Origin of the sequence: Prevotella sp. P3-122 (assembly GCF_002251365.1) — a bacterium.
Classification (GTDB): domain Bacteria; phylum Bacteroidota; class Bacteroidia; order Bacteroidales; family Bacteroidaceae; genus Prevotella.
This window is the reverse complement of the sequence record NZ_NPJH01000037.1, coordinates 1-57671: the sequence shown is the minus strand read 5'-3', so window position 1 is coordinate 57671 and position 57671 is coordinate 1. Positions and strand designations below refer to the sequence as shown.

General features: G+C 50.6%; 44 protein-coding genes, 1 pseudogene and 1 riboswitch (1 of these 46 running past the window's edge). Of the genes and pseudogenes, 20 read left to right on the top strand and 25 right to left on the bottom strand.

What is annotated here, in order from left to right; all coding sequences use genetic code 11:
- The 3 genes from rfbA to CIL02_RS06900 all read left to right on the top strand — a co-directional run.
- On the top strand, positions 1–177 hold the final stretch of the coding sequence (gene rfbA, locus CIL02_RS06910) for a glucose-1-phosphate thymidylyltransferase RfbA (RefSeq protein WP_094400265.1). 708 nt of this gene lie to the left of the window's left edge; the window shows 177 of its 885 coding nt (coding positions 709–885); the start codon falls outside the window, past its left edge; the stop codon is at positions 175–177.
- 67 nt (positions 178–244) lie between these two features.
- A complete protein-coding gene (locus tag CIL02_RS06905; RefSeq protein ID WP_094400263.1) occupies positions 245–2788 on the top strand; it encodes a polysaccharide biosynthesis tyrosine autokinase in 2544 nt (847 codons plus the stop codon).
- Positions 2789–2817: 29 nt separating this feature from the next.
- A complete protein-coding gene (locus tag CIL02_RS06900; protein ID WP_094400261.1) occupies positions 2818–3246 on the top strand; it encodes a BT0820 family HAD-type phosphatase in 429 nt (142 codons plus the stop codon).
- 211 nt (positions 3247–3457) lie between these two features.
- On the opposite strand, the gene fmt is transcribed toward CIL02_RS06900, so the two are convergent.
- Positions 3458–4408 (bottom strand): methionyl-tRNA formyltransferase, encoded by a 951-nt coding sequence (gene fmt / locus CIL02_RS06895; protein ID WP_094400259.1) that lies wholly within the window; start codon positions 4406–4408, stop codon positions 3458–3460.
- 185 nt (positions 4409–4593) lie between these two features.
- Here fmt and CIL02_RS06890 point away from each other — a divergent pair, with 185 nt between their 5' ends.
- From CIL02_RS06890 to CIL02_RS06880, 3 genes are all read left to right on the top strand, one after another.
- Entirely contained in the window at positions 4594–5220 is a 627-nt protein-coding gene (locus CIL02_RS06890) for an outer membrane beta-barrel protein (RefSeq protein WP_094400257.1), read from the top strand.
- A 49-nt stretch (positions 5221–5269) separates the two neighbouring features.
- Complete coding sequence (locus tag CIL02_RS06885) at positions 5270–5839, top strand: L-threonylcarbamoyladenylate synthase (protein WP_094400255.1); 570 nt, start codon at positions 5270–5272, stop codon at positions 5837–5839.
- A gap of 70 nt (positions 5840–5909) precedes the next feature.
- Positions 5910–7667: a chloride channel protein gene (locus CIL02_RS06880; RefSeq protein ID WP_094400253.1), complete on the top strand. Its 1758-nt coding sequence runs from the start codon at positions 5910–5912 to the stop codon at positions 7665–7667.
- A 259-nt stretch (positions 7668–7926) separates the two neighbouring features.
- Here CIL02_RS06880 and CIL02_RS06875 read toward each other — a convergent pair whose 3' ends face one another.
- Complete coding sequence (locus tag CIL02_RS06875; RefSeq protein WP_094400251.1) at positions 7927–8904, bottom strand: ROK family protein; 978 nt, start codon at positions 8902–8904, stop codon at positions 7927–7929.
- A 168-nt stretch (positions 8905–9072) separates the two neighbouring features.
- Between CIL02_RS06875 and CIL02_RS06870 the strand changes: the two genes are divergently transcribed.
- The 4 genes from CIL02_RS06870 to CIL02_RS06855 all read left to right on the top strand — a co-directional run bounded on the left by CIL02_RS06870 (position 9073) and on the right by CIL02_RS06855 (position 12912).
- On the top strand, positions 9073–9738 hold the full coding sequence (locus CIL02_RS06870) for a LysE family translocator (RefSeq protein ID WP_094400249.1): 666 nt from the start codon (positions 9073–9075) through the stop codon (positions 9736–9738).
- Between the two features lie 79 nt (positions 9739–9817).
- Positions 9818–10366, top strand: a complete 549-nt coding sequence (locus tag CIL02_RS06865; protein WP_094400247.1) for a DUF4924 family protein — start codon at positions 9818–9820, stop codon at positions 10364–10366.
- 44 nt (positions 10367–10410) lie between these two features.
- Positions 10411–11268, top strand: coding sequence for a dTDP-4-dehydrorhamnose reductase (gene rfbD / locus CIL02_RS06860; RefSeq protein WP_094400245.1), 858 nt, complete (start codon positions 10411–10413; stop codon positions 11266–11268).
- A gap of 54 nt (positions 11269–11322) precedes the next feature.
- Positions 11323–12912, top strand: a complete 1590-nt coding sequence (locus CIL02_RS06855) for a peptide chain release factor 3 (protein ID WP_094400243.1) — start codon at positions 11323–11325, stop codon at positions 12910–12912.
- Between the two features lie 53 nt (positions 12913–12965).
- On the opposite strand, the gene CIL02_RS06850 is transcribed toward CIL02_RS06855, so the two are convergent.
- From CIL02_RS06850 to CIL02_RS06840, 3 genes are read right to left on the bottom strand one after another with little or no spacing between them, the layout of a single operon-like run.
- Positions 12966–13742 carry an MBL fold metallo-hydrolase gene (locus tag CIL02_RS06850; RefSeq protein ID WP_094400241.1) on the bottom strand — a complete coding sequence of 259 codons (777 nt, stop codon included), beginning with the start codon at positions 13740–13742 and terminating at the stop codon, positions 12966–12968.
- Positions 13742–14773 (bottom strand): UDP-N-acetylmuramate dehydrogenase, encoded by a 1032-nt coding sequence (gene murB / locus CIL02_RS06845; protein WP_094400239.1) that lies wholly within the window; start codon positions 14771–14773, stop codon positions 13742–13744. The genes CIL02_RS06850 and murB overlap by 1 nt, the downstream gene beginning before the upstream one ends.
- Before the next feature lie 3 nt (positions 14774–14776).
- Complete coding sequence (locus CIL02_RS06840; protein ID WP_094400237.1) at positions 14777–15640, bottom strand: DUF4348 domain-containing protein; 864 nt, start codon at positions 15638–15640, stop codon at positions 14777–14779.
- Between the two features lie 147 nt (positions 15641–15787).
- Between CIL02_RS06840 and pheS the strand changes: the two genes are divergently transcribed.
- Complete coding sequence (pheS, locus tag CIL02_RS06835; RefSeq protein ID WP_094400235.1) at positions 15788–16828, top strand: phenylalanine--tRNA ligase subunit alpha; 1041 nt, start codon at positions 15788–15790, stop codon at positions 16826–16828.
- Positions 16829–17291: 463 nt separating this feature from the next.
- On the opposite strand, the gene CIL02_RS06830 is transcribed toward pheS, so the two are convergent.
- The 5 genes from CIL02_RS06830 to CIL02_RS06810 are packed head-to-tail and all read right to left on the bottom strand — an operon-like array spanning position 17292 to position 23047.
- Positions 17292–17768 (bottom strand): cob(I)yrinic acid a,c-diamide adenosyltransferase, encoded by a 477-nt coding sequence (locus CIL02_RS06830; RefSeq protein ID WP_094400233.1) that lies wholly within the window; start codon positions 17766–17768, stop codon positions 17292–17294.
- 19 nt (positions 17769–17787) lie between these two features.
- On the bottom strand, positions 17788–18816 hold the full coding sequence (locus tag CIL02_RS06825; RefSeq protein ID WP_240513562.1) for an iron ABC transporter permease: 1029 nt from the start codon (positions 18814–18816) through the stop codon (positions 17788–17790).
- Positions 18817–18825: 9 nt separating this feature from the next.
- Entirely contained in the window at positions 18826–19926 is a 1101-nt protein-coding gene (locus CIL02_RS06820) for an ABC transporter substrate-binding protein (protein ID WP_094400231.1), read from the bottom strand.
- Between the two features lie 7 nt (positions 19927–19933).
- Complete coding sequence (locus CIL02_RS06815; RefSeq protein ID WP_141210150.1) at positions 19934–21046, bottom strand: YncE family protein; 1113 nt, start codon at positions 21044–21046, stop codon at positions 19934–19936.
- Between the two features lie 12 nt (positions 21047–21058).
- Positions 21059–23047: a TonB-dependent receptor gene (locus CIL02_RS06810; protein ID WP_094400227.1), complete on the bottom strand. Its 1989-nt coding sequence runs from the start codon at positions 23045–23047 to the stop codon at positions 21059–21061.
- Between the two features lie 15 nt (positions 23048–23062).
- A riboswitch (cobalamin riboswitch) is annotated at positions 23063–23247 on the bottom strand.
- Positions 23248–23332: 85 nt separating this feature from the next.
- On the opposite strand from CIL02_RS06810, the gene CIL02_RS06805 reads away from it, so the two are divergent.
- Complete coding sequence (locus tag CIL02_RS06805) at positions 23333–24799, top strand: DASS family sodium-coupled anion symporter (protein ID WP_094400336.1); 1467 nt, start codon at positions 23333–23335, stop codon at positions 24797–24799.
- Positions 24800–24882: 83 nt separating this feature from the next.
- Here the strand turns inward: CIL02_RS06805 and CIL02_RS06800 are convergent, their stop codons facing one another.
- The 3 genes from CIL02_RS06800 to CIL02_RS06790 all read right to left on the bottom strand — a co-directional run bounded on the left by CIL02_RS06800 (position 24883) and on the right by CIL02_RS06790 (position 28791).
- The gene (locus tag CIL02_RS06800; protein ID WP_170935035.1) at positions 24883–27048 is read right to left on the bottom strand and encodes a S9 family peptidase; all 2166 of its coding nucleotides are present in this window, start codon (positions 27046–27048) and stop codon (positions 24883–24885) included.
- A 28-nt stretch (positions 27049–27076) separates the two neighbouring features.
- Positions 27077–27907, bottom strand: a complete 831-nt coding sequence (gene coaW / locus CIL02_RS06795; protein ID WP_094400223.1) for a type II pantothenate kinase — start codon at positions 27905–27907, stop codon at positions 27077–27079.
- A gap of 191 nt (positions 27908–28098) precedes the next feature.
- A complete protein-coding gene (locus tag CIL02_RS06790) occupies positions 28099–28791 on the bottom strand; it encodes a B3/4 domain-containing protein (protein ID WP_094400221.1) in 693 nt (230 codons plus the stop codon).
- Between the two features lie 99 nt (positions 28792–28890).
- Here CIL02_RS06790 and ligA point away from each other — a divergent pair, with 99 nt between their 5' ends.
- Positions 28891–30891: an NAD-dependent DNA ligase LigA gene (ligA, locus tag CIL02_RS06785; RefSeq protein WP_094400219.1), complete on the top strand. Its 2001-nt coding sequence runs from the start codon at positions 28891–28893 to the stop codon at positions 30889–30891.
- A gap of 21 nt (positions 30892–30912) precedes the next feature.
- Positions 30913–31587, top strand: coding sequence for a tRNA (guanosine(37)-N1)-methyltransferase TrmD (trmD, locus tag CIL02_RS06780; protein ID WP_094400217.1), 675 nt, complete (start codon positions 30913–30915; stop codon positions 31585–31587).
- Between the two features lie 57 nt (positions 31588–31644).
- Here trmD and CIL02_RS06775 read toward each other — a convergent pair whose 3' ends face one another.
- The 3 genes from CIL02_RS06775 to CIL02_RS06765 all read right to left on the bottom strand — a co-directional run bounded on the left by CIL02_RS06775 (position 31645) and on the right by CIL02_RS06765 (position 34671).
- On the bottom strand, positions 31645–31845 hold the full coding sequence (locus CIL02_RS06775; RefSeq protein WP_094400215.1) for a hypothetical protein: 201 nt from the start codon (positions 31843–31845) through the stop codon (positions 31645–31647).
- Complete coding sequence (locus CIL02_RS06770; RefSeq protein WP_094400213.1) at positions 31845–33131, bottom strand: IS1380 family transposase; 1287 nt, start codon at positions 33129–33131, stop codon at positions 31845–31847. Before CIL02_RS06770 ends, CIL02_RS06775 begins: the two co-directional genes overlap by 1 nt.
- A gap of 619 nt (positions 33132–33750) precedes the next feature.
- The gene (locus CIL02_RS06765) at positions 33751–34671 is read right to left on the bottom strand and encodes a hypothetical protein (RefSeq protein ID WP_094400211.1); all 921 of its coding nucleotides are present in this window, start codon (positions 34669–34671) and stop codon (positions 33751–33753) included.
- 169 nt (positions 34672–34840) lie between these two features.
- Between CIL02_RS06765 and CIL02_RS06760 the strand changes: the two are divergent.
- Positions 34841–36121, top strand: a pseudogene (locus CIL02_RS06760) (IS1380 family transposase).
- A 172-nt stretch (positions 36122–36293) separates the two neighbouring features.
- Here CIL02_RS06760 and CIL02_RS06755 read toward each other — a convergent pair.
- The gene (locus tag CIL02_RS06755; protein ID WP_094400209.1) at positions 36294–37136 is read right to left on the bottom strand and encodes a patatin family protein; all 843 of its coding nucleotides are present in this window, start codon (positions 37134–37136) and stop codon (positions 36294–36296) included.
- Between the two features lie 115 nt (positions 37137–37251).
- On the opposite strand from CIL02_RS06755, the gene CIL02_RS06750 reads away from it, so the two are divergent.
- Positions 37252–38655 carry an aminopeptidase P family protein gene (locus CIL02_RS06750; RefSeq protein ID WP_094400207.1) on the top strand — a complete coding sequence of 468 codons (1404 nt, stop codon included), beginning with the start codon at positions 37252–37254 and terminating at the stop codon, positions 38653–38655.
- Positions 38656–38680: 25 nt separating this feature from the next.
- Positions 38681–39880 (top strand): aminopeptidase C, encoded by a 1200-nt coding sequence (locus CIL02_RS06745; protein WP_094400205.1) that lies wholly within the window; start codon positions 38681–38683, stop codon positions 39878–39880.
- A 457-nt stretch (positions 39881–40337) separates the two neighbouring features.
- Here the strand turns inward: CIL02_RS06745 and CIL02_RS06740 are convergent, their stop codons facing one another.
- Positions 40338–41159, bottom strand: a complete 822-nt coding sequence (locus tag CIL02_RS06740) for a DNA/RNA non-specific endonuclease (protein WP_094400203.1) — start codon at positions 41157–41159, stop codon at positions 40338–40340.
- Between the two features lie 197 nt (positions 41160–41356).
- Here CIL02_RS06740 and recJ point away from each other — a divergent pair, with 197 nt between their 5' ends.
- Together recJ and CIL02_RS06730 are read left to right on the top strand one after the other, a co-directional pair.
- Positions 41357–43087 carry a single-stranded-DNA-specific exonuclease RecJ gene (gene recJ / locus CIL02_RS06735; RefSeq protein WP_094400201.1) on the top strand — a complete coding sequence of 577 codons (1731 nt, stop codon included), beginning with the start codon at positions 41357–41359 and terminating at the stop codon, positions 43085–43087.
- Positions 43084–45009, top strand: a complete 1926-nt coding sequence (locus CIL02_RS06730) for an ATP-dependent DNA helicase RecQ (protein ID WP_094400199.1) — start codon at positions 43084–43086, stop codon at positions 45007–45009. Before recJ ends, CIL02_RS06730 begins: the two co-directional genes overlap by 4 nt.
- Here the strand turns inward: CIL02_RS06730 and CIL02_RS06725 are convergent.
- The 6 genes from CIL02_RS06725 to ilvD form a co-directional block, all read right to left on the bottom strand.
- On the bottom strand, positions 44954–46723 hold the full coding sequence (locus tag CIL02_RS06725) for a glycoside hydrolase family 25 protein (RefSeq protein ID WP_240513560.1): 1770 nt from the start codon (positions 46721–46723) through the stop codon (positions 44954–44956). The genes CIL02_RS06730 and CIL02_RS06725 overlap by 56 nt on opposite strands.
- 197 nt (positions 46724–46920) lie before the next feature.
- Entirely contained in the window at positions 46921–47964 is a 1044-nt protein-coding gene (gene ilvC / locus CIL02_RS06720; RefSeq protein ID WP_094400197.1) for a ketol-acid reductoisomerase, read from the bottom strand.
- 190 nt (positions 47965–48154) lie between these two features.
- Positions 48155–48934 carry an acyl-[acyl-carrier-protein] thioesterase gene (locus CIL02_RS06715; protein WP_094400195.1) on the bottom strand — a complete coding sequence of 260 codons (780 nt, stop codon included), beginning with the start codon at positions 48932–48934 and terminating at the stop codon, positions 48155–48157.
- Positions 48921–49466 carry an acetolactate synthase small subunit gene (gene ilvN, locus CIL02_RS06710; RefSeq protein ID WP_094400193.1) on the bottom strand — a complete coding sequence of 182 codons (546 nt, stop codon included), beginning with the start codon at positions 49464–49466 and terminating at the stop codon, positions 48921–48923. The genes CIL02_RS06715 and ilvN overlap by 14 nt, the downstream gene beginning before the upstream one ends.
- A 30-nt stretch (positions 49467–49496) precedes the next feature.
- Positions 49497–51260 (bottom strand): biosynthetic-type acetolactate synthase large subunit, encoded by a 1764-nt coding sequence (ilvB, locus tag CIL02_RS06705; protein ID WP_094400191.1) that lies wholly within the window; start codon positions 51258–51260, stop codon positions 49497–49499.
- Between the two features lie 77 nt (positions 51261–51337).
- Positions 51338–53140, bottom strand: a complete 1803-nt coding sequence (gene ilvD / locus CIL02_RS06700; RefSeq protein WP_094400189.1) for a dihydroxy-acid dehydratase — start codon at positions 53138–53140, stop codon at positions 51338–51340.
- Between the two features lie 387 nt (positions 53141–53527).
- Between ilvD and CIL02_RS06695 the strand changes: the two genes are divergently transcribed.
- Positions 53528–54631, top strand: coding sequence for an OmpA family protein (locus CIL02_RS06695; RefSeq protein ID WP_094400187.1), 1104 nt, complete (start codon positions 53528–53530; stop codon positions 54629–54631).
- Positions 54632–54791: 160 nt separating this feature from the next.
- Here CIL02_RS06695 and CIL02_RS06690 read toward each other — a convergent pair whose 3' ends face one another.
- Positions 54792–57341 (bottom strand): alpha-L-arabinofuranosidase C-terminal domain-containing protein, encoded by a 2550-nt coding sequence (locus CIL02_RS06690; protein WP_094400185.1) that lies wholly within the window; start codon positions 57339–57341, stop codon positions 54792–54794.
- Positions 57342–57671: the final 330 nt, after the last annotated feature.

Sequence of the window (57671 nt, the reverse complement as noted above, 5' to 3'; positions counted from 1 at the left end):
ACCTTCATAGAGGTTATAGAAAAGAGACAGGGACTGAAAGTGGCATGTCTGGAAGAAATTGCTTATAAGAAAGGATGGATAACAACAGAACAGCTCAGAGTCGTTGCCCAGCCCATGGCAAAGAATGAGTACGGCAAATACCTGCTGAAACTTGCCGACAAAACCCTTCCAAAATAAGCACTAAAGAGGAACAAGCGCAAAGATAATAAAGGTATTAATACAAAGAAACACATAAAATTACACAATGGAAGAAAAAAAGAATCTTGAAATGGAGAACGCAAATGTGCCATTTGAGAAAGAGGAGCAGTCCGCTTTCGATTTTGCCGCCATCTACACTACCATTATCCTCAACTGGAAATGGTTTGCTCTCTCTCTCATCATCTGTCTTGGAGTAGCAGCCATATACCTACGCTACACCACCCCTATCTACCAGGCATACGCCAAGCTGCTGATCAAAGATAACGAGGGCAACAGCAGCCGCAACAACATGCTCAACACTTCCACTCTCGGTATGATTACCAACTCTAACGGTATCGACAACGAGATGGAGATACTTAGCTCGCACTCTATTGCAGAGCAGGCTGTACGCGACCTCAAACTATACGTGAACTACTATATCAAGGGCAAAATAAAATACAACCTGCTCTACAAGACACAGCCCATAAGCGTAGACGTGGATCCGGCACACCTGGAGAAACTAAACGCCGGCATAAATCTGGACATTGTCAAGGAAGGCAACAAGTACCATATCACGGGTACATACTATGTTCCTATAAGCGACAACGAGGCTGACGGCCCATTTGCTATAGACAAGACGTTCTCGCAGCTGCCCGCAACAATCGGCACACGAGCAGGCATTCTGAGCTTCTCTGCAAATCCTGGCTACCAGATGCAGGAAGGACAGCAGATAAAAGTTGTCATCAACTCTCCAAAGAGCGAGGCATATAAGTACGTAGGCTCACTGTCTGTTAGCCAGACCAGCAAGACAACAACCATTGCTCAGCTTGTCATCAGCGACGAAAGCCCACAGAGAGCCGTAGACTACCTCAAGCAGCTCGCCATCTGCTACAACAGGCAGGCCAACGAGGACAAGAACGAGATAGCAGTACGTACCGAAGAGTTCATCAACGGACGTCTTGAGAAAATCAACGCCGAGCTAGGCAACACCGAGGGGCAGCTTGAGAACTACAAGAAGTCACACAACATGGTGGAGCTGAAGATGAATGCCGGACAGGCTGTAGGCAATGCCGACCAGTACTCACAGAAACTTGCCGAAATCAGTACTCAGGTGGAGTTGCTCAACAGCATCAACGACTATATGAACCAGCCAGACAATAGGTATCAGACCCTGCCATCGAACGTTGGTCTTACCGATGCGTCGGCAACATCACTAATTAATAAGTACAACGAGATTGTACTACAGCGTAACAGGCTGCTGCGTAGCGCAAGCGAGAACTCACCAACTGTGACACCTCTCACCTCACAGCTCGAAGACTTGTCGAACAGTATCCGCAGGGCTATGAGCCAGGCACGCCGCAACGTTGAGATACAGCGCAACGCTATTTCCTCACAGTTCAACAAGTATCAGGGACAGATACAATCTACACCTGAGCAGGAAAGAATGCTTACACAGATTGGCCGCCAGCAGGAAGTGAAGTCGGGCCTTTACCTGATGCTTCTCCAGAAGCGTGAGGAAAACTCCATATCGCTTGCCGCCACTGCCGACAAGGGAAAACTCATCGATGACCCTGCTGCAGGCGGAAAGGTTAGCCCCAAGAGCTCGCTTATAATGCTTATAGGACTTATCGCCGGACTGGCTATCCCTGCCATAATCCTCTACATCGTACAGCTGTTCCGCTACAAGATTGAGGGACACGACGACGTGGCAAGCCTTACCACTCTGCCAATCATTGCCGATGTGGCAGTAGCCAGCGAGACTGCCAAGACAAAGGCCGACATCGTAGTACACGAGAACAAGAACACACAGATGGAGGAGATATTCCGTTCCATGCGTACCAACATACAGTTCATGCTCAAGGAGAACCAGAAAACCATCATGTTCACCTCGACAACAACGGGTGAGGGTAAGACGTTCACGGCTGCCAACCTTGCAGTGAGCTTCGCCCTTCTTGGCAAGAAGGTAGTGCTCGTTGGTCTTGACATCCGTAAGCCGCGTCTCGCACAGCTTTTCGAAATTGACGACAAGAAGCACGGAATTACAAACCTCATCGTCAAGAACTCCCCTAACAAGGATGACATCCTTGGACAGATAGTACCCTCGGGCATCAACAACAACCTTGATCTTCTTATGGCAGGTCCGATACCTCCAAACCCCGCAGAGCTTGTTGCCCGTACTTCACTTGACGACATCATGGGCAACCTACGCGAGATGTACGACTACATACTCATCGATACAGCTCCTGTAGGCCTTGTTACCGATACGCTTCAGATAAGCCGCGTGGCTGACGTTACAGTCTACATGTGCCGCGCAGACTACACTCCGAAGGAGAGCTTCGAGCTTATCAACAGCCTCGCAGCAGAGAAGAAACTCCCCACCATGTGTGTTGTACTGAATGGCATCGACATGTCGAAGAAGAAGTACGGATACTATTATGGCTATGGTCGCTACGGCAAGTACGGACGCTACGGACGCTACAACAGCAAGTCTCAGCGCTATGGGGCATATGGTTCGTACGGACGCTATGGCTCATATGGCGCATACGGCTCTTACGGCAGTTATGTCAACAGTCATTACGGAGACAAGAACGACACATCAATAAAGGTATAACACCTTTACATAAACCCTAACACAAAGTTATGATTATTGCAGTTGATTTCGACGGAACAATTGTAGAGAACAGATATCCTGACATCGGTGACGAACGTCCGTTCGCCACCGATACTCTTAAAATGTTGATCAAAGACAAGCACCAGCTTATATTATGGAGTTGCCGCGAGGACAAATTGCTTGATGATGCCGTGGCATGGTGCAGGGAGAGAGGGGTGGAATTCTGGGCCATCAACAAAGACTATCCTGAGGAAGATATGACCAAAAACTACCACTTCTCAAGGAAAATCAAGGCCGACATGTTCATTGACGACAGACAGGTGGGAGGACTTCCTGACTGGGGAACTATCTACCAGATGATAAAATACCATAAACCCTACGAACTGGTCATCAAGGAGTCATTCGGGCATATTCATGAGGAAGATGTTCCAAAAAAGAAACACTGGTGGCAATTTTGATGATTGATTAATGATTATTGATTAATGATTGATGATTGCTGATAATTGCTGTTTAATTGCTGATAATTGCTGTTCCGCTAAATCATCCGCTTGCGGACAAACAACAATACATCATGTGTTTAGAACAACAATTATCAGCAATTATTATTTTACAGCACCAAACTCGTATTTCATAATTCATGCAGCCCCTACAGTCACTGTCTGAGTTGGGTTAAAGGCGGAGTCCGTTGACAAAATCACGGGCTGCCATACGTTTCTTTCCCGACTGCTGCAAGGTCAGTACCTCAAGCAGACAGTCACCAGTATTGACAAACATCCTACCTTTCTCAATATATACGACACCGGGCTCACCGTTAGCCGTGCGCTCAGTCTTGGCTGTCTTGAATATCTTCAGCGTCAGTTGATTGTTATTGAGCCTTACCTTTCCCCATGCACCAGGGTAAGGGCTTAGTCCCCTTACAAAGTCATAAACAGACTTAGCATTCTTCTCCCAGCATATCTCGCACGTTTCCTTGAAAATCTTTGGCGCAACGGGCAGGCTGTCACAATCAGTCATATCACTCTGTTCGATGGTCTTCACATTACCCTCGGTACAGAGAACCATATCTATTGTCTCGACGGCTAAGTCTGCGCCAAGCTCCATCAGCCCGTCGTAAACATATTCCACATCTGCATCATCGGGAATAGGGAACGCCTTCTGTGCGATAACCCTACCTGTATCAATGTCATGGTCGAGGAAGAACGTAGTGACCCCAGTCTCTGTCTCGCCATTAATTACAGCCCAGTTAATAGGTGCCGCTCCCCTATATTTTGGCAAAAGCGCAGCATGAACATTGAATGTTCCAAACCTCGGCATAGCCCATACCACTTCCGGTAGCATACGGAACGCAACAACCACCTGCAGGTCGGCATTGTAGCTTCTCAGCAGTTCAACAAACTCCGGGTCTTTCATCTTTACCGGCTGCAATACTGGCAGTCCGTGTTCCTGCGCAAATTTCTTCACTTCCGACGGCTGCAACGTGTCCTGATGACGGCCTACGGGCTTATCGGGCTGCGTAACGACGGCCACGACATTATATCCTCCTTCAACAAGTTTTCTCAATGTCCCCACGGCAAACTCAGGTGTTCCCATGAAGACAATTCTTAAATCTTTCTTCTCCATATAAGCGCAAAGTTAATCAAAAACGGCGATACCACAAAGCCATTCCAAAAATTTTCACTCACCCAAAACAAAAAAACAGATAGCGCACCTATTACAGGTATGATGCGATACAACAAAAAAAACGCCGTTAAATTTTGTTTTGTCCACTATTTGCACTACCTTTGCATAAAATTAGTTTTTTTGTCATGAAGAAATACATACTAATACTTTTGCTTGCCATGACAGCCACGGCAACAGTCTCTGCTGCAGACAAGTACGAGCGCGTCCCTTGGGACATCTTCGTCATACCAAAGGCGGGTGCTGCAGGCTCATTCATGCGACACTCTGGTGGAGAGTTCAAAATAGGTCTTACTGGTGGTGTAGCCATGCAAGTATACTTCACCCCCAAACTGGCATTCGACGTCGAGCTGGCATATCTTCATGCAGGAACAAAGAATGCCTACATAACATGGGTTACAACAGAGAACGCCGGACCTTACGACTATCGTCTCGACTACATCAACGCCTCATATCTCCTACACTATTACCCCACACACTGGCTAAGCTTCTATACTGGTGTAACAGGTGGAAAACTCTTCAATGCCAAGAGCGAGTACAGATCTCAAATCGTAGATATTGAGGACGAGCTGCACGGCTCACTGCTCACAGTACCAGTAGGATTCAGCTTGGAACTGGGGAAGGTGATGCTTGATGCCAGATGGAACTACCAGCTCAACAAGCTCCCCGACAGCGACAAGGCAAAGCAAATATTGCCAAACTCGGTTCTTAACATGGTGCAGCTCACCGTTGGGTACAAGATACAGGTGTTTTAAAGCAACAGCAGTCGCTATAGCGATTTGCGATATTCAGAAAAAAAAGATTGTGAAAACAGAAGATGACATCAGAAACGCCGTTGAGACCATGCGGCGTGGAGGTATAATCCTCTACCCTACTGACACGGTATGGGGAATAGGATGCGACGCCACAAACGCCGAGGCTGTGGCAAAGGTCTACAACATCAAGCATCGCGACGACTCAAAGGCTCTCATCTGCCTTGTCGACTCAGAGTCAAGGCTTCAACGCTATGTCCGTGACATACCAAATGTAGCCTGGGATATATTCGAGCTCTCAGTAAAACCAACAACGATAGTCCTCGACAACGCTGTCAACCTGGCACCAAATCTCATTGCCGACGATGGTTCCATAGCCATGCGTATAACTAAGGAGCCATTCTCCAAGGAACTCTGCTACAGATATCAGAAAGCCATTGTGAGCACGAGCGCCAATATCAGCGGTAAGCCTGCGGCACAGAACTTCTGCGACATCAGCGAGGAGATTATCAATGCCGTAGACTACGTCTGCTGGACAAGACGGCAGGAACACAAGCCGCATACCCCGTCGAGCATTATCAAGCTGACAGCAAATGGCGAGGTGACAATAATAAGGAAATAGGCAAGAGCAACTACACATATAATATTATTAATAACAATCCATAAAAGACAACGCTTTGTTTGCTAAAATAATGGCATGGAAGGAAACCCATCTGACCGACAAGCAGATGACGGTTATACTGGCATTCATGATAGGCATCCTCGCCTCCATGGCTGCCTATATCCTTCATACGCTCATCCACCAGATACAGGCCATTCTGACAGAAGGCTTCGAGGTGACCTCCTTCAACTGGCTCTACCTTGTATTTCCCGTCATCGGTATCTATCTTACATCGCTTTTTGTTAGGCATATTGTCCGGGACAACATCTCTCACGGTATCACCCGCATACTCTATGCCATCTCGCGCAAGCGATCGAGACTGAAGCCTCACAACTGCTGGTCGTCGGTTATAGCATCTGCCATCACCATCGGCTTCGGCGGTTCTGTAGGTGCCGAGGCTCCTATAGTGCTTACTGGCTCAGCCATAGGCTCCAACCTCGGACAACTGTTCAAGATGGACAACAAGACTCTCATGCTGCTTGTAGGATGCGGTGCCGCCGCCGCCATCTCCGGTATCTTCAAGGCTCCTATAGCAGGTCTTGTCTTCACTCTTGAGGTGCTTATGGTTGACCTTACGATGGCTTCCCTGCTACCCATTCTTGTCTCTACCATCACAGCCAATGTCTTCACCTGGCTGCTTATGGGAGGCAACTCACTGTTCAGTTTCCACATGGACGGTGCGTGGCAGGTAGAGCGCGTGCCAGCCTGCGTGCTGCTTGGCCTTTTCTGCGCCTTCATAAGCCTATATTTCATTCGTACCATGACATTCTGCGAGGGCATATTCGCCAAGATGAAGAATCATCCCTACGGCAAGCTCGCTGTGGGAGGTATCATGCTAAGCTCGCTCATATTCCTCTTCCCTGCTCTCTATGGCGAGGGCTACTCTGCCATCAACATCCTGCTAAACGGACGTACCGAGGCCGACTGGGACAAGCTGCTCAACAACTCACTGTTCTATGGTCACAGCAACCTGCTTGTTGTCTACATTGCTCTTGTGCTGCTCACCAAGGTGTTTGCGACATCATGTACCAATGGTGCCGGCGGATGCGGCGGAACCTTCGCACCCTCATTGTTTATAGGTGGATTTGGCGGCTTTCTCTTTGCAAGAATATGGAACATGCAGCAGATTGGAGTATATGTTCCGGAAAAGAACTTCACCCTTCTTGGTATGGCAGGAGTCATGGCAGGAGTTATGCACGCCCCGCTCACAGGCATATTTCTTATAGCAGAAATTACAGGTGGCTATGCCCTGTTTGTGCCGCTGATTATAGTCTCCACGGTGTCCGTGATGGTGATGAGTATCTTCGAGCCTCACAGCATCTACGCCATGCGACTGGCAAGGCAGGGCAAGCTCATCACTCACCATACCGACAAGGCTGCGCTGACACTGATGAGCATGGACAGCATCATAGAGAAAGACTACCTCAGCGTAGCTCCAGACATGCCGTTGGGCAAGCTCGTAAATGTCCTGAGCCGCAGCCAGACCGTGTTCATTCCTGTACTTGACAATGGAGGGCGCCTTCTTGGCTCTGTGGACATTACAAAGATTAGACACATCGTGTTCCGTACCGAGCTGTATACCAAGTTCACGGTTAGCCAACTCATGGTGTCCCTGCCAGCAGTGCTCTATACCAACGAGCCTATGGAGGAGGTCATGAAGAAGTTTGAAAAATGTAATGCCGAGTACCTCCCTATTGTCGACATCAACAATAAGCTCACAGGATTCATATCACGCACGCGAATGTATGCCATGTACAGGAAAATGGTTGCTGATTTGTCAGCGGAATAAGAGGATTGGAAGGCTTTATTGTAGATGGAAGAACTTTATTGTATTATTTAAAGTTGCATACGGGGTGTATGGATTTGTATCCAGATATAACCTTACACCCAGAGTGCCGCTACGTTCTACCCTGGGCTATGTGCTTTTTGCGCGTACTGCCTACGGTATTTTCCGAATAGTTACGTATCCAGAAAGGCTTGTTAAAAAAATATATGGAGCACCATTTGTATTGTCAGATGGTGCTCCATAACGTTATTAGTGATTATCATCAGATATCCCAGCCTACGGCAGATGCACCAAGTACGGCGGCACTGCTTCCGTCAAGACCGCTGAAGAGGAACTGTGCCTTGCCCTTGAATATCTTCAGCACATGCTCATCGTAGCTTTTCTTTATCGGGTTCATAATGAGATCGCCCGCCTTGGCCATTCCTCCGAAGAAGATGAATGCCTCGGGACTGCTGAAGGCAGCGAAATCAGCACACGCCTCACCGAGCATCTCGCCCGTAAAGTCATAAACCCTCTTGGCCAGATCGTCGCCCTTGCCTGCGGCAATAGCCACATCGAGCGAGGTGATGTCTTCTGGATTAATATTCCGCAAGATGCTTGGCTCATCGCTTGTCTGCAGGAATTCCCTTGCCGTGCGTGCCACGCCCGTAGCCGAGCAGTATGCCTCAAGACATCCCGTACGTCCGCATCCGCAAGAACGTCCGTTTTCTCTGCGCATGATGACATGTCCCAGCTCGCCAGCAAATCCATCGCTGCCATATACCACCTGTCCGTTGATGACAATACCCGAGCCTACGCCCGTACCAAGTGTCAGCATAATGAAATTCTTCATGCCTCTGGCCACTCCATAGGTCATCTCGCCGATAGCTGCGGCATTGGCATCGTTGGTCAGCGCTACGGGCACACCTAACTTGTCGGAGAACAGCTTGGCCAAAGGCACTATACCATTATGCGCCCACTTCAGGTTTGGGGCAAACTCTATGGTACCATTATAGTAGTTGCCATTCGGTGCGCCAATACCCATAGCCTTTATCTTTTCTACGCCGCCCACCTGGTCGATTATTATCTGCAGCGCATCGACTGCAGCGTCCACATAGTCCTCTACTTTATCATATCCCTGCGTCTTAATGGCAGTAGTAGCCTTAATCTCTCCCCTGCTGTCAACGATACCGAAGACAGAATTGGTGCCGCCGAGGTCCAAGCCGATAACATACGGCTTCAAAACTGATTGTGTTTCCATTGCAAATTATTTGTTTATATTTAAGTTTACAGTCATAGGTGTTATGAAAGCAAAGATAGTAAAAATAGCCCGAAAGCCAAAGGATTTGGGCAAAAAAGTCATCCTATCATGTATTTTTCTCCCTCCAATGGCGTATTTTCAACTTTTATTATTAATTTTGCATACGATATGCCATTTCCATTTCATATAGACATATTAGGCGTAATGCTCAAGGGAACCATCATCGGCATACTTGCTTCGGCTCCTATGGGTCCTGTGGGAGTGCTCTGTGTACAGCGCACCCTCAAGAAAGGACGTTGGTATGGGTTTGTAACAGGTATTGGTGCAGCTGTAAGCGACATCATCTATGCGCTGATAACAGGCTACGGAATGAGCTTCATCATGGATCTCATCACCAATCCTACCAATAAGTTTTGGCTGCAGATTTTCGGCAGCATGATGCTTCTCGTCTTTGGCATATACTGCTTCCGCAACAATCCCACCAAGAAGATGCACCACAGCGGCAACAACAAAGGCACGTTCTGGCACAACGGCCTGACGGCCTTTCTGGTGACATTCTCCAATCCGCTAATCATCTTCATCTTTATGGCCTCCTTTGCACAGTTTGCCTTTGTCATTCCCGACCATCATTTCGAGATGTCCCTTGGCTACGCCTGCATTGTGGGAGGTGCGTTGTTGTGGTGGTATGGACTGACATGGCTTATCGACAAGGTTAGAGGAAAGTTCGACGAGAACGGCATCCTTATTATCAATAAGGTGATTGGCAGCTTTGTAATATTCTTCTCGCTGCTTATGCTCATAGGAACCATCTTCAATCTCTATACTTTCTATTAGCGTGCTACAACGACGGCAACAAAGCTATTGCCGCCGTGCGACGCACCACCTCACAACATAACATTATTCATCGCAAGACATGTTCATAGCACAAGAATTACGCAAAAATTCCATAGCCGAATACCTGCTCTACATGTGGCAGGTAGAGGACATAATCAGAGCCTACGGCTGCTCGCTGTCGCGCATCAGAAAGGAATACATAGACTCATTCGAGCTTGACGACGAGCAAAAGGAGGAGGAGCTGGACTGGTGGGGCAACTTGGTAAGGATGATGAACCAAGAGGGATGCCGCGAGCATGGACACCTCCAGATAAACAAGATTGTTGTTCAGGACCTTACCGAACTGCATGCGCAGCTGCTACAGTCTTCCAAATTTCCTTTCTATAATACAGAGTACTACAAGGTGCTGCCGTTCATCGTCGAGCTGCGCAACCGCGGTGACAAGGACTTAACCGAGATAGAAACCTGCCTCAACGCCCTCTATGGTGTAATGATGCTTCGGCTTCAGCACAAGGACATCAGTCCCGACACCAAACATGCCATAGATGAGATAACAACATTTCTCGGCATGCTTTCCGACTACTACAAGAAGGACAAGACAGAAGGATTGGACTTCGACGAGGAATAAGCGGGAACAATCATTACACATATTTATATATAATACACGATAACATGAACATACTTATCACAGGCTGCAACGGACAACTGGGCAACGAGATGCAGCTGCTTGAGAAGCAATACCCAGAGCATACGTTCTTCAACACCGACGTGGCAGAACTGGATATAACCAACCCGCAGGCCATCAATGCATTTGTTGACGGCAACGCTATCGACGGCATCGTAAACTGCGCTGCCTACACCGCTGTTGACAAGGCTGAGAGCAACACCGACCTGTGCCATCTGCTCAACGCCAAGGCACCGGCATTCCTGGCAGAAGCCATTGAGCGCAGAAACGGATGGCTTGTACAGATTTCCACCGACTATGTCTTCGATGGAACCAACCATACACCTTACACGGAAGACCAGGCAACATGCCCCAACAGCGTCTACGGAGAGACAAAGCTTGAGGGCGAGAGGCTGGCAACAGAAAAGTGCAGCCGCACCATGATTATCCGCACGGCATGGCTCTACTCCACCTTTGGCAACAACTTCGTCAAGACCATGATAAGGCTTGGCAAAGAGAAGGAGCAGCTCGGGGTAATCTTCGACCAGGTAGGCACCCCAACTTACGCCGCCGACCTTGCCTCGGCCATCATGACGGCAATAAGCAAGGGAATAGTGCCCGGCATCTACCATTTCTCCAATGAGGGTGTTATCAGCTGGTACGACTTCACAAAAGCCATACACCGCCTTGCCGGCATAACCACATGCCATGTCAAGCCGCTGCACACCGCCGAATACCCCACCCCAGCCCACCGCCCGCACTACAGCGTGCTCGACAAGACAAAAATCAAACAGACATACGGCATCGAGGTGCCATACTGGGAAGACTCACTCGCCCTATGTGTAAGGCAGCTGATGATCCAATAATAATCTTAGAACATCCACCCTTTATCTACAAACTTTCAACTTTCAAATCCCAACATGAACAAGGAAATAGAAAGAAGACGAACATTCGCTATCATATCACACCCTGACGCCGGTAAGACAACCCTTACCGAGAAGTTCCTGCTCTTCGGAGGACAGATACAGGTTGCCGGAGCCGTAAAGAGCAACAAGATACGCAAGACGGCAACGTCCGACTGGATGGACATTGAGAAACAGCGCGGAATCTCTGTGTCCACGTCCGTAATGGAATTCGACTACCTGCCAGAGGGCACGGAGGGAGACCCGTACAAGGTGAACATCCTCGACACACCGGGACACCAGGACTTTGCCGAAGATACCTACCGCACGCTGACTGCCGTTGACTCGGCCATCATTGTCGTTGACTCGGCAAAGGGTGTGGAGGCACAGACCAGAAAGCTCATGGAGGTATGCCGCATGCGCAACACGCCTGTAATAATCTTCATCAACAAGATGGACCGCGAGGGACGTGACCCCTTCGACCTGCTCGACGAGCTTGAGGAGGAACTGCAGATAAAGGTCAGACCACTGTCATGGCCCATAGGACAGGGTCTGCGCTTCAAGGGAGTATACAACATCTACGAGCAGCAGCTCAACCTCTTCACTCCAAACAAGCAGCGCGTAACGGAGAAAGTGGCCGTAGACATCAACTCCGCAGAACTCGACGAGCATGTAGGAGAGCGCGAGGCACAGCAGCTTCGCGACGACCTTGAGCTTATCGACGGAGTATACCCGGAATTCAACGTTGACACCTACCGTAGCGCAGAGGTTGCACCAGTATTCTTCGGTTCAGCCCTGAACAACTTCGGTGTGCAGGAATTGCTCAACTGCTTCGTTGAGATAGCCCCGTCACCAAAGCCAACCAAGGCTGAGGAACGCACCGTGGAGCCGGAAGAGCCGAAGTTCACAGGCTTCATATTCAAGATTACCGCCAACATCGACCCCAACCACCGCAGCTGCATCGCCTTCTGCAAGGTTTGCTCTGGCAAGTTCGTCCGCAATCAGCCCTACCAGCACATACGTCTGAACAAGACCGTGCGCTTCTCTTCGCCCACACAGTTCATGGCACAACGGAAGAGCACCATCGAGGAGGCATATCCCGGCGACATCGTAGGACTGCCCGATAATGGTATATTCAAGATTGGAGATACGCTCACCGAGGGAGAGCAGATTCATTTCCGCGGCTTGCCATCGTTCTCGCCCGAGATGTTCAAGTATATCGAGAACGACGACCCTATGAAGAGCAAGCAATTCCAGAAAGGACTTGAGCAGCTTATGAACGAGGGCGTAGCCCAGCTGTTCGTAAACCAGTTCAACGGGCGCCGCATCGTAGGCACCGTAGGGCAACTGCAGTTCGAGGTAATCCAGTACAGGCTTGAGAACGAGTACAACGCCAAGTGCCGCTGGGAGCCTGTCCACCTGCACAAGGCATGCTGGATAGAGGCCGATGACCAGACGCAGCTCGAAAACTTCAAGAAACGCAAGTACCAGTACATGGCAAAGGACATTGAGGGACGTGACGTGTTCCTCGCAGACTCAGGCTACGTGCTGAGCATGGCACAGCAGGACTTCGAGCACATAAAGTTCCATTTTACGAGCGAGTTCTAACCCGTTTCCGACAAACATTGTGTGTGAGGCTTACCTTACACTCCAAGCTGCAATCACAGACAGAACTCTACCTCACCGCCATCGTATGCCAAATGTACATCTTGTGGAAGCATGGAGCTGGCAAGGCTGTGAAGTCCAATTTTGTGTGTAAGATGCGTAAGCCATGTTTCTTTCGCTCCTATGGCTCTTGACAGTTCCAGGGCATCGCTGACAAGAAAATGGGAATGATGGGGCTTCTCCCATCTGAGCGCACTCACTACAAGACAGTCGACTCCCCTTATAAGCTCCATGTTGGCATTGTCGATGTATTTGATGTCAGTGATATATGCCAAACTGCCTATTCTGAATCCGAGAATGGGCAGTTTGTCGTGTATCACCTCTACGGGCATTACCTGTATATCGCCAATGATGAGCGGCTTGTGCGGATAAATTGTGTTCAGGCGGAGGCGTGGCACCCCTGGATAGAGTCTGTCGGTGAAACAATAATACATCATCTGCTTTATAGCCCTGACAGCCTGACTGTTGGCATAGAGGTCTATGTCTCCGAGCGTACAGTAAGGACGCAAGTCATCCACACCGCCGACATGGTCGTAATGGGAGTGGGTGACAAGCACTCCGTCGATGCGCCGGAACTCCTTGTCCATGAGCTGCTGTCGTATGTCGGGACCACAGTCTATGAGCAGCCTGGTGCTGGCAGTCTCTATCATGGCAGCAGTACGCAGTCTGCTGTCGTGAGGGTCGCTACTCTTGCAGACCTCGCACGTACACCCGAGCGAGGGCACTCCGCCCGACGTTCCTGTACCAAGGAAATATAGTTTTGCCTTGTTCATCACACGATATTCACCTCTGGCTGCAGGCTGATGCCGAAACGCTCACATACATCATGCTGCACAGCCTTCATAAGTCTTACTATGTCACTTCCCGTGGCTCCACCCTTGTTTACAAGCACGAGAGCCTGACGAGAGTGTACCCCAGCCGGGCCAATGGTCTTGCCTTTCCATCCGCACTGGTCAATCATCCATCCTGCCGGTATCTTGTAAGCGGTGCATTCACCCAGAACGTTTCTCACCTCGTAAAACGGCATTGAGGGATAGTCCCGCCTTATGTTCTCGAACTGTTCCCTGCTTACAATGGGGTTCATAAAGAAGCTACCGGCATTACCCTCCACCTTCGGGTCAGGAAGCTTGGCGTTTCTTATGTCTATGATGACATCCCTTAGCTGGCGTGCCGTAGGCGTTGCTATGCCCCTGGCATCCAGTTCTGCTCGAATATTGCCATAGTCGACATGTGGAGTGAATGATGTTGATAGCCGATAGGTGACAAAAGTTATGAGGAAACGGTTACGCCACTCTGTCTTGAAACGGCTCTGCCTATATGCGTAACGACATTCCTCCGCCGGTATGGTCACCACCTTGCCTGTTGCTATCTCCACCGCCTCTACAGAACAGATGACATCCTTAACCTCGGCTCCGTATGCTCCGATGTTCTGTACCGCACTTGCGCCTACCTGCCCTGGAATAAGCGACAGGTTCTCAAGGCCGTACAGTCCTTTATCGACGCAGTAGTTCACGACATCATCGAATACCAGTCCGGCCCAGCATCTGAGCGTAAGGTTCTTGCTGTCAAGGCATACCCCCGCACTGACATCGGCCATCGGGGCAGGCGTTACCACCGTGCCGGGATAATCGCCCGTGAGCAGGAGGTTGCTGCCTCCACCAACAATCAGGAATGGCGACGAGGATATCATCCCCGCCACTTCCACGGCCTCGTCTACAGACGCATATTCCAGGAAACGGCCGCACATGGCATCAATGCCGAAGGTATTGTGTTCCAGGAGTGAGTAATTTCTAATATCGCGCATAGCTTAACTTGAAAATTCTGTCAATAGCCAATGTCCAGTGGCTTTCTGCCGTTTGAACACCATCTCAATCTCCAGTCCGTTCGAGATACCTCTGACAACCAAAATCTTGGTCTTGCTCTCAGGGTATTCCTTACCGTAAATAATATTGTAGATGTTTCCCTCAGGAATGAGCGCAGGCTTGAAGTCGGGCCATTGTCCCGGCATCATCCATCCAGTCATGGTAGAGAAATCATCGTCAGGGTCTGGAGCAGTGAACTTCACCTCGTCGGCCATACTCTCGATCTGGAACAGGGAGTCGGTGGCGAAATGCTCATAGAATTTCAGGAAATTGGCATTGTTGTTCTTGTATACAGGGTCGTAGCAGATAGACTTCATCCTCCACGCTCCCCTTACTCTGTCGAAGACAAACTTCTGCACAGTCTTGATATCGAAGAATATTTTCTCGACAACGACGTGCGCCACCGCTGTGTCCTTGACAACACCCATGTGGCTACGGCTGTCGAAGAGCAAGGTGTAATAGCCCTGCCTCATGAAGAAACGCTCCATTCTCCACTTGTCCTTCTCCACCGTCTTCATCAACTCTCCGTTTTTATAAACAGGCAGCGGAAAGTCCACGCGCTCAAGTTGCAGTTTCTTGCTTGAGGCAAAATTGAAGAAGAAATCATCAAACAGCTCGTCAGCAGCCTTTGGCATGGGAGTGTCAGCGATAATCTCGTCTGTAGAGTCGGCAGCAGCCGAGTCCGTCGCCAGGGAGTCAGTGACGAGAGAGTCGCCCCCCGCGGTCTTCTTGTCCGTACATCCGCTATTGGTGAGGCACAAGGAGCAGGCGAATACAAGCAGCACAACAAAAAGCAAACCTCTATTCATGGTCCATTCTGTTAAAAACTCTGGCAAAAGTACACATAAAAATTGATATAACGACAAAAAAGCATGATACTTTTGTATTTTCAATGTTACATTGTTTTAATTTTCACTTTTTTATTAGTACCTTTGCAGCAATTATTTATTTCAGACATGCTATTAGAAAAGATAGAAACACTTCTCAAGGAAGTTAGCGAGCTCAAGGCAAGCAATGCCGAAGAGCTTGAGCAGCTGAGACTGAAGTACCTCAGCAAGAAGGGCGAGATAAGCCTGTTGATGAACGATTTCCGTTCGGTACCGGCGGACCAGAAGAAGGTTGTCGGCATGAAAATCAACGAGCTGAAGCAAACGGCAACACAGAAGATCAACGACCTCCGCGAGCAGTTCGCCGAGGCAGAGGCCACGTCAGACAACATAGACCTCACACGCAGTGCCTACCCTATATCTCTCGGCACACGCCATCCGCTGACCATTGTCACAAACGAGATCATAGACATCTTCCAGCGAATGGGCTTCACGCTGACAACAGGTCCGGAGATTGACGATGACCTTCATGTGTTCACAAAGCTCAACTTTGCCGCCGACCATCCGGCACGCGACATGCAGGACACATTCTTCATTGAGCAGAGCAAGCTCAACGACGTTACCAAGAACATACTCCTCCGCAGCCATACCTCTGGCGACCAGTCACACTACATGGAGAAGCATGAGGCTCCTATAAGAATTATCTGCCCTGGTCGCGTATACCGCAACGAGGCCATCAGCGCACGCGCCCACTGCTTCTTCCATCAGGTAGAAGGTCTTTACGTGGACAAGAACGTCAGCTTCACCGACCTTAAGCAGGTGCTTCTCACCTTTGCCCGCGAGATGTTCGGCGAGGACACGAAGATACGCTTGCGCCCAAGCTATTTCCCATTCACGGAACCAAGTGCGGAGATGGACATCTCATGCCATATCTGCGGTGGCAAGGGCTGCGGCTTCTGCAAGCACACCGGATGGGTGGAGATTCTTGGCTGCGGTATGGTTGACCCCAATGTGCTTGAGGCCTGCGGCATAGACAGCAAGGTATACACCGGCTATGCCTTCGGTATGGGTGTTGAGCGCATCACCAACCTGAAATACCGTGTCAGCGACCTCCGTATGTTCTCCGAAAACGACACCCGCTTCCTGAAGGAATTCGAGGCCGCTAACTGATGTGCTGAGATAGCAGGCATCCTTTACCGGACTTATATATTATAATAAGCCCGTCTCCATTTTCTATTCTCACGAAAATGGAGTCGGGCTTGTTTTTTCATCCGATTATGGAGTGATGTTCAATTCCTAAATGAAGGCAAAGCTTTGCGTAGGCGGATGCAAAGCTTTGCGTGGGCAGATGCAAAGCTTTGCGTTGGCGGATGCAAAGCTTTGCGTTGGCGGATGCAATGCTTTGCGTTGGCGGATGCAATGCTTTGCACAATAACCAGCACGCGCTTACAGCGCAATAACTGCCGACATGAAATTCTGAATTAGGGTGACCATTTTTTTGGACATCAAATTGTACAGCCTTGTAGTATACCCAGACCACACTGCTATGAATGACAATCACTCGAAATATCTGACGAGCCTGTTTTTTGACAGTCTCACAACAGACCAGAATGGAGAATTGGGGAGGACGGCATCAATCCTTTCTTGCCAGCAGGAACAGGTAGTCGCTAAGGCGGTTTATATAAGCCAGCAATTCCTGAGGCAATGTCACGTCGGCATTCACCTTCCACAATCTCCTCTCGCAAGTACGGGCGTGCGCGCGTGCCATGTCGAGCCATGCCGAGACGAGGCTGTCACCAGGAATTACAAAGCGGAACGACGACTCCGATTCCGACATAATCCGTTCAAAACGTTCAGTATGCTCCCGCAGCACGCTGACGTCTGCATGACCACCGGCCACTATTGTCATTACACTCATCAGGTCCAGCTGTATCATTCTCACTTCCTCTGCCATCTCCTGCCGAGTCATTGCACGCACAATGCCGAGTATGCTGTTCAGCTCATCCAGGCATCCGTTAGCCTCTATCCGGGTATCGTTCTTGTCGACCCGTGTACCATCAGCAAGACCTGTTTGCCCACAGTCTCCTTTCTTAGTGAATATCCTTGGCATAAAAAATCTTTTGTGTTTATCAACGTTTTCTTAATATCACATACAATATCACTGGTGCACCGATAAGGGGCGTAATGGCATTGAGCGGCAACAGCACTCCGTCTGACAACACCGTTGTGAGTAGATTGCACAACAGTGCGATGGCAGATCCACACACCATTGTCACGGGCATCAGCGACTTATGGTTGTCAGTACGCATCAGCAAACGGGCAATGTGCGGAACGGCAAGACCAAGAAAAGACACCGGACCGCAATAGGCTGTAGCCACGGCCGACAACAGTCCCGTAGACAGCAACAGCCTATTGCGCACGCTCACTACGTCAACTCCAAGGCTCTCGGCATAGCGCTCGCCAAGCAGCAAGGCGTTGAGAGGCTTGACAAGCAATACGGCTGACAGAAGGGCCAAGGCAGACAACGCTACGAACACTGGCAACTGCTCTGACGACACTGCCCCAAAATCTCCCATTCCCCACAGCATGTAACTGCGCATGCCATCGGCAGAGGCAAAATAGTTGAGCAATGTGATGGCACTCGATGACAGATAGCCTATCATTATACCAACGATGAGCAGCATCACTCCCGAACGCACGATGGCCGACAGGGCAAGTATCAGTGCCGTAACAGCCGTAGCTCCCACAAAGGCTGCGGCAACAACCGTTATCTGCCCCCCTATTGCCGTAGATGTGCCAACGGCAAGGGTCACTATGGCCACAGCAAGGCTTGCTCCACTGGTTATACCGAACACAGACGGTCCCGCCAAGGGATTACGGAATGCAGTCTGCAGCATCAGTCCCGCTACCGACAACGAGGCACCACAAAACACTGCTACTACGGCCTGCGGCAAGCGGCTGTGCAGAATGATGAACGACGTTGTCTCGCTGACATCCCACGCAGGACAGCCTAAGCAGGCACCAAGCACTTCCAACACCTGTGAGGGCGGAACATGCGTGCTGCCAACGAATATGTTCACGACAAACAGGGCGAGCATCGCTAAAGCCAATGCCACCACAACCATACGGCTACCTGTTGCATGTCCGTCGTTCACCATTGTTGTCTGCTAATCTGTGTAATACCTCAGTCCACCAAGGTCTGTCCCTGGATGCAATATCTGTATGAACTCCCTGAGCAGGAAATCCGGGCGGAAGGCCGTCTCCTCGAACAGAGGCTTTGACGATGTGTCACACTGGTATATGTTTCCGTTGCGGAATGCCTTCAGGCCGGCATATCCATGATATTCGTCAAGCAGCTGCCGGCGTGTGAGCGGTTGTCCCCCCTGGTATTTGAATGCCCATACGTCAGACTCTCCTGCCTTGGCAAGTACTTGCTCAAACGACAGTGCCAAACTGCCCGGATGGGTATCACCGGCAAAGGCATACCCTCCATTGGCGTCGGCTATCAGTCTGGCTATGGTGCTGCGTCCTCCCGGGCAATACCATGTAGGCCCGGTCTTCCGTTCTGTAAGAATAGAACGTCCTTTTGGCATTTTTATTGCCATCTGCCTCAACATTTGATACGTGCTGTCAACAACCTCGAATAGGCTGTCGGCCTTAGCCTGGCAACCGAACAGCAACCCATAGAATTTCATCCACTCTGCCCTGCCCAGCGGACTTTCCTCCATATAGTCGGCAGCCATGACAACAGGCACACCCAGTCTCTGGAGTTTCTGCTGCCCATTGCCATTCTCGAACGGGCTGACAATAATCACGTCGGGAGCGAGCGTTACAACCTTCTCCATATCAGGCGACATGGCATCGCCACAATCAGCTACAGGCATCAGGTCACCACCTTCTGCCACATATCCATTGGCAGCCCTACGCTGTATGCCGGGTATGTTCATATATCTCAGGTCGCAGACCCCGGCTATGTAATCCTCACACCCGATATACTCCATCAGCTGGCAGTGCACCGACGTGAAGACCAGTGCCTTACGGTATGGTACTCCACTGTCAATACGCAGTTTCTGCAATAGCCTGCCTTCATTCCATGGGTCGGCAATGAGCACATCCGTATGGTCGGCATATCGCACCATTGTGAGCAGCCGCGCATACTTCATCCTAATGGTATCGCCACCACCATCCGCAGGCGTGCCCTGCGACGAGCAAGCCTGCATCATGGTGATGGCGACAGACAGGACTATATATATAATAAGGTGTCGCATATGTCATTTACTTGCTTTCCGTATGCGTACGGCATACGATGGTTCCCGGACATACGCCACAGGTGTATGAGCCAAGCAGCGAGCCGTCGGCGTCAAAGCGGTAAAGGACGCCGTCGGTGGTATAGCTGGCATATTCGGGAGCATCGGGATTTGGCGACAGCGAGCTTACGAACACCTCGCCAGAGCATGGCATGACGCTGATGGCATAGGGCGAGAATATCGTCGTGCCAACCGCAAAGTCGGCTGTTGTCTTGTCTTCCTCATTGTATACCTTATACTGTGGAGCCTCACCGTATGGGGCATTGACAAGATAGAGCTTTGAGTGCAGCTCATCGTATGCCATCATGGTAGCATTGCCGATTACGCTCACATTGCCATTCCTGTCTATACACTGCACTGTGGCAGCCACATCATAGTAGTTGCCCTGGCTGAGTATGTAGACATTGCCGCCATTGGCAGCTATTGCCTGAACAGGATTTTCTGCCACGGTGATGGTATCAGTCGGCACAAGTCCCTGAGCATCGAGCACCACCACCTCCTTGTTGTAGGAGTAGTCCGGGTTCCAGGCCGTGCAGACATACAGCGAGCCTTCTGCCACGGCAATTCCTTCCAGGTTGCCATTTATTTGTGTGCTCTCGCCTGCAATGGAGCGTGTGCGCATGTCTATCTTGTACACCTTGCCTGTATATGCAGTCACATATATGTAGTCTCCCTCGGTTGCAATCTCGCGAGGACTTGTTATGCTGACGGCATCATAGGCCACATTATTGTTCACATTCACGAACTCTACCCTGTTCTCGTCGCTTACCGCAATGCAAAGCACAGAGTCGGCAAACATCAAGCCATTGTTGGGAGTACCGCCGAGAGAGCGTCCATTGGCCGCGTCGAAGATGTTGCGGCTCATAGTGAAGGCATTTGCCTCCTTGTCAAAATTCAGAAAGTCGAGCGAGCCGTTAATCTGAGAATAATAGCTTCCCTCGTTGATTACATAGACGCCGTCAACGTCAACAGTCTGGACAGGGGCGATGAGGACGCCACCGTTATCGTCATCGTCATCACATGATGTAAAGGCCATTGTTCCTGCAAGCAGAACAGCCATAGATAAAAGATACTTTTTCATTTTTACTTGTTGTTATTTGTTGTTAGTTAGTGTAAGCGTAATCCTAAAACTGCGGCCGGGCATGGGATAGTGTGCTACTATGTCATACTGCCTGTCGGTGAGATTGAGTACAGCAGCATCGGCAACAGCCCTTGCCCCCCACAGGCTAAAGCTCCGCCTAAGCGTGATGTCCATTTCTGCAAATCCGTCCATGCGCGTCCCGTTGCTGTGCTCGTTGGTAGTCCATCTCTCGTCCATACCGTCAACGGTGACTATGACGTCAGCCCATGGGTTTTCCCATCCTGCCGTTACGGCAAAGGTATTCTGTGGAGTATAGACAATCTGGTTGCCATAGTTGGGCGACGACGGATTGCTACGGTTTTGCGCCCGCTGGAAGCTGTAGTTTGCCGACAAGGTTAGCCTGTGCCTCCTTGCGGCCTGCCATGCCATGTTGGTTGTGATGTCAACACCAGACGTTCTTACCTTTGCGAGGTTCATCATCCTCCATACGAACATATTGAACGGAATGGCAACTATCTTGTCCTCCACTTTGGCGACATAGGCATCTGCCGATGCCGCAAGTGCAAGGCTCCCCACTCCTGTACCAAAGCTGTGTTCTGTCACAGCACCGATATTCCATTGCGAGGTTGTCTCGGGCAACAGGTTGTCAGTGCCTATATGATAATAGTACAGTTCGTTGAAGGTGGGCATTCTGAACGTACTCTTCCAGAAAGCTCTGAGCATGAGGCGGTTGTTGTCCAACACCCTTACCGACATGCTCACCGACGGCGACAGTCTCTGCTCATGCCTGCTGCCTTCTCCGCCATTCTCCCTGTCCCAGCAGTTTGTCCATAGCCCGCGGGCTATGGCAGTAATTCTACCAGAGCTATACTTTGCCGAAAGCGACTGTAGGAAAGTAACGCGCTGGGGGTGTCCCCATTTGTCGAGCGTGCAGTTAAGGTTGTTCTGCGAGATGTCTGCCGAATAGTCAATGGTGAGATTACGCCAAGCCCCGGCCCGGAATGGCGACAAGAGCAATGCGGTAGAGGCATAATATTCCCTCTGCCAGTAGCTTTGGCTCGTGATGCCGCCAGACGGCTGTCCGATCCTATATGCGGATGCCGCCCAGCTGAACTTTGCATTGGCCTGCCAAAGCAGCCAGTCTGCGAGAGCCGTCCTTAGCGATGACTGCACGAAGGCATTGCGCTCGCGCAGCTGCTCGTCGTTGTCCTGGGTATATAGTCTTACTATTCCCGGCAATTGCCTGTCGTTGTCGTAATAGTATGCCCTGGCTGTCAGCACGGTCTGCGGTGCCGGCATCCATCTCATACCAGCCTCAGCCCTGCCGGCATCCATTTTGCTGTTGCGTCTGTGTTCCTTTGTGACGAGCGTCACGTTACGCAGATAGAAAGGATAGTTGTTGTCCGAGTGCTGGTAGTTGCAAGAGACATCCACCATGGCCTTGCCAACAGGCAGTGCCATTCTGAGCGATGGTGAGAGAGTGGCCCATGAGCCAGCACTAATCCTTGCCTGCCAGCCCGCCGAGTCTGGCGTGGTAACGATGTGTAGTGATGCAGGCGCGGCAGCCTGCCTTGCGGGCACGAAGATGTCGTCGCCATCGCCTACGACCATGGCCAGCCGGCTCATGTTGTCTACCGTAAACCGTGAAAGGTCTGTCTCGCCCGTCTGACAGTCGCCGACAGCAAGACCGTCGTAGACAACTCCGGTATGGCGCGCGCCTATTCCCCTTACCGATACGGTCTTCATTCCACCCGCACCGCCATAGTCACGGACGGTTATTCCGGCAATATGCCTCAAAGCCTCTGTCATGGTACCAATGCCAAGAGCATGCAGACGCTCCTGAGTGAACGCCTGAACGGGAGTTGACGCCATAGCCTCTCGGCAAGGGGCGACACCCGTCACCTCCACCCCCTGCAGGGAGACGGAGTCAGGCTGGGCAACGGCTCCGAAGGGACACAATGACACCAGCACAAGCAATATGTAGGTCAATACTTTTCTCATTCTTCCTCGAGAAATTGAAATGTCTATGGCAATGGCAGGTATTCTGACTTTCGGCTCCAACAGACGTCTTCCCAGGAATGCTCCCAGTGACATCATATGGTCTGTTGGCAATAATGCCGATTACAGCAGCGGGACTGTCCAGGACTTACACCTGATTCCCTTTTTAATCTGTGACAAGAACCAATTGCGGGCACAAAGGTAATAAAAAAATATGGTATCAAATTGCTTGTTAAGAAAAAAAGTGGTAATTTTGCACTCAATTTCATAATCATTATCTTAAACAATATGCAAGAAAAGCTGAAAGAAGCCCTTTCCGGTGACTTCAATATCAGGAAATTCGTAATGTTTGCTGCTACCATTGTCGCGACAATTGTAGTATGGAATCTGCCCTCGAGCGTGTTCGGCATCGACGGCCTCACAGTGGTTCAGCAGCGTGTTATCGCAATCTTTGTCATGGCGGTAATGCTTTGGCTTACCGAAGCCATCCCTGCCTGGGCAACGTCCGTAACCATCATCTTCGTACTGCTGTTCTGCGTCTCCAACTCCTCGTTCAAGTTCTTTCAGGGCAATGACGACGAATATGGGCAGCTGCTCGACTCCGTAGGTATCATGGCCTGCTTCGCCGACCCTACTATTATACTCTTCCTCGGCGGTTTCGTCCTTGCCATTGCCGCTACCAAGAGTGGTCTCGACGTGCTGATGGCAAAGAATCTCATCAAGCCGTTTGGAAAGAAGAGCGAGAACGTGCTTCTCGGCTTCATGCTCATCACAGGCGTATTCTCGATGTTCATCTCCAATACCGCCACAGCGGCCATGATGCTCACCTTCCTCACACCGGTGTTCAAGGCCCTGCCTGCCAACGGCAAGGGACGCATCGCGCTAACCATGGCCATTCCCGTAGGTGCCAACCTCGGCGGTATGGGCACACCTATTGGTACTCCTCCAAACGCCTTCGCCTACAAGGTGCTTAACGACCCCGAGGGTCTCAACATGGGCATCGGTTTCGGACAGTGGATGGGCTTCATGGTGCCTATGGTCATCGTGATGCTGCTGCTGGCATGGTTCATCATACTGAAGTTCTTCCCCTTCACACAGAAGACCATCGAGCTGAAGATTGAGGGCCACGTAAGCCACAACTGGCGCACCGTTGTTGTTGCCGTAACCTTCGCACTGACTATCATCCTCTGGGTGTTCGGAAAGCAGTTCGGCATCAATGCCAACACCACAGCCATGCTGCCTATAGCCGTGTTCGCCTTTACGGGTGTCATCACCGCCAAGGACTTGCAGAAAATTGACTGGGCCGTCATCTGGATGGTGGCAGGCGGCTTCGCCCTCGGTCTTGCCATGAACGGTACGGGGCTTGCCGAGAATGCCATCAAGAGTATTCCTTTCAGCGACCTCAACCCCATCGTCATACTTATCATCAGCGGACTAGTATGCTTCGCACTGAGCAACTTCATTTCCAATACTGCCACGGCCGCCCTTCTCATTCCTATACTCTCTGTGGTATGTAAGGGTATGGGCGACTCACTCGGCATCATCGGCGGTACGGCAACAGTGCTCATAGGCATCGCCGTAGCAGCCAGCTGCGCCATGTCCCTGCCTATCTCAACACCTCCAAACGCCATCGCCTACTCTACTGGTCTCATCCAGCAGAAAGACATGGCACGCGTGGGATTGACAGCAGGACTCCTCTCGCTGATTATCGGCTACGCAGTGCTCATCGCCATAGGCAAGCTCCATCTGCTGTAGGATATTTGAAACCACAACAAATATAAAGCCTCACCATATTTCCATCAGGAGTATGGTGAGGCTTTTCTTGATATGTGAGCTGTTTACTTTGATATATCACCCCATTTCGGCGGTGTGACACCAAGCAGGTTGCGCACGAAGAAGTCGAAGCGCTTGTGCTCGCCAAACCGCTCACCCATGGTATGGTGAACACCGGGGAGAACAACAAGCTCAAAATCCTTGTTGGCCTTGATAAGGGCATCGGCCACCTGCATGGTGGAGGCAGGGTCTACATTGTCGTCAAGCTCGCCGACAACGAGCATCAGCGGACGCTGCAGCTTGTGGGCATTGTATACGTTCGAGCATTCAACGTAGCTCGAGTCTATGGGCCATCCCATCCACTGCTCGTTCCACCAGATCTTGTCCATACGGTTGTCGTGGCATCCGCATGAGCTGTAGGCAGCCTTGTAGAAATCGCCATGCAAAAGCACGGCCGTAGTGCTCTCCTGACCACCGGCACTGGCACCGAATATGCCCACCCGTGTAGAGTCCATGTAGGGATATTTCTCCGCCGCGGCCTTTATCCACAGCTTCCGGTCGGGGAAGCCTGCATCCTTAAGGTTCTTGTAGCAAGTCTCCTCAAAGGCCTTGCCCCTCCACGATGTTCCCATGGCATCAAGCTGCACGACTATGAAACCCAGCTCGGCAAGAGCAGTCGTATTCCAGTTGTACGAGATGAAACTCTTCGGAGTGTATGAGTCGCCCGGGCCTGCGTAGATATACTCTATTACGGGGTAAGTGCGTGAGGGGTCGAAGTTGGTGGGACGCTGTATGATACCCCACATATCCGTCTGTCCGTCACGTCCCTTGGCATGGAACACCTCAGGAGCCTGCCATCCGTTGTCCGTCAGTTTTGTTATGTCGGCCTCCTCAAGCTTTGTTATTAGCGTTCCATCGGTGGCCGACCGCAATACGGTGACAGGCGCCTTGTCAACCTTCGAGTAGGTATCTGCAATGAAACGGTAGTCGTAGGAGAACGTTGCGCTATGGTTGCCCTCCTCGGGTGTCAGGCATACCAGTCCTGTTCCGTCGAAGTTCACCTTATAATAATGTATAAGGTATGGGTCCTCGTCCTTGTTCATTCCGCAGGCAGAGAAATATATAACCTTGCTGCTCTCATCGACATGCTGAATGGCCCTTACGCACCATTCGCCAGAGGTAATCTGCCTGATTGTTGTTCGTGGCGTGCGTGCCGCCTTCTTGCCCTTAGGGGCTGTAGCGTCGAGATCTACCATATATATATGGTTCCAGTTGTCGCGTTCCGATGTCCACAGCAGCTGCTTGCCATTGTTTATGAACTGCCGCCAGATTCTGCTGTAGTTGACAAACTTGTCAGACGTTTCCTCCACGATGGTTTTCAGTTCTCCTGTCTCTGCCGACATGGCAAGCATCTGATAGAGCTTGTGGCTGCGCTTGTTGTACTCCATGGTCACGGTCTTGGAGTCTGGCGCCCACTGGAACCAGTCAAGGTTATACTGGTTTTCTATGAGCTTGGTGTCTGCCTCCACCCTTGCTCCCGTGCTTACATCGAATATGCAGGGATAGAGCTGTGGCAGCTCGTCGCCCGGTTTCGCATATTCCTGTTTGTGCAGATACGGCTGCAGCTGGTCCCATGGTGATGACTCCACGTAGTAAACAAACCGTTTCTGCACGGGCTTGCGCTTGCATACGAATATCTTCTTGCCATCAGGCGACCACATGATGCGGTTGCTGTAATACAGTCCGATGGTACCATCCTGCGTGAGTATCCTCTTCTCTGTGTATGGCTTTCCCACCTCGTGTATGACAAGGTTGTATTCCTCGATGTACGCCTCTGTCTTGCCGTCGGGAGAGGCTACAGGCCGTGGAGTGTTCTCCTCGTCTACCTCCATCCAGTGCCTCTGGTGCTGCCGTCCGAATGTCGGCTTACGCTGTCTTGGAGCCTTTAGTCCCATGGCCTTCCTGTAGTCTTCCTCGTTGGCGAAGACATTCCGCTGTCCGTTGGCGGCATCGTAAGTGACCCACTGGCGGCCTTCCGACGTCTGGATGTCGTAGCCAACGAGCGATGACGAGTCCTTCCAGGCTACATTCCTCGCCCAATGGTAAACATTGTCGGCCTTGAACTTGTCGTAGAGTGAGTAGGCCCGCTGATAGTCGTCAAGCGTGCCTTGTGCATGCGAGAGCGCTGGAACAGCAGCTGCAATCAGTAATAATAAGTTTTTAGTTAGCATAGTTTGAATATGATTATGGATAATTGTCTTATTTCTTTTCATTTATATAGGTCAGCGCGGCACCTATGGCTGTGCAGAACTCGCTATACTTTGGTATGATGAACTTCACCCCATAGAGTTTCTCCATAGCCGGGAATACCTTGGTACATTGCGGCAGCAGTGTGAGGTTGCCGATGAGGACATACTTCTTTATTCCCGAGCCCAACGAAGAGAGTATACAGCTCGACCCTATCGTCTGCAGTACGGCCGTGATGATGCCCAGTGCTATGTCCTCACGCGTGGCGTTGCTTTTGGCATTGCCAAAGAGCGAGGCCGTGGCATTGCGAGGCAGACCCGGCAAGGGATTAGGACTGATGTCGCCAATGAGCACGTCAATCTTCGAAATGTCTCCCTCCTGTGCCAGAGTGTATACCTGCTTGATGTCGTCGGTCTTGAGCATTATGCGCGACAGGCCCATTAGCGTTCCACCTCCTATTCCGGTTCCGCCAATATGCCTGATGTCGTCTCCGTCACACTGCACGAGCGATGTTCCTGTGCCCATGCTCACTACTATCATCCTGTTCAGTCCAGTCTCATAGCGCGCTCCGAGACCGTCGGCCAGGAACTCATCGGACTTACCCGTAGGCAGTCCGTATATGGGTGAGTCGATATATGCCGAGCCTACGCCCGTTAGCATAACCTGCTCAATGTCTGAGAGCGAGATATTGTTGTCGTAGAGATATTTTCCGAATGCGCCATAGAGGGATGTTACAGGGTCGGTGGCCTTGATGCGTATTGGCGACACAACCTTGCCATCCTCATTTATTCCCACTATCTTTGTAGTGCTGATGCCTACGTCTATTCCTATTACTATAGCCATAATAAAATATATGTTTTAAAGGTTCGAAGGGTTTGAGGGGTTCGAAGGGTTCGAGGGGTTTGAGGGGTTCGAAGGGGTTGAGGGGTTCGAGGGGTTCGAAGACAATAGTAAAAAAAACAGGCTTTAACATACGTCATTTATCTCCTCCTATATTCTCCTATCTCCTCCTATCTCCTCCTATCTCCTCCTATTTACAGCTTCTGAAAGCTGTCTGTTTCCATTCTATATACAAAATATCTGCCACCATCCGAGGAGCAATGGCTGCGCAGCAGTTCCTGAATGTACTCTGCTGTCTTGCACACTCCTTCCTCCGAGCCGTCATAGCCATTGACCAGAACTAAAAGGTGGGTAGTGTCAAGACCTATCTTTGTACGTTCGTTATCGCTGGTAGGGGTTCCCACGCCTCCCTTCCCGTCACGGTATACCGGCAGGCCTTCAATATTCATAATGCCACGTCCTATGCCCTCGTACGGCTCACCGCTGCGTCCTACTCCCAGCGTCAGGGTATCGCCACAGAACTTATCGGCGTCGAAGCCGCCAATGCTGTATCCATAGCGCATGGAGGCAAGGTTGATAAGGTCTACGAGGGTGTCACGGGGATAGAGTTCCTTTCCCTGAAGCATACGGCGGATAAGTGCCTCGGCGGCAGGACGGTAGCGTGAGGGGTCTTTGCCACAAGCCTTGTAGACCCTGCGCGTGGAGGCAATGGCTGAGATGTCCTTTAGCGTCTCGGTAGATAAGGTGTTGCGGTAGCTCTCGCCCAACGACTCTATGGCCGTCCACAACGCATCATCATGAACGGTATTCACAACTGTAGCCTCTATGCAGGCACCTACGAAGACAGGGCACACAGAAGCCAACTCGGAAGAAACAATAACTCTCATTTGGTGAATTTTTCACAAAGGTATCAATAAATTCTGAGTTACAAGAAGCATTCTGTGTTTTTTTTCGTAATTTTGCCCATCGGAATAATCAGACACATAATGACGGCAGAAGAAACAACTACAAGAATGAGGCAGCTCGTCAGAATGCTCAACGAGGCATCAGACGCTTACTACAACGGACGGGGAGAGAAGATGACCGACTACGAGTGGGATGCGGCCTTCGATGAGCTTAAAAGACTTGAGAGCCAGACGGGCATAGTGCTTGAGGACTCACCAACGGCAAGGGTCTCCGAGGACAACGTAGCCGGACAGAAGGAGGACCACGAGTACCCCGCGCTGAGCCTTGCCAAGACCAAGTCCGTACAAGACCTCGTAAAGTGGGCTGAGGGAAGACCAGTATGGCTGTCGTGGAAGCTCGATGGCCTGACACTTGTTGCCACCTACGACAATGGCAAGCTGAGCAAGGTAGTGACACGCGGCAACGGCCACCAAGGCACAAACATCACGAGGATGGCACCTGCCATCTCCGGCATACTGCCTGAGATTAACTATCAGGGGCACCTTGTAATAAGGGGCGAGGCCGTGATATCCTACAAGGACTTCGAGCTGTTCCTTATGGAGTCGGACGAGGAGTATGCCAACCCGAGAAACCTCGCATCAGGGTCACTGACTCTCAAAGACATTGACGAGATGAGACAGAGGCGCATACGCTGGATTCCATTCACGCTGGTACACTCCGACGACAGCATACCCTCATGGGGAAAGCGAATGGACTTCCTCGACGGTCTGGGCTTCAAGACCATCGACCATGAGCTGATAGACTCCCCGACACTGGGCAACATACAGGCCACGATAGACGAGTGGACCAATATGGTTACGGGCAACCACAACCCCTACCCCGTTGACGGACTGGTAATCACCTACGACGATACGGAATACGCATCGACCGGCTCCGTGACAGGACATCACGCCACAAGGGCAGGCTATGCCTTCAAGTGGCAGGACGAGAGCGCAGACACACTACTCGACCATATCGAATGGTCGTGCGCGGCATCAACCATATCGCCAGTGGCCGTTTTCGCCCCTGTAGACCTTGAGGGCACTACCGTCAAGAGGGCATCGCTGTGCAACATCAGCGAATGTAGGCGATTGGACATTGGAGGCAAGGGTACGGAGATTTCGGTCATCAAGGCCAACAAGATTATCCCAAAAGTGGTCAGGGTGGCCAGGAAGGTTGGCGAGCTGGAGATACCCGACTGCTGCCCCGTATGCGGAAGTGAGACAAGGATTGTGGAAAGCACGGCCAGCGGCACCCAGACCCTGCACTGCACCAACAGCGCATGCCCGGCCAAGGAACTGAGAAAGTTTGCTCGCTTTGTATCTAAGGACGGACTCGACATCGACGGCATATCCGAGCAGACCATCGCAAAGTTTGTCAACATGGGATGGATAAAGGAGTATGCCGACATCTTCTCGCTCAACAACTACCGACATGAGATGGCGCGCATGGACGGCTTCGGGCAGAAGAGCATGCAGAACATCATACGCTCCATAGAGAAGGCACGCAAGGCCGACGCACGCAAGCTGCTCTACGCTCTCAACATCCCGCTGTGCGGAGCCGACGTGTGCAAGAGACTGCTGGCGCAGTACCCGCTCGAGCAGCTGATAACACACGCACGGGAGAAAGCCGACGACTACTTCGCACACATTCCAGGAATAGGACCGGAGAAGTCTGCGTCGCTGGCCAGATGGATGAAGGATGACGGCAACTACGGCAAGCTCACCAGGCTGATGGACTGCATAGATGTTGAGCAGACTGCCATAGAGGCACGCCAGGGAGGCAGCTGCCAGGGACTGACATTCGTCATTACGGGAGACGTATTCCACTACAAGAACCGCAACGAGCTGAAAGCATACATAGAAAGCCAGGGAGGAAAGGTAACGGGAAGCGTCAGCAAGTCTACTTCCTTCCTCATAAACAACGACATCACATCTACCTCAGGCAAAAACAAGAAAGCGGCAGAACTGGGCATAAGCGTCATCTCTGAGAATGACTTCATAGCACGCTTCGCTACCGCTACGACTGAGGCAGAACAGTAATCCGCAAAATCACACTAAGAAATGAGAATAGACATCATAACAGTATTGCCAGAGATGCTTGAGGGCTTCGTCAACGAGTCCATTCTGGCAAGGGCCCAAAAGAAAGGGCTGGCAGAGATACACCTGCACAACCTCCGCGACTACACCCTCGACAAATGGCGCAGGGTCGACGACTATCCCTACGGAGGCTTCGCCGGCATGGTGATGCAATGCGAGCCTATTGACAGGTGCATATCCGCGCTGAAAGCCGAGCGCGAGTACGACGAGGTCATCTTCACCTCGCCCGATGGCGAGCAGTTCAACCAGCATGTGGCCAACGAACTGTCGATGAAGGGCAACATTATTATATTATGCGGACACTATAAGGGCATCGACCACCGCATAAGGGAGCATCTCATCACACGCGAGATTTCCATTGGCGACTTTGTCCTCACGGGAGGCGAGCTGGCCGCGGCCGTCATGGCCGATGCCATAGTAAGGGTGATACCCGGTGTGATTGGCGATGAGCAAAGCGCACTCTCCGACTGCTTTCAGGACGACATGCTGTCGGCACCTATCTACACCCGTCCTGCCGACTACAAGGGATGGAAGGTGCCAGAGATATTGCTGAGTGGCAACGAGGCGAAAATCAAACAGTGGGAACTCGACCAAGCCATGGAGCGCACCAAGAAGCTTAGGCCAGACCTGATGAAGTAACCCGACTTTTACGGATGGCATGCAACCAATCAATAATCAGCAATCAATAATCAGTAATCAATAATCAATAATCATTACCCTAAAATCCGCAAGAAGAGCCGGTAATGCCAGTTTTGACCCAAAATCTATTTCTTTGTGAGAATTGTAGCCAGAAACGGCTCCTATCCTTTCGATTAGCATCTTTTGGCGTACAACACCCCTTACCCCATAAAGCGTATAGGAGCTCACCGCTATAAAATTCAATATGTCTGCATTCATTATCCGAAATCAGATTTGAAGACGGTCGCATACGCATTCTGCTCCGTGTAGATATTAAGTACAAACTGCCTTGCCGTCTTAATCCACTTTGCGGGCACATTGATGAACTTGAAGGTGAAGTCTTTCAGTCTGCTCGTGGGTCTAAGACCAAATGACTTCAAGTCCTTTGCCTGCACAAGGAATTGATAGAAGTTGCGTATCAAGGCTGTGATTAGCAAGAACACAGTATTCTCAGTCATAAAGGATTTTGGCAGCCGGTTCCATCCGAAGCTATTGTTCAAGTCATCGAAGATTCTTTCCTTGGCTCCACGTTTGTTGTAGAACTCAACAATTTCCTCCGGGGTTGACTCATAGTCGTTAGTCATGATGCATCGATAAGTATATTCACCCTCCCAGATATCTTGCTCTCTGCCTGGGCGCTTCTGTCTTTGGATAACGAGTCGGCATGCCGTCCCCTTCCATTTCTCAACGAGAATTGCGTTCAGCTCGTATTCAATGGCATTTATCTCCACACACTTCCATCCTCTCAATGCGAATATATCGTTATATATTGACTGACAGCGGTTTGTACGTATGTAATAAAGCTTGCTATGCCGGGCAACGGTCTTGACTATTTCCTCAGAGCATGAGCCACAATCCATACGGGAACGGTTAATGGTTATACCCTTACCCTCAAATCTTGTGTAGATACGCTCAAGGGTGTCTTGTTGGTGAAATCTGACGTTAGCGTTTCCGTCGCGATTCTCAATGCCGACGATCATGTTGTTGATAACTGCCACACCGGGGCTGTATCCCAAAAAGTGCTTGTAGGTCATCTTTGCATTATACTTCTCAGCCTCAAGAAACTCGTGGTCAAAATCAAGATCGTATTCCTCTTTTAGCACAAGCTGTCCTGTGGAGACAAGTGCATTGACAAGTAATTCGTTCTCCTTGTCACAGGTGTTGAAGTCATAGTCTCTTCCGGTATCGGAGGTGTATGTGATGTTGTCGCAGGTAAGTTCTTTCATCATACGCAAGATGGTGTCTGAACTACAAGTGCGCAATAAAGGATGCAAGCTCAGATGTCCCATAAGATGGTTGGAAACATCCTCGACGCATGAGCCTCCACAGAAATACACGCACATGAGAGAACGTATAATCTCGCTATAATCGTATCCAATAGAGACAGACCTCTTTCCAAGGGTTCCGTCAATGATATGCAACAGATGACGCTCAAAAAGCTCCATAACGTGAAAAATTCCTCCGAATGGAGTAAGTTTCTCAGATTTAATTTGTACCTTTGCCATGCCGTGTTAATGAATTGCTAATTTTTTTTGCACTACTAAGTTAAGTGATTTTTTTGACATGGCCAAATCCTGAGCTGATCGGCTTTGCCGCTTGCCTAAGCAAGAACTTTTTGTTGCTCAGGTACTTAAAAAGTTATATTTGTAATAGTGTTGCGGAATTAAGGATAATCTATATTTGATGTGATTGCTTTTGTCATCTTCAGGTGGTTTCTGAAAGATGTTTTGTAGATGAATTGTCTTGTTTCGTCTGCAAAATTACATAGAATCAATATCTGTTTCAAATGAAATAGATGAACAATCGGCTGTTAGTAGAGAAATTTGCTCTTTTCTTCTATTTTTACAAATGGCTGTTAACATTATTTTAACGCTTTGGCGCTTTCTGTGCGATATTCTTGCCAGTCATCAACTGAACAGGGCAATCAGTTGAGAACTGAATACGGCAATCAGTTGGGAATCTGAATACGGCAATCAGTTGGGAACCTGGCGTGAACATGAGACATGAATACGGTCTCAAATCCCTTCCATGTCCATGGAAAACATCAATGTGCATTGGTGACAGAATCAAACTAACGATCCTGTAAACACAAATTAAACGGAGTTTCCATTCCCCTTCTACAGCTCACGCCTGTTTGATCAGGCGTTTCACCTTCATTTTGAGATTCCATGGCAACATTTGTGCCAAGAACTGTACAACGTTGAACATGCCGAAACGAAAACTGTTCTTCATGTTCTTCACCAAGGATGTGTTGTGAAATTGGTATCTCAGGAGAACTTCGCACAACTCAGCCTTGTCAGCCTGATGGTCTACATATTTGCAAAGTGGAGCGGGCATCGACACGTCATCTCCTTGTTTCCTTATGATGCTGACAATATGACCATTGTCCATGCGCTTCGTTTCAACAGATGCAAAAGCACCAAGCAATCTGCCTACATATATCTTTTCAGATTGATTCCAAATGACGAGTTCGCCAGCTGTTTCATCAATATTATACTGATGGAATCCCTTATAGTGTTCAATCTCCGCTTCATTTGGATGATGGTTGAGGTAAAGTACACCACCTTCTCGCAGTGCCACCAAGGCCTCAACGATACCTTTAATGGGCGAAGATGAGTGGTCAAGGGCGTTTTGTATGGTAATCAGTGAGGCATCTCCAGGTATGAAGGCGGAGAGATACTCCGTCATGCCAAACTCAACGGCAGGTAAGGTCTTCTTGTATTTCTTTAGGATGCGGTTGAAATAGTTGGCCAATGGGTCCATATAATGTATGTCAAGGGGAATGAGTTCTCCCTCCTTGTCAAGATGGTCACCAACGGCGTAACTCAAGCCTGCACCCACATCATACACTTTGGGATGGTCCTGGGTAAGCAGAAATGCGTTGGCATCAAATCCTTCGAGACTAATGACTGACCCATAATGAGCCCAGGACATTAATCCCTGAAAGGTATGGGGCCACCTATATACGTTATTCCAAAATGCCACTTCGTAGGAAATGCCACCAAGCCATTGCTCGGTGATGGCGGTGCTGTTTGCTTTTATCATTATATCCTAAATTCCGCAGCACTTTGGTTTAACTTTTTTATAAGTACCTGAGCAACAAAAAGTTCTTGCATAGGCAAGCGGCAAAGCCGATCAGCTCAGGATTTTGCCATGTCAGATTTTTTACTTACCTTAGTGCTGCAAATCAAGACAAGCAAAAATCATCAATGACATGGCAAAGGTAAGCATGAAATCTGAGAAAATCACTCCTTTTGGAGGAATATTTCACGTGAGGGAGCATTTTTCCCGTTTTGTTGGTCCGGTTATCGACAAAGTTCTGGGGCTTCGGTGCACATCGTTCGGCTATCAAAGCGCGAGATTGTGGGTTCTTTGTCAAGTGTCTACTTCTGTGGCGGCGACTGTGTGGAGGATGTGACGAGCCATTTGATGCCCCATCTCTCGCTTCATCCCACTCTTCGCACGTGCAGCTCTGACACAATTCTCAGGGGAATCTCCGAGCTGAGCTGCGCCAACACGACCTATACTTCTGACACGGGAAAGGACTATCATTTCAATACAGCTACAAAACTGAACAGTCTGCTGGTGAAGGTGCTCATGAACACAGGCCAGCTCGTGGCAGGAGCGTCTTACGACCTTGACTTCGACCACCAGTTCATAGAGACGGAGAAGTACGATGCAAAGATGACTTACAAGAAGTTCACGGGCTACAGTCCCGGCGTGGCAGTCATAGGTGACCTCATCGTGGGCATAGAGAACCGCGACGGCAATGCTAACGTGCATTTCCGCCAGCAGGACACGCTGGAGCGCATCTTCTCGAATCTGGAACAGAACGGCATCCGCATCAAACGTGCCCGTATGGAATGCGGTTCCTGCTCGCTGCAGATTGTGGAAACCGTCGAGAAACACTCTGAACACTTTTACACCCGTGCAAACAACTGCTCGTCGCTGTATGACTGCCTGCTGGCTCTGCGTGGATGGCAGCGCGAGGAAATCAACGGCATAGAGTATGGGCTGAATTCCATCCTTACGGAGAAGTGGGAGGGCAAGGCATACCGTCTTGTCATACAGCGGCAACGGAGTGTGGATGGCAATCTGGACTTGTGGGAGGGAGAATACACGTATCGCTGCATTCTGACCAACGACTATACATCAACCAACCGCGAGGTTGTGGAGTTCTATAACCTCAGAGGCGGCAAAGAACGCATCTTCGATGACATGAACAATGGCTTCGGATGGGCAAGGCTGCCAAAGTCCTTCATGGCAGAGAACACTGTGTTCCTGCTGCTGACAGCACTCATACGCAACTTCTACAAGTTCCTCATGGACAGGATAGACGCAAAAGCCTTCGGACTAAAGAAGACCAGCCGCATCAAAGCCTTCGTATTCAAGTTCATCAGCGTGCCAGCCAAGTGGATAAGGACGGCGAGGCACGCTGAATATCTACACGGACAACAAATCATATCAGAACCCTTTTGCATTCACTGACGGCTAAGAAACCGAATTCGCGGGTAAACTACAGCATAAAGCCCCTGAAATGCTTGACGGGGTAAGGGGAAGCCGGGCATAACCCATGCATAATCACGTCTGTAGTGGCAAGACTATCGTCAGATGGAGAAGCGAACTGCAAAATTAGTCAGCATCAATATTAGTTGCGGATTTTAGGATTACAACAATCCTTTTCTGCAAAACTCGTCACCGAGGTTGTACCCCTCCTCATATAGCCGCTCAAGCTTTGTGGCGCCCTTCTCTATCCTGTCCACTTCCATAGGGCGTTGAGGGCGTATGCACAGCACCTCACCACTGTCCTCCATGCGCTCAAGCATGTCGAGCTGCTGGTTGTAGAGGGCTATGCGGCGACTCAGCGCAACACGCAGACGAGGATAGTTCTTATATATAAACCGCGGTATCTTCCGGTCCTTGCCAGTATTCCTGAAACCACGATTTCGGGTGGCAATGACCACATTGCGCCTGAAGCCCATGCTTACAGCCCGCTCTATCGGAATGCTGTCAACAATGCCCCCGTCAAGATACGGCACACCATCAACCATCACCACTTTGCTGACATACGGAAGGCTGCTGCTCGCACGGACAATGTCAAGCAGGCGCTGCCTGTCACCACTCTTCTCCGACAGATACTCAGCATAGCCCGTCTCACAGTTGGTGACTACCATCTCGAAAGTGGCAGGATTGGCAAAATACGTATCGTAGTCGTATGGTATAAGCTCATTGGGAAACCTGTCGTACAACAGCTCTGGGTCGAAGATGCAACCCTGTGTGACAAGATGACGTATGCCAAGGTAGTTGTACTTTACCAGCATATCGATATTCGACAGACGGGCCCTGCGCGGCTGCCTGCTCACATACGACAGGCCGTTGCACGCGCCGGCCGATACAGCCACTACGTAGCTGAACTCCAGCCCATGCTTCATGAATGCGTCAAGCACACCACTGGTAAAGACGCCACGCATGCCACCACCCTCCAATATCAATCCTGTATTGCGTATCATTTGCTCTTCCTAAATACAACAGACTTGGTAATTTTTCCAATTTTATTGCAAAGTTAATGGTTTTTACTGGAAAATGTGTAACTTTGCAACAAATTCTTATTAAAATCATATTAATATGTTCAGCAAAGAAACCTACGTCAACCGCCGCGCCGAGCTGAAGAGACTCGTAAAGAGCGGTGTGATAGTGTTGTTCGGCAACAACAACTCACCATCCAACTACCCGAACAACGGCTACAGCCCCTTCAGGCAGGACTCCTCGTTCCTGTATTATTTCGGACAGAACAGGGACGGGCTCGTGGGCGTCATCGACATCGACAACGACATCGAGACACTCATCGGTGATGACATCTCGGTAGAGGACATCGTCTGGTACGGCTCTGTCGACAGCGTCCACGACATGGCGACACAGGTGGGGGTAGGCAACAGCGCTCCGATGAGGAGTCTGAAGACAATATGCAACGATGCCCTGCGGCTTAAGCGCAAGATACACTTCCTGCCGCCATACCGTCACGACATAATGATACAGATTTTCGACCTGCTGGGAATACACCCCAACCAACAGAAGGAAAGCGCGTCTATGGACCTCATCAATGCCGTAGTAAAGCAGCGCTCCACCAAGGAGCCACAGGAAATAGAGGAACTGGAGAGAGCCGCCGTCATAGGCCACAAGATGCACACCACAGCCATGAGAATGTGCAAGCCGGGAGTGATAGAGCAGCACATAGCAGGACAGATGAAGGGCATAGCACACGGGCTGGGAGCCATGGAGAGCTTCGCTACAATTCTCTCGCAACATGGCGAGATACTGCACGGCGCACCATCGCTCAACCCACTTGAGGACGGCAAGCTGCTGCTCGTAGACGCCGGTGCCGAGACGGTAAACAACTACTGCTCCGACAACACCCGCACAATGCCTATCAACGGCAAGTTCTCTCAAAGGCAGTTGGAGATATACTCCATAGTGGAGGAATGTCACGACTATGCCCTCCAGGCTGCCAAGCCCGGCGTGAAATACTGGGACGTACACTTCGGAGTATGCCGGCTTATGACCAACAGGCTGAAGGAGCTGGGACTCATGAAGGGCGACACCGAGGAGGCATTACAGGCCGGAGCACACGCCATGTTCATGGTTCACGGACTCGGCCACATGATGGGCATGGACGTTCACGACATGGAGAACCTTGACCAGATAAATGTCGGCTTCGATGAGGAGACCAGGCCACGCCTCGACCAGTTCGGCACCAATTGCCTGCGCATGGGACGACGGCTGCAGGAAGGCTTCGTAGTTACCGACGAACCGGGCATCTACTTCATCCCCGCACTCATCGACGACTGGAAAGCCAAGGGGCTGCACAAGGACTTCATCAACTACGACCTGCTCGAGACCTACAAGGACTTCGGAGGTATACGCATCGAGGACGACATTCTCATCACTAAGGACGGATGCCGCTTCATCGGCAAGGATCTCATACCATACCACCCGAAGGATGTCGAGGATTTTATGAAAAGCAACGCATGACATACAACCAAAAACTATAACAACAATGAAGAAAGTCATTTCACTGGCACTTCTCGCGCTTATGTCGACTGGTGCCTTTGCTGCCGAGAAGGACAGCGTAAACAAGAACAAGCCTGTGTTCACCGTTATCAAGGAGAACAAAATCACAAGCATCAAGGACCAGAACCGCTCGGGCACGTGCTGGGACTACTCTACCCTGAGCTACTTCGAGGCTGAAATCCTCAAGAAGACTGGCAAGACATACGACCTCTGCGAGTCGTTCGTTGCCAACAAGACCTACATGGACCGCGCCATTCAGGTGGTACGCCTGCACGGTGACTGCCAGTTCGCACAGGGCGGCAGCTGCTACGACCCACTCTTCTGTCTCCAGAACTATGGTATCTGTCCCGAGGACGCTATGCCGTTCCCAGGCAGTCTCTATGGCGACTCACTGAACAACTTCAACGAGTTCTTCAGCCTGCTCGAGCCATACGTGGCAGCCATCTCCAAGAGTGACGCAAAGAAAATATCATCACAGTGGAAGGTCGGACTGCAGGGTATTCTTGACGCATACCTCGGCGAGTGCCCTGAGTCGTTCACATACGAGGGAAAGACATACACCCCGAAGTCGTTCGCCGCAAGCCTCGGACTCGACTTCAACGACTATGTAACCATCACAAGCTACACTCACCACCCCTTCTGGACACAATTTGCCGTTGAGGTACAGGACAACTGGCGCAACCCACTGTCATGGAACGTTCCTATGGAGGACATGATGCGCATCATCGACAACGCCATAGAGAACGGCTACTGCGTGGCATGGGGCGGCGACGTTTCCGAGGAGGGATTCACACGTCAGGGACTGGCCTACGCCATCGACTCAAAGAAGGCACAGAGCCTCGCAGGAAGCGACATGGCACGCTGGCTAAAGCTCAGCAGGACAGAGAAGACCAGCAAGCTCGACTCGCTGGGATGCCTCGTTCCAGAAATAACACCGACACAGGAAATGAGACAGGAGCGGTATGACAACTGGGAACTTACCGATGACCACGGCATGCTCATCTACGGAATAGCAAAAGACCAGAACGGCAAGGAGTACTACATGGTGAAGAACTCATGGGGCGAGGCTGGCGACTACAAGGGTATCTGGTATATGACCAAGACCTTCATCGCTGCCAACACCATGGACTATATGGTCAACAAAAACGCCATACCAAAGGATATCCGAAAGAAACTCGGCATCTAAGTTACCGACATGGACAAACTTTCGACATGTCCTCCCTTTTTTGCTTTTGACATGTACGCGCTGTAAGCGCGTGCTGCCTACAGAATTCACTGAACAGTCACATGCATGCCGTGTGACTGTTCATTTTTATATGGTGTAGAGTTTGATGTACAAAAATCAGGTACCCTAATAAATGTAGAAACACCCTGAACCAAAGGTCGGACACGAATCAAATGTACCAGCCCCTGTGACCACGTCAATTTGAAACGGCTGACTGGACACCCTATCATTTTTATTAGCACACCCGTGTGAAGGGAGCTATTCATATAGCTCTCTACGCATTCTCATCCTACTGCGTCTCCATTCTCAGCCGCATGTGCTGTTTCTAATTCAACCTGCCCACGAAAGCTGATTATCTGTCTGTATGCCCCTAAACAGATATGACAATACAGTTGTTTCACATTTGAATATCGCCGGCTCACATCCAATCCTTAATATCGCCCTTCGACTCTACAGCACGCTCTACATCGTCATCGAGAGCTGGGAAGAAGTCGAGTCCTGTGATACGCTCAACCTCGTCAATGGTATTGACATAGTCGCCCATGGGCCTGTTGCCATCTTCATTCTTGTATATGAAGCCTAATGCCTTTGGCTTTCCGCTCATGCACAGTACAACCTTGAAGAAGGCTTCCGGCACGACAACCTGTCCTTTTCCTATGGTCTGATGCCTGCGGTTGTAGAGCAGCGGCCCGCATACTATGTATATATCTCCGTAGCGTTTGGCCCACTTACGGCACTTCTCCTCCAACTCCTTCCAGTCGCCATTGTTGAGCCGGGCATTCTGTGGACACATATTGGTAAGCAGGAAGGACTGGCTCATGGCCTGTCTGCTCCAGCGGTTGTCGCCCGCAGGGCACATGTGGCCACGGCTCCACCCTGAGCCACGGTAATCGGCAAGGGTTGGGCCATCAGCAACCTCCGGGTCCTCGGCAAAGTCATCACTGCGCCTGACGTCTCCGTCGACATGTTCTGCCGTGAGGTGCCAAGCTACCCAATATGGTATCTTTGAAGCCTCATCGAAGCATACCACATATCCCTCGCGATAGAGCATGCGTCCTTCCCTACCCTTCTGCTCGAGCAGGTCGCCAGAAGATGAATCTCTGGACATTGAGGCCTCTGACGACGCTGATGCCCCTACACCTTGGCTTGCCTGTCCGTTGCCATCGTCATGGCTGCCCCAAAACCTCCCTGCACACAACAATACGAGGAGGACAATAACTGCAAGTGTCTTATTTTTCATACTACTTACGATATGCTGACAAAGATACACATTTTCGATGAAACAGTCAACAAAATAAGCCACATATAAAGCAATACAGAAAAAAAGGAGACATAATGGCCAGTTTATGGAAATAATTTTGTAACTTTGGCACGACTTTATGCGCTTTTGCGTCAGCTTAGGCGACAGCTTGACAAGACAAAACAAAAATCAAGATAATGCACTTCAAATGGAATTTCGAAACTCCTACACCAGAGCAGAAGAGGACGGCTGAGGAACTTGCAGAGAAAATAGGTATTAGTCCCATACTAACGCAGTTGCTCGTCAGCCGTGGCATAACGACGGAGAGTGCCGCCAAGCGCTTCTTCCGGCCACAGCTTGCCGACCTGATAAACCCTTTCCTGATGAAGGACATGGACGTGGCCGTAGACCGGCTCAACGATGCCATGGGACGTAAGGAAAGGATTCTTGTCTATGGAGATTACGATGTCGACGGATGTACCGCCGTCGCTTTGGTCTACAAGTTCCTGCAGCAGTTCTATTCCAACATCGACTATTACATTCCCGACAGATACGAGGAGGGATATGGCGTTAGCCACAAGGGAATAGACTATGCTAAGGAAACAGGTGTGAAACTCATCATCATCCTCGATTGCGGTATCAAGGCCATCGAGGAGGTGCGGTATGCCAAGTCGCTTGGCATAGACTTCATCATCTGCGACCATCATGTACCGGACGAGGTGATGCCGCCTGCTGTAGCCATACTAAATCCTAAGCGGCCAGATGACTCATACCCGTTTAAGCACCTTTGCGGCTGCGGAGTAGGCTTCAAGTTCATGCAGGCATTTGCCAAGAACAACGGCATTCCCTTCTCGCGCCTGATACCACTACTCGACTTCTGTGCAGTAAGCATAGCGGCCGATATTGTTCCCGTTGTGGACGAGAACCGCATACTGGCGTTCCACGGACTGAAACAGCTGAACCAAAATCCCAGCCTTGGACTAAAGGCCATCATAGACATCTGCGGCCTAAATGGCAGGGAGCTGTCAATGAGCGACATCGTATTCAAAATCGGCCCAAGGATAAATGCGTCGGGACGTATGGAGAACGGCAAGGAAAGTGTGGACCTGCTGGTGGAAAAAGACTTCTCGATGGCACTGAAGGAGGCGAAGCACATCAATGAGTACAACGAGCAACGCAAGGACATAGACAAGCAGATGACCGAGGAGGCCAACATCATCGTATCGAAACTTGAGAGCCAGAGACATCTTTCGAGCATAGTGCTGTATGACGAGAACTGGAAAAAGGGAGTCATAGGCATCGTGGCATCACGGCTCACAGAAATATATTTCCGTCCCACCGTAGTTCTTACGCGTGACGGCGAATATGCCACGGGGTCAGCCCGAAGCATCATGGGCTTCGATGTCTATGCAGCCATAAAGAGTTGCCGCGACCTGCTGGTAAACTTCGGAGGACACACCTACGCAGCTGGACTGACCCTGAAATGGGAGGACATACCGCATTTCCGAAAGCGCTTCCAACAGTATGTGGACGAGCATATAAAGCCATCGCAGAAGGAGGCAATGATAAATGTAGATGCTGTCATAGACTTCAAGGATATCTCCAAGCGGCTGTACAACGACCTTAAGCGTTTCTCACCATTCGGTCCTGGCAACAACAAGCCCATATTCTGCACGCTCTCGGTATACGACTACGGAACGAGCAAGGTGGTAGGACGGGAACAGGAGCACATCAAGCTGGAACTCGTAGACTCGAAGTCAAGTACCGTAGTAAACGGTATAGCCTTCGGACAAAGTGCCTCAGCACGATATATTAAGTCGAAACGCAGCTTCGACATTGTGTATACCATTGAGGACAACGTCTTCAAGCGCAATCAGGTACAACTGCAGATAGAGGATATCAGACCCAACAGTGACTCGGTAGAATGAATGGCAACGCAGAGTGTGAGGAAACGTTCCTGCCTATACTGAGAAAATACTGGGGATATGAGGAGTTCCGGGGTATACAGCAGGACATCATCAAGAGCATAGCCGAGGGCAACGACACACTTGGACTGATGCCTACGGGCGGCGGCAAGAGCATCACCTTCCAGGTACCTGCCCTTGCACAGGATGGAGTGTGCATTGTTGTGACACCGCTCATCGCATTGATGAAAGATCAGGTATACAACCTCAGGCGGCGTGGCATTATGGCAGCTGCCATATATTCAGGAATGTCAAGACACGAGATAGTATCGACGCTTGAGAACTGCATTTTCGGCCATACCAAACTGCTGTACATATCGCCCGAGAGACTGTCGTCCGACATCTTCCTCACCAAGCTGCGACACATAAATGTCAGCTTCATCACCGTTGACGAAGCGCACTGCATCAGCCAGTGGGGATATGACTTCCGCCCATCGTACCTCAGAATTGCCGAAATACGCAGGCTGAAACCTGCTGCTCCAATCCTGGCCCTTACTGCCACCGCGACACCACAGGTTGTGGACGATATTCAGGAGAAACTGGAATTCAGAGAGAAGAATGTCTTCAGCATGAGTTTCAAGCGGCAGAACCTCGCTTATGTCGTTAGGGAAACCATTGACAAGGATGCAGAGATGGAGCATATACTATCTGCTGTTCAAGGTAGCGCAATCGTTTATGTCAGAAGCCGCAAGAAGACTAAGGAAATTGCAGAGAAGCTGGAGCTGAGCGGCATAACGGCTACATTCTACCATGCCGGACTGACCCACACGGCGAAAGACGTCAGACAGCAGAGATGGCACGACGACGAGACACGGGTGATGGTAGCCACTAACGCTTTCGGCATGGGCATCGACAAACCTGACGTGAGGATAGTCTTACACTACGACTGCCCAGACTCCATAGAGGCATATTTCCAGGAGGCCGGACGCGCAGGACGTGACGGCAAGAAGGCGTATGCCGTGCTGCTGTACAATCACTCCGACACCCGTAAACTGATACGCCGCATCGACGACACGTTCCCTGACAAAGAATACATAAGAAAGGTCTATGAGAAGCTGGCAGCATATTATCAGATAGGTGTAGGTAGCGCACTCGGACATACATTCTCATTCGAGATAGATAATTTCTGCCGCAACTTCCGACTGTTCCCCGTACAGGCCAACTCTGCGCTGACAATTCTTGAGAGGGCAGGATACATAGGCTATGAAACAGAGCCGGACGGACGGGCAAGACTGATGTTCCTGCTGTCGAGGAATGAGCTGAACAGATTAGACAGCCTCTCACCGACAGAGGATCTGGTGGTGACCACACTACTCAGGCACTACGGCGGACTATTCGTGGACTATGCTTACATCGACGAGTCGCTCGTGGCCAACCAGGCAGGACTGACGCAAGACCAGGTCTACAATATTCTAAAGGGACTGAGCAAGAAGAATATCCTGCACTTCATACCTCAGCAGAAAGTTCCGACCATCACCTATCTGCAGGAAAGGGAGGAAACCGAAAGGGTGGTAATATCGGAAGAGGTATACGAAAGACGCAAGGAACAGTATACGCAGCGTATCAATGCGATGATTGGGTACGCCACAAACAATACGACCTGCCGCAGCAAACAGCTTCTAAACTATTTTGGCGATACGGATGCTGACAACTGCCACCAGTGCGACGTATGCCTTGACAACAACTCCTCCGGACTGAGCGAGGACAATCTGGCGGCAGCCACCCAACGCATCATGGACATACTCTCCGACGGCAAAAGGCACCCATTGGAAGAGTTCAGGAACATACAACTGCCAAGGGAGTTTGTCAAAGAGGCTCTCATATATATCGTCAACGAGGAGATGGTTGAGGAAGAGAATGGGCAGATATGGAAGAGAAATCCCTGAAAGCCTCTTCGAAGCCGTTGAAGACATTGATGTCTACCAGCCCCCTAATTCCTCTCACTCTGCCGTCTGGCGACAGTTGCCAGATAGCAAGGTGTACGTCGGGCTTGTACTCACCATATCTCGCTATCCACACCTGATAGTTCTTCCTCAGATAGTCACCGTCCGGGTTGTCATCTGTCAGATATTTGTTGACAAATGACTGGCTGACATACAATATCGGCTGCACACCAAGGCGATGCCCGACATCCTCCAACCATGATCGTACAGACTTCAGCAGCACCCTGATGCCCCCCATCTGGGCTATCTGTGCCGCCGATGGCTCAACATCGAGGGCTGGTGGCAAATCACCCTTCTGATATCTGCTGTTCTTAATGAAATTATCTGCCTGCTGCCGTGCCGTTGTACGGGTAGAGAAGAAATGATAGGCCCCTACCCTATAACCATGCTTCCTCGCAGCAGCATAGTCGGCACGGAAATAACGGTTGGTGAGCGATTTTCCCTCGGTACTCTTGATGTATATGAAGGATATCGGATAGTCCACATTGCCCTCCACACGCTTCTTCGACATGGAGCCGAGTGAGGTGATGCGTAACTGGTTCCACAGAATGGGGTATGTGACCTTTCGTCTGCGCCGTCCCCTCCTCACTGTCTGAGAAGAAGGCTCATGCTGGTAGCGTGAGATGTCTATACCATATATATGCGCAGCCGTGTAAAGAGGCTGTTCACCACGGTAACGGTCGTACTCCCAACGCCCCACCCTCACTTTATCTGATCTAAAATCGACACCGAAGCCATGGCGCATTATGCCGCCAAGCGTATCGGAATACTGTCCCTCGTAATAACTACCATCGGGATAGTTGACTGACAGATATCCATCTGTCTGACCTCCTCCAACGTCACTTCTCACGACAATGGTGTCAGAAGACGACCGTAATGCAGCCGTGGGACGCAGGCTAGACAAAAGACCATCTGAATACAGGTATACGGGACGGACATGCTTCGGAGTGGTGCCATTGGTGGTGCGGTACATCGCAAAACCGTCACGCCACGACGAGACCTTCATTGCCTCCATGCAGACACCATCCATGACCACAGCATAGCGGTCGGTAAGAGTCACGGAAAGCCGTCCTGAGCGCACAATTCTTTCTATGCTTACTGCCATGCGTGTGAGCGAGTCTATGCTGTGAAGAACTGTCTCCCTATGGCGGGCAACCACGTCAAATCCTTCGTCATGAACCTTATGTGTACGCAGATAATAGTCTATCTCTGCCAGCTGCCTCTGCATATCCGCAGCCTTATTCCTGATGAGTGAGCAACGGCTGGCAAGCAACCGCCGCGCCTGTGGTACCTCCAGCATAGGGAGGCTGCTGTTCCGTTCCTCTGTGCTGTCAATCTTAGCGGCAAGGGTGCCAAAGCACGATGGTAACCACAACCAGTTCACCCATGAGGCACTACGACGGCGAGTTATGTTGCTAATAAACCTCGCATTGTCGCTCTCAGCAATGACTGTGTCACCACCTTTATATATATATGTATATATTGAATCGGAACCTGAGGCTGAACGGAGGACATAATAATGTGCCTCTTCGACCATAGCCCCAGAAGCTGGGGTAAACTTGTCGTAATGTACACGGGAAACCGTGCACAGCACTGCTACAAATAATACCATCAGAGACAGCACTATCCACAAGTACCGAACATGCCGTATTTTCATTGACAAAAGACTATTGTTATGAGACTGCAAATGGGGGGAAGCGAGTTCCTCACGGCCCACTTCCCCCTTAATAGCGTTATTAAAAACTCAAAAGTTTGTATTCAAATACCTTTTTGGTAAGGTAATGCTGTCACCACAGCACTATAGTCCTCACCTGGTATAACTGTTATGCATAATAAAAGATTAAACCATTTCTATTAATTGTTCTCCGGACGGAGCTTGCGCACCGTTGCGCCAGCCTGCCACATCTCCTTGTTACGCATAGCCTCAAGCTCAGCGTTGAGCTTCTCACGATAGTCGGGCTGCGAGTTCTTGTCAATGGAGATCTGAGCCTCGTTACCGGTCTTCACTGAGTAATAGAGCCACTCCATAACAGGCTTGATGGCCTCGCGGAACCTTGGAGCCCAGTCGAGTGCACCACGCTGTGCCGTTGTAGAGCAGTTGGCGTACATCCAGTCCATACCCTTTGCACCGAACAACGGGCCAAGGCTCTGGGTGAGCTCCTCTACTGTCTCGTTGAATGCCTCAGATGGCGAGTGACCATTCTCACGAAGAACATCGTACTGAGCCTCGAGAAGTCCCTCTATGGCACCCATCAGAGAGCCGCGCTCACCTGTAAGGTCAGAGGTGGCCTCACGCTGGAATGTAGTCTTGAAGAGATAGCCTGCACCGATACCAATACCGAAAGCGATAGTTTTCTCCTCTGCCTTGCCAGTAGCATCCTGGTAAACAGCGTATGAGCAGTTCAGACCACGACCCTCGCAGAACATTGTGCGGAGAGAAGTACCAGAACCCTTAGGTGCAACCATTATGACATCAATATCCTCTGGAGGAACAACACCAGTACGGTCGTTCCAGTTGATAGCAAATCCATGTGAATAATAAAGAGCCTTGCCTGGTGTGAGATACTGCTTGATAGTTGGCCAAACGGCAATCTGACCGGCATCAGAGAGCAGCATGCAGACAATGGTACCCTTCTGCGCTGCCTCCTCAATAGAGAAGAGAGTCTTGCCCGGTACCCATCCGTCGGCGACAGCCTTGTCGTAGGTTTTTCCCTCGCGCTGTCCTACAATTACGTTGAAGCCGTTATCACGAAGGTTGCAAGCCTGGCCTGGGCCCTGAATGCCATAGCCGATAACGGCGATTGTTTCGTTTTTCAGCACCTCGCGTGCCTTTTCCAATGAGAACTCCTTACTGGTGACTACGGTTTCCATTACGCCACCGAAATTCATTTCTGCCATGATAAAATTATTTGTTTTTGTTGCCGCAAAGACTTAGCGGCAGATTATTAATTAGCCTCGTGAGTCTGCACTCCTTGTCCAAAGGATGTTGAATGACCCACCCGCTTCCTACACGAGGGAACGGCTAAGGGTGATTGTTGTAATGCGGATGCAAAGATAACACTTTAACACGAAACCACCAAATATTCTTTCAATCTTTTACAAAAAAGAGGGACATTCTGCACACTTCGATAGTGTCGTGTGTGTTTTTATCTGTTTTTACAAGCTTGATACCATAGTGTAAAGCCTCTGTTTCCTCAACGAAGAAGCTTAGCTTGTCACCCTGGTAGGTCTCGGCTATATATGCCACCTCCATTCTCTTGAGCCTGTGAGCCTTGAACCATTCGACATCGAACAGGTCGAGTGCGTGTTCTATGTATTTTATGCTGTTGATATGGCCGTTGATGTCAACATCATTATAATATGTGTCGACAGTCCGCACGAGTTTGGCTCCCTCGCCCACCCTTGCCCTTCCGGGCTTGTCTATGGGGCACGGCTTGTCCTTCTCCACATATTCCAGTACCAGTCCGTCATTGATACTCAGTATGTCAACAGGCTGCCTCGTCACCGTATCAATCATAGCCCAGATGCTCTTGCCGTAACCGCAGACCATGCCATCGGCACTTCTGATAGCAAAGTTACGTCCTGTGAAATACTTCATAGCGCTCTCCACCCACGTCTCAACGGTGAACTTGTCGTAGGCTTTCGGCATGACGTCCATCTCGATGACAAGCCTCGACAGTACCCATGTGCGGTGCATCGGCCCGAGCACGTTCATGCCATATCCGCGGTCGTTGCTGTGGAAGTCGGCAGCATTGAGCATGTGGTTGCCCAGATGTCCCATGAAGAGACGGCCTGAGAAATCACAATGGAACGGCTCTGCCAGGAACTCGTACGCTCCAACCTTGTCCTTCAGCTCATGCCTTGTCATGTTCGGTGTCATAAAGGAAATCACTAACGGGTTCGTCAAAGCTCCTTGTCACAGCGATGCGGCCACTGCGCGTGTACTGCAGCAGGCATCCGAAGGAGTCGAGGCAAGAGAAGAGGTCAGTGATATCCTCGGTGAGTCCGGCAAGCAGCACGGTGGAATAAGTAGGGTTCACCTCCATCATCCTCGCATCGTGCTTCCTTATGGTTCTTGAAATCTCAGGATTCTCCATAAGAATTGGTGTGGATATCTTGTACAGTCCCACCTCATGGATGAACAGCTGGTCATCAGTATAGTAGTCGGCCTTTACGACATCTATCTTCTTCTCTATCTGCTTCGTTATCTTCACTATCTGGTCCTCATCGCTCCAAGCAGTGATAGTATACTTGTGTATATTCTTGATGCTCGAGGCCGACACGTTCAGGCTCTCAATGTTAACCTGCCTGCGTGTGAACACGGCAGTAATCTGGTTGAGTATACCGGCGATATTCTCAGAGTAGACAAGCAGGGTATATAATTTCTTTTCTGCGTTCATAGTTATGTTTTAATTATTTACAACCCACCATTACAGTTCCAGCAACATCTCGTTGACACTCTTTCCCGGTGGTGTCATCGGCAGCACGTCGGCCTCTTCCTTGATAGCACACTCCAGCAGGTAGGGTCCGTCGGTATCGAGCATCTTCCTTACCTTCTCCTTCAGGTCCGCTCGGTCTACGACCACGTCATAAGGAATACCATATCCCTTGGCTATTGACTCATAGCATGGGTTCAGCATCTTGGTGAAGCTTCTGCGGTGACCGAAGAACATGTCCTGCCACTGCCTTACGTTGCCGAGATAGTTGTTGTTGAGCATTATCATCTTCACAGGTGACTGCTGCTCCATGATGGTGCCGAGCTCCTGTATGCTCATCTGGAATCCGCCATCGCCTGTAAACAGGCAGATGGTACGGTCGGGAGCACCGAATGTGGCGCCCACAGCAGCTGGTAGTCCAAAGCCCATTGTGCCCAGGCCTCCACTCGAAACCACCGAGCGTTTCCTGTTGTATTTGAAATACCTGCATGAGAACATCTGGTTCTGGCCAACGTCATTTACCAGTACGGCCTCACCACCAGTAGCCTCGGCCACAACATTTACTACCTCTCCCATGAGCAGAGGTCCCTCCGTGGGATGTATGGCCGGCTCTATTACTTTCTCGTTCTCCATGTCGGCATACTCCTTGAACGAGTCACGCCACTCTCTGTGGACGTTTTTCTTCAGCAGCCGTGTTATCGCCGGCAACGAGATCTTGCAGTCGCCTATGACAGCCACATCGCTGACAATGTTCTTGTTTATCTCGGCAGGGTCTATGTCGAGGTGGATAATCTTGGCCTGCTTGGCATATGTCGAAGGCAGTCCTGTTACCCTATCGCTAAATCTCATTCCTATGGCAATGAGCACGTCGCACTCCTGTGTTTTCATGTTGGTTGCATAACTGCCATGCATGCCAAGCATGCCCATATTAAGAGGATGTCCCGATGGCAAGGCCGACAGTCCCAGCAACGTTCGTCCGGCAGGGATATCGGCTTTCTCCAGAAACTCCACAAGCTCGTTGTGGGCGCCACCCAGCTCCACTCCCTGTCCAACGAGGGCAAAGGGTCGCTCGGCTGCGTTGATGATGTCGGCGGCATCGGCTACAGCCTGCTGGTTAATCTGAGGATAAGGATTATACGACCGTATATGGTCAACATGCACGGGCTTCCACTCGCAGCTGTGAACCTGCGCGTTCTTCGGGAAGTCAAGCACCACTGGTCCCGGTCTTCCGCTCCTTGCAATATAGAATGCCCTGCTTATAGCCCATGCCACATCCTCAGGCCTTCTTATCTGGTATGCCCACTTTGTTATCGGCTGCGCCACGCCCACGAGGTCAACCTCCTGGAAGGCATCGGTTCCCAATGCTCCCGTGCCCACCTGTCCGGCAATGACGACAATGGGAGTAGAGTCCATCATGGCATCAGCCACTCCCGTAAGGGTATTGGTAACGCCTGGTCCGCTCGTCACGAGGCAGACTCCCACCTCGCCACTAACTCTGGCATAGCCCTCGGCGGCATGTGCGGCGGCCTGCTCATGGCGCACCAGAATATGGTCAAACTTCTTGTTATCCCCTCTCGTATATCCATAAAGGGCATCAAAGACAGGCATTATGGCACCACCAGGGTAGCCAAATATAGTCCTTACGCCCTCTGCAACGAGCGAGCGCATCAGTGCCTCGGCACCTGTTATGATGTCGGGCGTAGCGCCGTTATCCGTTGGAGTGTTCTTTTCGTTGCTGTTTATTTCGCTTGGTATCATAAAAACTTGTATGTTTAGTCCGAAATAACTCTTTCTTTTAAATGTATAGTCCGACGTGCATTGCGTATATCAGTTGTCTACTCTACAATCCTCACACCGCCCTTGTCCGCACTGGCCACACTCTGTGCATAAGCCCTTAGAGCCTTGCTCACCTTGCGGTCGCGTCTCAGTGGCTGCTGCGGTCTGGCTGCCAGCTCGTCATCTGTCAGCCTGACATTGATTGTTCTTGACGGGATGTCAATCTCTATGATATCTCCATCCTTTATCTTTCCGATGTTGCCACCCGCCGCGGCCTCTGGCGATATATGTCCGATGCTGAGTCCCGATGTACCTCCCGAGAAGCGTCCGTCAGTGATGAGTGCGCACTCCTTGCCCAGATGCCGGCTCTTTATATAAGATGTAGGATAGAGCATCTCCTGCATGCCCGGACCACCCTTCGGTCCCTCGTGTGTAATCACCACGCAGTCGCCGCTGTTGACCTTGCCACCGAGAATTCCCTCGCAGGCATCCTCCTGTGAGTCGAACACCACAGCCGGTCCCTCGAAGTGCCACAGGCTCTCGTCTACTCCCGCTGTCTTTACCACGCATCCGTCCTGAGCAATGTTGCCAAACAGCACGGCCAGTCCGCCATCTTTGGTATAGGCATGTTCCAGACTGCGTATGCAGCCGTTCTCACGGTCGGTGTCAAGACTCTCCCACTGGGCATTCTGGCTACCCATGACTGTAGAGAACCTCCTGCCCGGTGCGCTGTGGTATATGCGGTCGGCCTCGGGGTCGATGTCTGCCTTGGTGATAGAGTATTTCTCCATAGCCTCAGCCAGAGTCAGTCCGTCTACACGCTTGGCGTCGCCATAGAGCAGCCCGCCCTTGTCAAGCTCACCGAGAATGCCAAGTATGCCGCCTGCGCGTCCGCACTCCTGTACACTATATTTCTGAGTGTTCGGAGCAAGCTTGCACAGGCATGGCACCTTGCGGCTCAGCTCGTCAATGTCCTTCATGCAGAAGTCGGCTCCGGCCTCCTGAGCCACAGCCAGCAGGTGCAGCACGGTATTGGTGCTTCCTCCCATGGCTATGTCGAGCGTCATGGCATTGAGGAAAGCTTTCCTCGTGGCGATGCTCTTTGGCAGCACGCTCTCGTCGCCATCCTCATAGTATGCGTAGGCGTTCTTGACAACCTGCCTTGCGGCGGCCTTGAAGAGTTCTATGCGGTTCTGGTGGGTAGCAAGAATTGTACCGTTGCCAGGCAACGACAGGCCGATGGCCTCTGTGAGCGAGTTCATGGAGTTGGCAGTGAACATACCCGAGCAGCTGCCGCAGCCTGGGCAGGCGCAAGCCTCTATCTGTGCCAGCTCCTCATCGCTGACATCATTGTCGGCACCCTTTATCATTGCCGTTATCAGGTCGGCATTCTCGCCTCTCCATCTTCCGGCCTCCATAGGTCCTCCCGAACAGAATACAGTTGGTATGTTGAGTCTCATGCTTGCCATGAGCATTCCCGGTGTCACCTTGTCGCAGTTAGAGATGCAAATCATGGCATCCGCCTTGTGTGCATTCACCATATACTCCACAGAGTCGGCGATAATATCCCTTGAAGGCAGCGAATAGAGCATACCATCGTGACCCATGGCAATACCATCATCAATGGCGATGGTATTGAACTCGGCCGCATAGCATCCCATGGCCTCTATTTCTTTTTTTACAATCTGCCCAATCTCATGCAGGTGTGTATGTCCAGGCACAAATTGCGTGAACGAGTTAACGATAGCGATAATAGGTTTGCCAAATTGTTCCTGTTTCATTCCTGTGGCCACCCATAAGGCCCTGGCTCCAGCCATTCGTCTGCCTTCCGTGCAGACAGCACTTCTCAATTGATGTTTCATAACATTTCGTTTATTGCAGATGCAAAGGTAATCAGTTTTTGCGTAATAGCCAACAATTATAGACTAAAAATTCAATTACGGCTACAAATCGTAACATAACAGGACGAAATGATTACGATTTGAAGTAAAACACGAGGATTCATACTGCATTTTACGACAAAGCGAGAAGGCATCGTCGCAAACACAATCAATCAATGTTAATTTAGGATGCCTAAGCAGGCTATTTTGCTAAACAATGTTGTGATTGTCTATATTTATATTACAGAAGAGATTTTTAAGTCATCCGCCCTTGGCGAAGTCGCAATTATTTCTTTAATTTGCGACAACAGATACTACCATCTGCCGGAGGTACCGGGAATGGGTTATTACTAACTAAACACTATCGTTATGAAAAAGAGTTTTACTTTAATCGCTGCTTCTCTGATGGTCATGCAGATGTCCGCACAGACCGTTACGGAGAGCAAGACGTTCGACAACTTCTACATTGGCATTAACGGAGGTGTCGCAACAAAGATGACCACCCCTACAGGTGGATGGTTGAACAAGCTCAACCCAAATGTGGGGATAAGGCTCGGACGCTACATCACCCCCGTCTTCGGATGGGCTATTGAGAGCAATGCCTACTTCTCTAACAAACCTTACGCGGCATCGCACACCGCAGTAAGGGCACTGAACACCAGCCTGCTCGGAACTGTCAACATGACCAACTGGCTATGCGGCTACGAGGGCGTGCCACGCACCTTCGAGGTAAGCGCGCTATACGGTCTGGGATGGGGGCACTTCTGCGGCCACTCGTCACAGGTCATTGGCTCACGGAATTTCATGACATCCAAAGCAGGACTGGACTTTGCATTCAACCTCGGGGAAAGGAAAGCATGGCAGCTGTATGTGGAGCCTGCCGTAGTATGGGGTCTAAACAACTCTGCCACAACAGTCGACAACGGCAATGGCCGTGAAAACGGAGTGGAACTGGGACACGGAGGCGTTAAGTACAACATCAACCGTGCCTATGCGCAACTCAATGCTGGCATTATCTACAAGTTCGGGAACTCCAATGGCACACACAACTTCACCATAGCCGAGCTTAGGGATCAGGCGGAGATAGACATGCTCAACGCACAGATCAACGACCTGAGGAGCGAGCTGACCAAGAAACCTAAGGAGGTGGTTAAGGAAGTTGTCATAGAAGCCCCAGCACCAAAGGAGGTAAGGGTTGAGAACCTCGTATTCGTAACCTTTGCACAGGGCAAGTCCGTTCTCACCAATGATGCCAAGACCGCCCTGAACTCCATAGACAAGGGAAGGCATGTGCAGATTGCAGGAACAGCATCGCCGGAGGGTTCTGCAGAACTTAACCAGAAGCTGTCGCAAAGCAGGGCTGATGCCGTGGGCTGCTATCTCAAGGAGCGTGGCGTGATAGTAGACGAGGCCACAGGAAAGGGAGTGCAAGGCACGACATCAAACCGCCTCGCCATTGTGTATGTCAAGTGATGACGGAAGCCCAATTTTTGCATATCAAATTGGACACCATAAAAAAAACTTGGTACGACTTGTGAATCTCAAAAAACTGAGGTCAATCGTACCAAGTTGTTTTTTATGCAATCACTAAATATGGTTATGCAATATTACTGAATATGTAAGAGTCTATTAATCACATTGCCACACACACCACGGTATAAGGAGGCAGGGTTATGGCAGAGCCCTCAACCTTAACGCCATCGGCAGGCTGCACAGCCTTGTCTGCAGGCATTCCCTGGAATCCTTCAATGGCTGTATTGCCACTGATGTCCAAGCCGCTGACGTTCAATTTCAACGTCGAAGGCAGGGCATTGACAAGTTTCACGTACTTCTTGCCACTCTTCGAGTCAGTGATCACGCTGGCAGCCACCCTGTTCTCCAATCCCTCTGGCACTCTGAGCGTCGAGGCAACATACCTGTCACCACCATTCACGGAGAAGAGCTTCTGAGTGTGGTAGCTTGGAGTGAGCGTGATGTTGGTGTTGTCGAAATATATCATGTTTGGGTTCCAGTTATGGTGTTTCTCCTTGCACAACAGCGGAGCATAACTCGTCATAACCACCACGTCGGCATTCTTCTCAATGTGGCAAAGGTGCATGGCCTCAACCAGTGCCGACTCCATGGTTCTCGTTCTCGATGCCCATTCACCAAGGTACACCTTCGGAGCCTTAGGGTCGTAGCCGTCATAATAGTCCTGATTGTTCAGGAACCATCCCGGCGACTCATAGTAGTGCTCGTCCACCATGTCAATATACCTACTGTTCTCCTTGGCGAAGCGCCATCCCTCGATATAGTCTGCCGACGGGTCATGGAAGGGTCCAACGGTTCCGCATACTACGATGTCGGGGTATTTCTCCTTTATGGCCTTGCATATCATGAGGCACCGCTCCTCGAATACCGTTGAGATAATATCCTCGTTGCCTATGCCGACATACTTCAGGTTGAACGGCTCCGGATGTCCGGCATCCGCCCTCATCTTAGCCCACTTGCTCTTTGCCGGGTCTCCGTTGGCCCACTCTATCATGTCGAGGATTTCCTGACAGTAGGCAGGCATGTCCTCCATGGGTATGCCACCCTGCTGCCCACCGAAACCATCCTTGTCGGGACCGGAGTTCTGGCATGGCACGCCCGCTGCAAGCACAGGCAGCGGCTCTGCTCCAATGTCCTCGCAGAACTGGAAATACTCATAGAATCCCAGTCCTCGTGTCTGGTGATAGTGCCAGATATTCTTGTCGGGCACCCTGTCCTGCCACGGTCCCACGGTATGGTTCCAATGGTAGATATTGTCAATGCCCTCACCATGACTCATACAGCCACCCGGGAACCTTACGAACTTAGGTTTCAACGCGGCTATTGTCTCGGCAAGGTCTTTGCGCAGTCCATGCCCCTTGTAAGTGTCATGCGGGAACAGCGATATCATGTCCAAGGCTACCTCGGCTTCTTTCTTTCCCACAATGACCAGGCGGCAGTTCCGCACCTCTCCGCCATAGAGCTTTGCGCGTTTCTTGGTATCAGTGGTCAGAGCCAGAGCATATCTCTTCCATTCCCTGCCAGCCACCTTCAGCTTGCCCTCTGCCATCACCGTGCCGTCGTCGGCAACCAGTGCCACGGTCATCTGCTTTGCTACGTCGGCCATCATACGGGCATACATGGAGAAGTCGTAGGCCGCACCCTTGTCGGCTATGCCATCCCATCCTATATTATATAAGGTGTCAGCTCTCATCACCACGTAGTGTGGGTTCACCTTACTCAACGGCTGCGCCGTCTCCACCCTTACGCCCTTGCTGTGCTCCCATGCCGTCAGGGCATTCCACTCATTCCTGTCACTTGACGAATACTCAAAGTCGCGGTTCTGCACAAGCTCGGCATACAAGCCACCGTCTGCCGCATAGCTGATATCTTCGAAAAATATTCCCACCAGCTTGTCGGAGATAGCCTTGGTCTTGCCTGCGTCAACAGTCAGAGATGCCGTCACCGTGGCAGGCAAGTCCTTAAACCGCTCCTTGTCATCGCGCATGGTCACGCGGTTCTTCTCCGCGTCGGCAGCAAGAGCGTCAAAATAAGAGAAGATATAGTCGAGATGCAGCTTGGGCACGTCGAATATATTTCCCTCAAACCTCTTCTGTCCCACCGTTGCCGTATCAGTAATCCATGCTACATCGTCAATGGTGCTTGGCTCCGGCGACTCCTTGAATGTCCTGAAGTCATTGGAAGCATGAACATGCCTCTTTCCCGATGCCGAGCGCAGGTAAATGTCGAACGAGCCGTCATCCATCTGGAACACCACCGGCCTCTGCACGCCTTTCACCGACACCTTAGGATAGTCCTGTGGTCGCCATGTCACCAAGTCCTCGCTGTATGCCACGGCGAAACACGGCGCATAATCGTTCACTGACCACACGGCGCGCCACGTGCCGTCGGCAGCGTGGGTAACATAAGGGTTGTACATTCTCTTTTCCGAACCCCAGCGGGAATAGTCCGAGCCGCACAGCTGACCGGCATCCACCCATTTCTCCGTCTCGTCGAGATAGGCCAGATGCAGGCCGTCCTTGTCACCAGGAGAATAAACGAATATCCGGCATACCGTGTCAGCATCCATTATCTGGCATGCTGGCAATGCCCTTTGCCCATAAGCATTTGCCGACAATGCCGCACCGGCAAGCAATAAGAGTAGTCTGTTCATAGCTAATGTTAGATTGTTAGTAATAAGTGCGTGGCCCTTTCGCCACATATATTGTTTTGCAAAGATAACACAAATCCGCCATATTGCAAAATGTAATGAGATGTAAAGACGCATAAAACCTTTTTAATTCTACAAAAACTAAAAATCACGAGGTCGTTTGATACTATAAGAATAATCGTTCATTTGCAAACGAAGAAAACTGCCCCCCCAGGCCGTCCGAAAACGGCACTTTGAGGCATATCACAGTTGGCAGAGCCGCTATTGCGACTCCACCTGAGCCCATTTAAGGGCATATAAGTTTTCATCTTAAAAAATCAGTTTATGTTAAAC

Excerpts from the sequence above, each read along its gene's own strand:
- ilvD (WP_094400189.1), bottom strand. The coding sequence starts at position 53,140 with ATGAAACATCAATTGAGAAGTGCTGTCTGCACGGAAGGCAGACGAATG.
- CIL02_RS06805 (WP_094400336.1), top strand. The coding sequence starts at position 23,333 with ATGCAAGAAAAGCTGAAAGAAGCCCTTTCCGGTGACTTCAATATCAGG.
- CIL02_RS06870 (WP_094400249.1), top strand. The coding sequence starts at position 9,073 with ATGCCATTTCCATTTCATATAGACATATTAGGCGTAATGCTCAAGGGA.
- CIL02_RS06790 (WP_094400221.1), bottom strand. The coding sequence starts at position 28,791 with ATGAGAGTTATTGTTTCTTCCGAGTTGGCTTCTGTGTGCCCTGTCTTC.
- ilvB (WP_094400191.1), bottom strand. The coding sequence starts at position 51,260 with ATGATACCAAGCGAAATAAACAGCAACGAAAAGAACACTCCAACGGAT.
- CIL02_RS06840 (WP_094400237.1), bottom strand. The coding sequence starts at position 15,640 with ATGAATAGAGGTTTGCTTTTTGTTGTGCTGCTTGTATTCGCCTGCTCC.
- coaW (WP_094400223.1), bottom strand. The coding sequence starts at position 27,907 with ATGGCTATAGTAATAGGAATAGACGTAGGCATCAGCACTACAAAGATA.
- CIL02_RS06875 (WP_094400251.1), bottom strand. The coding sequence starts at position 8,904 with ATGGAAACACAATCAGTTTTGAAGCCGTATGTTATCGGCTTGGACCTC.
- CIL02_RS06880 (WP_094400253.1), top strand. The coding sequence starts at position 5,910 with ATGGCATGGAAGGAAACCCATCTGACCGACAAGCAGATGACGGTTATA.
- CIL02_RS06810 (WP_094400227.1), bottom strand. The coding sequence starts at position 23,047 with ATGAGAAAAGTATTGACCTACATATTGCTTGTGCTGGTGTCATTGTGT.
- CIL02_RS06855 (WP_094400243.1), top strand. The coding sequence starts at position 11,323 with ATGAACAAGGAAATAGAAAGAAGACGAACATTCGCTATCATATCACAC.
- CIL02_RS06740 (WP_094400203.1), bottom strand. The coding sequence starts at position 41,159 with ATGAAAAATAAGACACTTGCAGTTATTGTCCTCCTCGTATTGTTGTGT.
- murB (WP_094400239.1), bottom strand. The coding sequence starts at position 14,773 with ATGCGCGATATTAGAAATTACTCACTCCTGGAACACAATACCTTCGGC.
- ilvN (WP_094400193.1), bottom strand. The coding sequence starts at position 49,466 with ATGAACGCAGAAAAGAAATTATATACCCTGCTTGTCTACTCTGAGAAT.
- CIL02_RS06800 (WP_170935035.1), bottom strand. The coding sequence starts at position 27,048 with ATGCTAACTAAAAACTTATTATTACTGATTGCAGCTGCTGTTCCAGCG.
- CIL02_RS06825 (WP_240513562.1), bottom strand. The coding sequence starts at position 18,816 with ATGGTGAACGACGGACATGCAACAGGTAGCCGTATGGTTGTGGTGGCA.
- CIL02_RS06695 (WP_094400187.1), top strand. The coding sequence starts at position 53,528 with ATGAAAAAGAGTTTTACTTTAATCGCTGCTTCTCTGATGGTCATGCAG.
- CIL02_RS06850 (WP_094400241.1), bottom strand. The coding sequence starts at position 13,742 with ATGAACAAGGCAAAACTATATTTCCTTGGTACAGGAACGTCGGGCGGA.
- recJ (WP_094400201.1), top strand. The coding sequence starts at position 41,357 with ATGCACTTCAAATGGAATTTCGAAACTCCTACACCAGAGCAGAAGAGG.
- trmD (WP_094400217.1), top strand. The coding sequence starts at position 30,913 with ATGAGAATAGACATCATAACAGTATTGCCAGAGATGCTTGAGGGCTTC.
- CIL02_RS06830 (WP_094400233.1), bottom strand. The coding sequence starts at position 17,768 with ATGCCAAGGATATTCACTAAGAAAGGAGACTGTGGGCAAACAGGTCTT.
- CIL02_RS06890 (WP_094400257.1), top strand. The coding sequence starts at position 4,594 with ATGAAGAAATACATACTAATACTTTTGCTTGCCATGACAGCCACGGCA.
- CIL02_RS06730 (WP_094400199.1), top strand. The coding sequence starts at position 43,084 with ATGAATGGCAACGCAGAGTGTGAGGAAACGTTCCTGCCTATACTGAGA.
- ilvC (WP_094400197.1), bottom strand. The coding sequence starts at position 47,964 with ATGGCAGAAATGAATTTCGGTGGCGTAATGGAAACCGTAGTCACCAGT.
- CIL02_RS06865 (WP_094400247.1), top strand. The coding sequence starts at position 9,818 with ATGTTCATAGCACAAGAATTACGCAAAAATTCCATAGCCGAATACCTG.
- CIL02_RS06690 (WP_094400185.1), bottom strand. The coding sequence starts at position 57,341 with ATGAACAGACTACTCTTATTGCTTGCCGGTGCGGCATTGTCGGCAAAT.
- CIL02_RS06725 (WP_240513560.1), bottom strand. The coding sequence starts at position 46,723 with ATGAAAATACGGCATGTTCGGTACTTGTGGATAGTGCTGTCTCTGATG.
- CIL02_RS06755 (WP_094400209.1), bottom strand. The coding sequence starts at position 37,136 with ATGATACGCAATACAGGATTGATATTGGAGGGTGGTGGCATGCGTGGC.
- CIL02_RS06900 (WP_094400261.1), top strand. The coding sequence starts at position 2,818 with ATGATTATTGCAGTTGATTTCGACGGAACAATTGTAGAGAACAGATAT.
- CIL02_RS06765 (WP_094400211.1), bottom strand. The coding sequence starts at position 34,671 with ATGATAAAAGCAAACAGCACCGCCATCACCGAGCAATGGCTTGGTGGC.
- CIL02_RS06905 (WP_094400263.1), top strand. The coding sequence starts at position 245 with ATGGAAGAAAAAAAGAATCTTGAAATGGAGAACGCAAATGTGCCATTT.
- CIL02_RS06750 (WP_094400207.1), top strand. The coding sequence starts at position 37,252 with ATGTTCAGCAAAGAAACCTACGTCAACCGCCGCGCCGAGCTGAAGAGA.
- CIL02_RS06815 (WP_141210150.1), bottom strand. The coding sequence starts at position 21,046 with ATGAAAAAGTATCTTTTATCTATGGCTGTTCTGCTTGCAGGAACAATG.
- CIL02_RS06775 (WP_094400215.1), bottom strand. The coding sequence starts at position 31,845 with ATGAATGCAGACATATTGAATTTTATAGCGGTGAGCTCCTATACGCTT.
- fmt (WP_094400259.1), bottom strand. The coding sequence starts at position 4,408 with ATGGAGAAGAAAGATTTAAGAATTGTCTTCATGGGAACACCTGAGTTT.
- ligA (WP_094400219.1), top strand. The coding sequence starts at position 28,891 with ATGACGGCAGAAGAAACAACTACAAGAATGAGGCAGCTCGTCAGAATG.
- CIL02_RS06820 (WP_094400231.1), bottom strand. The coding sequence starts at position 19,926 with ATGCGACACCTTATTATATATATAGTCCTGTCTGTCGCCATCACCATG.
- CIL02_RS06770 (WP_094400213.1), bottom strand. The coding sequence starts at position 33,131 with ATGGCAAAGGTACAAATTAAATCTGAGAAACTTACTCCATTCGGAGGA.
- CIL02_RS06745 (WP_094400205.1), top strand. The coding sequence starts at position 38,681 with ATGAAGAAAGTCATTTCACTGGCACTTCTCGCGCTTATGTCGACTGGT.
- rfbD (WP_094400245.1), top strand. The coding sequence starts at position 10,411 with ATGAACATACTTATCACAGGCTGCAACGGACAACTGGGCAACGAGATG.
- CIL02_RS06715 (WP_094400195.1), bottom strand. The coding sequence starts at position 48,934 with ATGACAAGGCATGAGCTGAAGGACAAGGTTGGAGCGTACGAGTTCCTG.
- pheS (WP_094400235.1), top strand. The coding sequence starts at position 15,788 with ATGCTATTAGAAAAGATAGAAACACTTCTCAAGGAAGTTAGCGAGCTC.